Source organism: Mycobacterium bourgelatii (assembly GCF_010723575.1).
Classification (GTDB): domain Bacteria; phylum Actinomycetota; class Actinomycetes; order Mycobacteriales; family Mycobacteriaceae; genus Mycobacterium; species Mycobacterium bourgelatii.
In genome coordinates this window covers 173,015-230,685 of record NZ_BLKZ01000001.1, presented here as the reverse complement: position 1 = coordinate 230,685, position 57,671 = coordinate 173,015, and the positions used below count along the sequence as shown (strand labels likewise).

41 protein-coding genes, 1 tRNA gene and 3 pseudogenes (1 of these 45 cut by a window edge) are annotated in these 57,671 nt (G+C 66.1%); 29 read left to right on the top strand and 16 right to left on the bottom strand.

The features are described 5' to 3' along the window. Window positions 1-909, top strand: the 3' portion of a protein-coding gene (locus G6N68_RS00965; RefSeq protein ID WP_163706774.1) for a PPE family protein. Its footprint begins 9,573 nt before the window's first position; only the last 909 of its 10,482 coding nucleotides appear in the window; the start codon falls outside the window, past its left edge; the stop codon is at window positions 907-909. Window positions 910-969: 60 nt separating this feature from the next. On the opposite strand, the gene G6N68_RS00960 is transcribed toward G6N68_RS00965, so the two are convergent. From G6N68_RS00960 to dnaK, 4 genes are read right to left on the bottom strand one after another with little or no spacing between them, the layout of a single operon-like run. Continuing rightward, window positions 970-1,353 carry a heat shock protein transcriptional repressor HspR gene (locus G6N68_RS00960; RefSeq protein WP_163706772.1) on the bottom strand — a complete coding sequence of 128 codons (384 nt, stop codon included), beginning with the start codon at window positions 1,351-1,353 and terminating at the stop codon, window positions 970-972. Beyond that, window positions 1,353-2,522, bottom strand: a complete 1,170-nt coding sequence (dnaJ, locus tag G6N68_RS00955; RefSeq protein WP_163706770.1) for a molecular chaperone DnaJ — start codon at window positions 2,520-2,522, stop codon at window positions 1,353-1,355. The genes G6N68_RS00960 and dnaJ overlap by 1 nt, the downstream gene beginning before the upstream one ends. Window positions 2,523-2,563: 41 nt before the next feature. Continuing rightward, entirely contained in the window at window positions 2,564-3,271 is a 708-nt protein-coding gene (gene grpE / locus G6N68_RS00950; RefSeq protein WP_163706767.1) for a nucleotide exchange factor GrpE, read from the bottom strand. Continuing rightward, complete coding sequence (gene dnaK / locus G6N68_RS00945) at window positions 3,268-5,145, bottom strand: molecular chaperone DnaK (RefSeq protein ID WP_163706766.1); 1,878 nt, start codon at window positions 5,143-5,145, stop codon at window positions 3,268-3,270. Before dnaK ends, grpE begins: the two co-directional genes overlap by 4 nt. Window positions 5,146-5,394: 249 nt before the next feature. Between dnaK and G6N68_RS00940 the strand changes: the two genes are divergently transcribed. The 11 genes from G6N68_RS00940 (at window position 5,395) to G6N68_RS00890 (ending at window position 19,176) form a co-directional block, all read left to right on the top strand. Beyond that, on the top strand, window positions 5,395-6,021 hold the full coding sequence (locus G6N68_RS00940) for a TetR/AcrR family transcriptional regulator (protein WP_163706764.1): 627 nt from the start codon (window positions 5,395-5,397) through the stop codon (window positions 6,019-6,021). Beyond that, on the top strand, window positions 6,018-6,674 hold the full coding sequence (locus G6N68_RS00935) for an enoyl-CoA hydratase-related protein (protein ID WP_163706762.1): 657 nt from the start codon (window positions 6,018-6,020) through the stop codon (window positions 6,672-6,674). The genes G6N68_RS00940 and G6N68_RS00935 overlap by 4 nt, the downstream gene beginning before the upstream one ends. 158 nt (window positions 6,675-6,832) lie before the next feature. Then, complete coding sequence (locus G6N68_RS00930; RefSeq protein ID WP_163706760.1) at window positions 6,833-8,272, top strand: amino acid permease; 1,440 nt, start codon at window positions 6,833-6,835, stop codon at window positions 8,270-8,272. A 234-nt stretch (window positions 8,273-8,506) separates the two neighbouring features. Beyond that, window positions 8,507-9,034, top strand: coding sequence for a PadR family transcriptional regulator (locus G6N68_RS00925; protein WP_163706758.1), 528 nt, complete (start codon window positions 8,507-8,509; stop codon window positions 9,032-9,034). Between the two features lie 113 nt (window positions 9,035-9,147). Further along, window positions 9,148-9,711, top strand: coding sequence for a hypothetical protein (locus G6N68_RS00920; RefSeq protein ID WP_205351202.1), 564 nt, complete (start codon window positions 9,148-9,150; stop codon window positions 9,709-9,711). 138 nt (window positions 9,712-9,849) lie between these two features. Next, on the top strand, window positions 9,850-12,153 hold the full coding sequence (locus G6N68_RS00915) for an acyltransferase family protein (protein WP_263992132.1): 2,304 nt from the start codon (window positions 9,850-9,852) through the stop codon (window positions 12,151-12,153). 10 nt (window positions 12,154-12,163) lie between these two features. Further along, window positions 12,164-13,684: a DUF4185 domain-containing protein gene (locus G6N68_RS00910; RefSeq protein WP_163706754.1), complete on the top strand. Its 1,521-nt coding sequence runs from the start codon at window positions 12,164-12,166 to the stop codon at window positions 13,682-13,684. A 555-nt stretch (window positions 13,685-14,239) separates the two neighbouring features. Beyond that, window positions 14,240-15,304 (top strand): hypothetical protein, encoded by a 1,065-nt coding sequence (locus tag G6N68_RS00905; protein WP_163706752.1) that lies wholly within the window; start codon window positions 14,240-14,242, stop codon window positions 15,302-15,304. Window positions 15,305-15,373: 69 nt separating this feature from the next. Beyond that, window positions 15,374-15,910, top strand: a complete 537-nt coding sequence (locus G6N68_RS00900; RefSeq protein WP_163706750.1) for an oligopeptide transporter substrate-binding protein — start codon at window positions 15,374-15,376, stop codon at window positions 15,908-15,910. 85 nt (window positions 15,911-15,995) lie between these two features. Further along, window positions 15,996-17,870 (top strand): Hsp70 family protein, encoded by a 1,875-nt coding sequence (locus tag G6N68_RS00895; RefSeq protein ID WP_163706747.1) that lies wholly within the window; start codon window positions 15,996-15,998, stop codon window positions 17,868-17,870. Window positions 17,871-17,892: 22 nt separating this feature from the next. Further along, complete coding sequence (locus tag G6N68_RS00890; protein WP_163706745.1) at window positions 17,893-19,176, top strand: MFS transporter; 1,284 nt, start codon at window positions 17,893-17,895, stop codon at window positions 19,174-19,176. Between the two features lie 551 nt (window positions 19,177-19,727). Here G6N68_RS00890 and G6N68_RS00885 read toward each other — a convergent pair. After that, a pseudogene (locus G6N68_RS00885) lies at window positions 19,728-20,957 on the bottom strand (IS110 family RNA-guided transposase). A 360-nt stretch (window positions 20,958-21,317) separates the two neighbouring features. Between G6N68_RS00885 and G6N68_RS31325 the strand changes: the two are divergent. The 10 genes and pseudogenes from G6N68_RS31325 (at window position 21,318) to G6N68_RS00835 (ending at window position 36,025) form a co-directional block, all read left to right on the top strand. Next, on the top strand, window positions 21,318-22,712 hold the full coding sequence (locus tag G6N68_RS31325; protein ID WP_163706744.1) for a PE family protein: 1,395 nt from the start codon (window positions 21,318-21,320) through the stop codon (window positions 22,710-22,712). Window positions 22,713-23,136: 424 nt separating this feature from the next. Continuing rightward, on the top strand, window positions 23,137-24,312 hold the full coding sequence (locus G6N68_RS00875) for a BTAD domain-containing putative transcriptional regulator (protein ID WP_163706743.1): 1,176 nt from the start codon (window positions 23,137-23,139) through the stop codon (window positions 24,310-24,312). Between the two features lie 128 nt (window positions 24,313-24,440). Continuing rightward, a complete protein-coding gene (locus tag G6N68_RS00870) occupies window positions 24,441-25,115 on the top strand; it encodes an Abi-alpha family protein (protein ID WP_240355321.1) in 675 nt (224 codons plus the stop codon). After that, a complete protein-coding gene (locus G6N68_RS00865) occupies window positions 25,112-26,374 on the top strand; it encodes a DUF445 domain-containing protein (RefSeq protein WP_163706742.1) in 1,263 nt (420 codons plus the stop codon). Before G6N68_RS00870 ends, G6N68_RS00865 begins: the two co-directional genes overlap by 4 nt. A gap of 255 nt (window positions 26,375-26,629) precedes the next feature. Continuing rightward, the gene (locus tag G6N68_RS00860) at window positions 26,630-29,665 is read left to right on the top strand and encodes a (Fe-S)-binding protein (RefSeq protein WP_163706741.1); all 3,036 of its coding nucleotides are present in this window, start codon (window positions 26,630-26,632) and stop codon (window positions 29,663-29,665) included. 30 nt (window positions 29,666-29,695) lie between these two features. Beyond that, on the top strand, window positions 29,696-30,988 hold the full coding sequence (locus tag G6N68_RS00855; protein WP_163706740.1) for a pyridoxal phosphate-dependent aminotransferase: 1,293 nt from the start codon (window positions 29,696-29,698) through the stop codon (window positions 30,986-30,988). Window positions 30,989-31,263: 275 nt separating this feature from the next. Continuing rightward, window positions 31,264-31,614, top strand: a complete 351-nt coding sequence (locus G6N68_RS00850) for a PE family protein (protein WP_163706739.1) — start codon at window positions 31,264-31,266, stop codon at window positions 31,612-31,614. Window positions 31,615-31,690: 76 nt separating this feature from the next. After that, window positions 31,691-33,094 carry an IS1380 family transposase gene (locus tag G6N68_RS00845; RefSeq protein WP_163706738.1) on the top strand — a complete coding sequence of 468 codons (1,404 nt, stop codon included), beginning with the start codon at window positions 31,691-31,693 and terminating at the stop codon, window positions 33,092-33,094. A 167-nt stretch (window positions 33,095-33,261) separates the two neighbouring features. Then, window positions 33,262-33,489, top strand: a pseudogene (locus G6N68_RS30405) (PGRS repeat-containing protein); the annotation flags it as partial. Window positions 33,490-34,555: 1,066 nt separating this feature from the next. Next, on the top strand, window positions 34,556-36,025 hold the full coding sequence (locus G6N68_RS00835) for a PE family protein (RefSeq protein ID WP_163706736.1): 1,470 nt from the start codon (window positions 34,556-34,558) through the stop codon (window positions 36,023-36,025). 31 nt (window positions 36,026-36,056) lie between these two features. Here the strand turns inward: G6N68_RS00835 and rfbA are convergent, their stop codons facing one another. From rfbA to G6N68_RS00820, 3 genes are read right to left on the bottom strand one after another with little or no spacing between them, the layout of a single operon-like run. Then, the gene (gene rfbA / locus G6N68_RS00830; RefSeq protein WP_163706734.1) at window positions 36,057-36,923 is read right to left on the bottom strand and encodes a glucose-1-phosphate thymidylyltransferase RfbA; all 867 of its coding nucleotides are present in this window, start codon (window positions 36,921-36,923) and stop codon (window positions 36,057-36,059) included. A 26-nt stretch (window positions 36,924-36,949) separates the two neighbouring features. Next, window positions 36,950-37,324, bottom strand: a complete 375-nt coding sequence (locus G6N68_RS00825) for a nuclear transport factor 2 family protein (RefSeq protein WP_163706732.1) — start codon at window positions 37,322-37,324, stop codon at window positions 36,950-36,952. Between the two features lie 11 nt (window positions 37,325-37,335). After that, on the bottom strand, window positions 37,336-38,091 hold the full coding sequence (locus tag G6N68_RS00820) for a maleylpyruvate isomerase family mycothiol-dependent enzyme (RefSeq protein ID WP_163706730.1): 756 nt from the start codon (window positions 38,089-38,091) through the stop codon (window positions 37,336-37,338). A 398-nt stretch (window positions 38,092-38,489) separates the two neighbouring features. Here G6N68_RS00820 and G6N68_RS00815 point away from each other — a divergent pair, with 398 nt between their 5' ends. After that, window positions 38,490-38,948, top strand: coding sequence for a universal stress protein (locus G6N68_RS00815; RefSeq protein ID WP_163706729.1), 459 nt, complete (start codon window positions 38,490-38,492; stop codon window positions 38,946-38,948). 40 nt (window positions 38,949-38,988) lie between these two features. Next, a complete protein-coding gene (locus G6N68_RS00810; protein WP_163706727.1) occupies window positions 38,989-40,776 on the top strand; it encodes an N-acyl-D-amino-acid deacylase family protein in 1,788 nt (595 codons plus the stop codon). Here G6N68_RS00810 and G6N68_RS00805 read toward each other — a convergent pair. The 5 genes from G6N68_RS00805 to G6N68_RS00785 form a co-directional block, all read right to left on the bottom strand. Then, entirely contained in the window at window positions 40,766-42,097 is a 1,332-nt protein-coding gene (locus G6N68_RS00805; protein ID WP_163706725.1) for a UDP-glucose dehydrogenase family protein, read from the bottom strand. The two genes, G6N68_RS00810 and G6N68_RS00805, sit on opposite strands and share 11 nt — an antisense overlap. A 76-nt stretch (window positions 42,098-42,173) precedes the next feature. Beyond that, window positions 42,174-43,646, bottom strand: a complete 1,473-nt coding sequence (locus tag G6N68_RS00800; protein ID WP_443093968.1) for a DUF7159 family protein — start codon at window positions 43,644-43,646, stop codon at window positions 42,174-42,176. A 153-nt stretch (window positions 43,647-43,799) separates the two neighbouring features. Further along, a complete protein-coding gene (locus G6N68_RS00795; protein WP_163706720.1) occupies window positions 43,800-45,530 on the bottom strand; it encodes a DUF7159 family protein in 1,731 nt (576 codons plus the stop codon). Window positions 45,531-45,589: 59 nt separating this feature from the next. Further along, window positions 45,590-46,162, bottom strand: a complete 573-nt coding sequence (gene dcd / locus G6N68_RS00790) for a dCTP deaminase (RefSeq protein ID WP_163706718.1) — start codon at window positions 46,160-46,162, stop codon at window positions 45,590-45,592. Window positions 46,163-46,199: 37 nt separating this feature from the next. Next, on the bottom strand, window positions 46,200-46,868 hold the full coding sequence (locus G6N68_RS00785; RefSeq protein WP_240355320.1) for a VldE C-terminal domain-containing protein: 669 nt from the start codon (window positions 46,866-46,868) through the stop codon (window positions 46,200-46,202). A gap of 299 nt (window positions 46,869-47,167) precedes the next feature. On the opposite strand from G6N68_RS00785, the gene G6N68_RS00780 reads away from it, so the two are divergent. Beyond that, a tRNA-Gly gene (locus G6N68_RS00780) sits at window positions 47,168-47,241 on the top strand. A 300-nt stretch (window positions 47,242-47,541) separates the two neighbouring features. On the opposite strand, the gene G6N68_RS00775 is transcribed toward G6N68_RS00780, so the two are convergent. After that, window positions 47,542-48,102, bottom strand: coding sequence for a TetR/AcrR family transcriptional regulator (locus tag G6N68_RS00775; protein ID WP_163717969.1), 561 nt, complete (start codon window positions 48,100-48,102; stop codon window positions 47,542-47,544). Between the two features lie 102 nt (window positions 48,103-48,204). Between G6N68_RS00775 and G6N68_RS00770 the strand changes: the two genes are divergently transcribed. After that, complete coding sequence (locus tag G6N68_RS00770) at window positions 48,205-49,134, top strand: alpha/beta hydrolase (RefSeq protein ID WP_163706714.1); 930 nt, start codon at window positions 48,205-48,207, stop codon at window positions 49,132-49,134. Window positions 49,135-49,300: 166 nt separating this feature from the next. Here G6N68_RS00770 and G6N68_RS00765 read toward each other — a convergent pair whose 3' ends face one another. Next, window positions 49,301-49,786: a DUF456 domain-containing protein gene (locus tag G6N68_RS00765; protein ID WP_163706712.1), complete on the bottom strand. Its 486-nt coding sequence runs from the start codon at window positions 49,784-49,786 to the stop codon at window positions 49,301-49,303. A 131-nt stretch (window positions 49,787-49,917) separates the two neighbouring features. Between G6N68_RS00765 and G6N68_RS00760 the strand changes: the two genes are divergently transcribed. From G6N68_RS00760 to G6N68_RS32290, 3 genes and pseudogenes are all read left to right on the top strand, one after another. Then, window positions 49,918-51,261, top strand: coding sequence for a lipase family protein (locus G6N68_RS00760; protein ID WP_163706710.1), 1,344 nt, complete (start codon window positions 49,918-49,920; stop codon window positions 51,259-51,261). A gap of 283 nt (window positions 51,262-51,544) precedes the next feature. After that, window positions 51,545-52,234 carry an ANTAR domain-containing protein gene (locus G6N68_RS00755; RefSeq protein ID WP_163706708.1) on the top strand — a complete coding sequence of 230 codons (690 nt, stop codon included), beginning with the start codon at window positions 51,545-51,547 and terminating at the stop codon, window positions 52,232-52,234. Between the two features lie 346 nt (window positions 52,235-52,580). Further along, window positions 52,581-55,771: pseudogene (locus tag G6N68_RS32290) on the top strand (PE family protein). A 76-nt stretch (window positions 55,772-55,847) separates the two neighbouring features. Here G6N68_RS32290 and G6N68_RS00745 read toward each other — a convergent pair. Next, window positions 55,848-57,524, bottom strand: coding sequence for a PE-PPE domain-containing protein (locus tag G6N68_RS00745; RefSeq protein ID WP_163706704.1), 1,677 nt, complete (start codon window positions 57,522-57,524; stop codon window positions 55,848-55,850). Window positions 57,525-57,671 lie beyond the last annotated feature (147 nt).

The window sequence follows — 57,671 nt, the reverse complement described above, 5'->3', positions numbered from 1 at the left end:
ACCGGCCACTTCAACACCGGGAGCTTCAACCCGGGCGACTACAACACCGGCGACTTCAACCAGGGCGACTACAACACCGGTTGGTTCAACACCGGCAACTCCAACACCGGTATCGGAAACTCCGGCAACGTCAACACCGGTTTCTTCATCGGCGGCAACTACAGCAACGGCGCCTTCTGGCGAGGCGACTACCAGGGCCTGGGCGGTTTCGAGTACCGGACCACCATTCCCGAGATCCCTTGGGACTACGACGTTCAGGGCAATATCGAGATTCCGATCACCGGCACGATCAATGCCATCACCCAGGACATGTTCACCCTGTCCCAGTTCTCCATTCCGCTCAGCCTGCAGATCACGGTCTGCATCATCTACATCCCGTTCGTCGGATGTGTACTCAGCGGCACCCTTCCGCCGTTCCACATCTACACCGTCGAGGTCGGGCCCTACACGATCGATCCGAGCGTCCTCAACCCCGAGATGCCGCTCAACATGGTCATCCAGAACCCGCTCAGCTTCCTCGGCGCGGGCAACGTGGGACCGTTCGAGCTCAGCTTCGGGTGGCAGGGACAACCGGGCTTCTTCAACTCGACCGACACTCCGTCGTCGGGCTTCTTCAACTCCGGTGCGGGCGGCGCGTCCGGCTTCTTCAACGACGCCGTCGACGGCGCCGTGTCGGGTATCGGGAACGCGTTCGCCCAGGTGTCGGGCATGTTCAACGCCGGTGGCCCAGGACTGTCGGGCTTCCAGAACTTCGGCACGCTGGAATCGGGCTGGGCGAACCTGGGCAACTTCATGTCCGGCTTCTACAACACCACCGTGCTGGACATCCTGACCCAGGCGTTCATCTCCGGCTTCGGCAACTACGGCGACCACCTCTCCGGCATCCTGCAGGACAACGTCCTGCCCTGAGTCGGGCTGGCGATTCGGCCGTAGCCGGGCGCGAAGTCGCCGCGTCAGCGGCGGCACAGCTCAGCGGTGGCGCGGTTTCCAGACGACCAAGGCGGTGCTCTTCGGCACCACCGCAACTTCGCGGCGCTGCTTGGCGCGCAAGGCAGCCAGTTCCTCAGACATCTCGTGCAACCGCGACTGCAACGCCTCGACCTGGTTGGTCAACTCGATGATGCGCTTGATGCCGGCGAGGTTGACGCCCTCGTCCTGCGATAGGCGCTGCACCTCGCGCAGCAGTTCCACGTCGTGCTGGGAATACCGCCGCCCGCCACCGGAAGTGCGCTGCGGACTGACCAGACCGAGCCGGTCGTAGGTGCGCAGGGTCTGCGCGTGCATTCCGGCCAGCTCGGCGGCCACCGAGATCATGAAGGTACGGGCTTCTTCTCTCTTCTGGTTTTTTGCCATCAGCGGTTACCTGCCCATCCCGCTCTTGGGTTGAATCCACTAGCTCTTTCGGCCGCCGCGTAGGTTTCCAGCGCCTCCTGGGCGGCGCCTTCCAGGTTCGGCGGAACGGCTACCTTGACGGTGACGAGCAGGTCGCCACTTCCGCCGCCGCGCTTGGGCACACCCCGACCGCGGACCCGCAGGATGCGGCCATCGGCGGTGCCCTTCGGCACCCGAACCCCGACGGTACCGTCCAGGGTGGGCACCGAAAGCGTTGAGCCCAAAGCCAATTCGTGGAAGCTAACCGGGACCGTCACGGTGAGGTCGTCGCCGTCGCGCCCGAACACCTTGTCCGGGCGTACGTGAACCGTCACGTACAGGTCGCCCGAAGGCGCCCCGCGCAGGCCCGCCTCACCCTGGCCGGCCAACCGGATCCGCTGCCCGTCCTCGACGCCCGGCGGGATCCGCACGTTTATCGTGCGGGTACGCGTGGTGACTCCGGTGCCTTTGCACTCGTCGCAGGGGTGCTCGATGATCGAGCCACTGCCCCGGCAGTCGGTGCACGGTTCGGAGAAGCCGAACGCACCCTGGTTGCGGTTGATCACACCGGCGCCGTTGCAGGTGGCACACACCTTCGGGCTGGTGCCCGGACGCGCCCCGCTGCCGTGGCAGTTGGTGCACGGTGCCGGACTGGTCAGCCGCAACGGCATGGCCACCCCCTTGGCGGCCTCGACGAAATCGAGCTCGGTCTCGGTCTCCAGATCGTTGCCGCGCCGCGGCCGGCTGGGCCGGGGACTTGCGCCGCGTCCGAACAGGCCGCCGAACAAGTCGCCGATGTTGGCGCCGCCGCCCCGGCTGGCGGCGTCGAACAGGTCGTTGAGGTTGAACTCAACGCCGTCGCCGCCGCCGCCGAAGCCGCCGAAACCACCGGTGTCAAAGCGCCGCCGACCGAAACCGCCGCCGGCGAAGAGCCGCCGCGTTTCGTCGTACTCCTTCTTCTTTGCCTCGTCCGACAAGACGCTGTAGGCCTCGGACACAGCCTTGAAACGCTCTGCGCCCGCGGGATTCTTGTCCGGATGGAACTCCGAAGCCAGCTTGCGGTAGGCCTTCTTGATCTGGTCCTCAGTAGCGTCAGGAGAGACGCCTAGCTCCTTGTAGAAGTCTTTTTCGACCCATTCACGCTGGGCCATGTCGCGTCACCCCCTCTCACCTTTCCCGTTGATTTTGAGCCCTATTCGCCCGAACCGCTGTCTTTGTCGCCGGAGTCGGCCTGCTCGCTTTCGAGGATCTGCTCGAAGGGGTCCGCAGCAGGCGCTTTCGCGGCCTTGTCGGAAGGCGTGTCGACCGTGTCGACGACGCCGACGAGCGCGTGCCGCAGCACCTGCTCGCCCAGTCGGTAACCCTGCCGCATGACAGTGCCGATCACCGGCCTCGAGTCCGGGCCGCCGTCACCTTCGTGCTGCACGGCCTCGTGTAACGCCGGGTCGAAGTCCTCGCCTTCGGCACCGAACGGCGTCAACCCGAGACCGGACAGCGCGCTGGACAGCTTGTCGGCGACCGACTTCAGCGGGCCGGACTCCAGATCGCCGTGCTTGCGGGCGCGGTCGAGATCGTCGAGCACGCCCAGCAATTGGCTGACGACGGTGGCCTTGGCCCGGTCCGCCGCCGCCTGCTGATCGCGCAGCGCCCGCTTGCGGTAGTTGGTGAAATCGGCCTGCACCCGCTGCAGATCGGCGGTCAGCTCAGCGACCTTGTCGGCCTGATTGGCCTGATTGGCCTGATTGGCCTTGCCGCTTTGGCCCGCTTGTTCGGCCCCTCCCGGCGAGTTGCCGGGAGGGGTCTGCCGAACTTCACCGGTCTGGGGGTCGATCCGACGCTTGTCGGTGACGGTTACCGGTTCTTGCGGGTCGTCGTGCGGAGTTTCGTTGCCGCCCGTCACTTGGCCTCCCGGTCGTCGTCGACCACCTCCGCGTCCACGACGTCGTCAGCACCCGGTCCGGCACTGCCGCCGGGCTGGAACCCGTCGGCATCTCCGCCGCCCGCGGCCTGGGTCGCCTCGTAGATCGCCTGCCCCAGAGCCTGCGACTCCTGGCCCAGCTTCTCCATCGCCGCCTTGATCGCGGCAATGTCGCTACCTGCCAACGCGGTCTTGGCCTCGGCGATGGCGCCGTCCACCTTGTTCAGCGTGTCTTCGGGCACCTTCGAGCCGCCGGACTCGGACGTTGCGCCCCTCTGTTCGGCGACGAACTTCTCCGTCTGGTAGACCAGCGTCTCGGCCTGGTTTCGGACGTCGGCCTCCTCGCGACGCTTGCGGTCCTCCTCGGCGTGGGCCTCGGCGTCCTTGATCATCCGGTCGATCTCTTCCTTGGACAGGCCAGAGCCTTCCTGGATCCGGATGGTGTTCTCCTTGCCGGTGCCCTTGTCCTTGGCGGTGACGTGCACGATGCCGTTGGCGTCGATGTCGAAGGTGACCTCGATCTGCGGGACACCGCGAGGGGCCGGCGGGATGCCGGTCAGCTCGAACGATCCGAGCAGCTTGTTGTGCGCCGCGATCTCGCGCTCACCCTGGTAGACCTGGATCTGCACGGACGGCTGGTTGTCGTCGGCCGTGGTGAAGGTCTCCGACCGCTTGGTCGGGATGGTGGTGTTGCGCTCGATCAGCTTGGTCATCACGCCACCCTTGGTCTCGATACCGAGACTCAGCGGCGTAACGTCAAGCAGCAGAACATCTTTCACCTCGCCCTTGAGGACGCCGGCCTGCAGCGCGGCACCGACGGCAACGACCTCGTCCGGGTTGACGCCCTTGTTGGGCTCCTTGCCACCGGTGAGCTCCTTGACCAGGTCGGTCACCGCGGGCATACGGGTCGAACCACCCACCAGCACCACGTGGTCGATGTCGGCCACCGAGATGCCGGCGTCGGCGATCACCGACTGGAACGGCTTGCGAGTCCGGTCCAGCAGGTCCTGGGTGATCCGCTGGAACTCCGCACGGGTCAGCTGCTCGTCGAGGAACAGCGGGTTCTTGTCCGCGTCGACGGTGATGTAGGGCAGGTTGATCGAGGTGCTCTGGCTCGAGCTCAGCTCGATCTTGGCCTTCTCGGCCGCTTCGCGCAGCCGCTGCATCGCCATCTTGTCCTTGGTCAGGTCGATGCCGCTGGTGGCCTTGAACTTGTCGACCAGCCAGTCCACGACCCGCTGGTCCCAGTCGTCGCCACCGAGGTGGTTGTCACCGCTGGTGGCACGAACCTCGACCACGCCCTCACCGATCTCCAGCAGGGACACGTCGAACGTGCCGCCGCCCAAGTCGAAGACCAGGATGGTCTGTTCCTTCTCGCCCTTGTCCAGGCCGTAGGCCAGTGCGGCTGCCGTCGGCTCGTTGACGATGCGCAACACGTTGAGGCCGGCGATCTGACCGGCGTCCTTGGTGGCCTGACGCTGGGCGTCGTTGAAGTAGGCGGGGGTCGTGATGACCGCATCGGTGATGTCCTCACCGAGGTACGCCTCGGCGTCGCGCTTGAGCTTCATCAGCACGCGAGCGCTGATCTCCGGGGCGGTGTATTTCTTGTCGTCGATCTCGACGGTCCAGTCCGACCCCATGTGCCGCTTCACCGACCGAATCGTGCGGTCGACGTTGGTCACGGCCTGGTTCTTCGCGGGCTGGCCGACCAGCACCTCACCGTTGCGCGCAAACGCGACGACGGAGGGAGTGGTCCGCGAGCCCTCGGAGTTCGCAACGACGACGGGATCGCCACCTTCGAGAACTGCGACGACGGAGTTGGTGGTCCCGAGGTCGATTCCGACCGCACGAGCCATAGTGATTCCTCCTGAGTAAATAGCCTGTTCTTTTTGCACTATGCTGAGTGAACCCCGCTCAAGCCTGCTCCTGACGAGGATTCCCTGTCAACCCAAGCTTGAGTCTGGTGCACTCAACTTGCTGACCATGCTAACGCGGGCCGTTCGCATCTTGTTCCCGGGTCTGCACAGTTATTTCTTTCGCCGCTTCCCCAGGCGCTGGCACTGCCCGCTAGTAACAGAGCGTTTGCTCTGTTACCGTTTCATGCCATGCCCCGCCCCCGCGTATATGACACCGACCGGGTGCTGGACGCGGCCGAATCACTGGCGGTCGCGTCCGGGCCCGCAGCGGTGACCATCCGCGCGATCAGCGCGGCCGTCGGCGTTTCCAACGGCGCGGTGTACCACTCGTTCGGGTCGCGGGCGGGCCTGCTGGGCCGGGTCTGGCTACGGGCCGGAAGGCGCTTCCTCGACGCCCAAACCGCGTTGGTTGATCAGGCGCTGTCAGCGCCGGGCCGGCAAGCCGGAGTGGACGCGGTGGTCGCCGCCGCCGACGCGCCGGCGGTGTTCGCCGAGCAGTATCCGAACTCGTCGACGCTGCTTCTGGTGGTCCGTCGCGAAGAGTTGCTCGAGCCAGACCTGCCCGAGGAGATCGGTTCCGAGATAAAGGCTCTCGAGGCGCGGCTGATAAGCCTGATGATCCGGTTGGCGCTGCGGGTGTGGGAACGCAAGGACGCGGGGGCCGTCGACACCATCACCACGTGCATCGTCGACTTGCCCACCGCGATTCTGCTGCGCCGAAACCGGCTGGGCAGCAGTACAGCACGCCAGCAACTCCGCGCCGCCGTGACAGCAGTTCTGGACATCGGTCCGCCACCAGAAAGGGCAGCAGCATGACGATCACCCTGACCTACGACGACCAGATCGCCATTCTGGACCTGGGCGACGACGAAAACCGTTTCTCACCAAGCTTTCTCGATGACATCGACACCAAGCTCGGCGAGATCGTCGCCAACCGTCCGAACGGCCTGGTCACGACCGCGACCGGAAAGTTCTACACCAACGGCCTGGACCTGGATTGGTTGGGCGCGCACAGCGACCAGACCCAGTGGTACGTCGGGCGGGTCCAGGGCCTACTGGCCCGCATGCTCACCCTGCCGATTCCCACCGCCGCCGCCATCGTCGGGCACGCGTTTGGCGCGGGCGCGATGTTGGCGGTTGCGCACGACTTCCGAGTGATGCGCGCCGACCGGGGCTTCTTCTGCTTCCCGGAGGTCGACATCAACATTCCGTTCACACCGGGTATGGCGGCATTGATACAGGCCAAACTGGCTCCGCAGCCGGCGGTCGCCTCCATGACGACGGGTCGCCGCTTCGGCGGCGTCGACGCCGCCAGCATCGGAATCGTCGACGCCACCGCTGCCGAGGGTGCCGTGACCGCCGCCGCGGTCGATCTGCTGCGCCCCCTCGGCGCAAAGGACCAGGGCACGCTCGGCGCCATCAAACAGACGATGTTCGGCGACGCGGTTACGGCGCTGACGGCGATCTGAGCTCTTCTCAACCCGTTCCGTGTGTAGTTCGCGGCGGTGCCCAGGTCGGCGACAGCTGCTAAATCTCGCGTCAATCTCCACACAATCTCCTCCAAAGGCGCGGGACCTGGCCGTGAGTTAGCCTGACAGCCAACCCGCTTCGCGGCGATAGGAGCTCGATGGCACCGTCAGACACCGATGTCGAGCGGCTCAGCCGCGAAGACGAGGGGTATCACAAGGCCCTCAAGAACCGACAACTGCAGATGATCGCCCTCGGCGGCGCCATCGGGACGGGCCTTTTCCTCGGCGCCGGCGAGCGGCTCGAAACGGCCGGGCCGGGATTGTTCATCGTTTACGGCATCTGCGGCGTCTTCGTGTTCTTCATCCTGCGAGCCCTCGGCGAGCTGGTACTGCACCGCCCGTCGTCGGGATCGTTCGTGTCCTACGCCCGGGAATTCTTCGGCGAGAAGGCGGCCTACGCCGCCGGCTGGATGTATTTCCTGAACTGGGCGATGACCGGGATCGTGGACACCACGGCCATCGCCCACTACTGCCACTACTGGCGCTTTTTCCACGTCGTCCCGCAGTGGACGCTGGCGCTCATCGCGCTGCTGGTGGTGCTGGCGATGAACCTGATCTCGGTCAAGCTCTTCGGCGAACTGGAATTCTGGGCCGCGTTGATCAAGGTGCTGGCGCTGGTCACTTTCCTGGTCGTCGGGACCATCTTTCTGGCCGGGCGCTTCAAGGTTGACGGCCAAGACACCGGGTGGTCGCTGTGGAGCCAGCATGGCGGACTCTTGCCGGTCGGCCTGCTGCCGCTGGTGCTCGTCACCTCGGGCGTGGTTTTCGCTTACGCCGCAATCGAGCTGGTCGGTATCGCGGCGGGCGAGACCGAGGATCCGGAACGGATCATGCCGCGTGCGATCAACTCGGTGGTGTTCCGCATCGCCGTCTTCTACGTCGGGTCGACGATCCTGTTGGCCCTGCTGCTCCCCTACACCGCGTACCACGCACATGTCAGCCCGTTCGTGACGTTCTTCGAAAAGCTCGGCCTGAGCTGGGGCGATGACCTGATGAACCTGGTGGTGCTCACCGCCGCGCTGTCCAGCCTCAACGCCGGGCTCTACTCCACGGGCCGGATCCTGCGGTCGATGGCGATCAACGGCAGTGGGCCCAAATTCACCGCGCCGATGTCGAAGAACGGCGTGCCATTCGGCGGCATTCTGCTCACCGCCGGGATCGGGCTGTTCGGCATCGTCCTCAATGCCATCAAGCCGAGCCAGGCATTCGAAATCGTGCTGCACATCGCCGCCACCGGCGTCATCGTCGCCTGGGTGACGATCGTGGCGTGCCAACTGCGCTTCCACCATCTGTCGACGACGGGACAGGTGGAGCGGCCGAAGTTCCGGATGCCGCTGTCGCCCTACAGCGGTTACGTGACGCTGGCATTCTTGCTGGGCGTCTTGATCCTGATGTTCTTCGACGACGTGTTCGGCAAGTGGATGATCGCGGCCGCGCTACTTGGCATTCCCGCCCTCATCGGTGGCTGGTTCCTGGTGCGCAATCGCGTGCGGGAAACCGCCGCGGCGTCAGCTGCGGAGGATGCCACCCGCGCTTAGCGTTCGGCGCTGGGCTGGGCGCCTTCACGTTGACTCTGCGCCTGTGGCGACAAAGTTCGAGTAACCCCCGCCACCAGCGCAGTCTCAACGATCACGTCCGGCGCTGGCCCGTTGACTCTGCGCCTAGGCGACAAAGTTCGAGTAGCCCCCGCCACCAGCGCAGTCTCAACGCGGGCACCACCCGCCCTACCTTCCGATAGTGACATGTCACAATTGGACGGTTACGATGGCCGTGTGAGCCTCCGACACGCCGCGCTCGGACTACTGGCACAAGAGCCTGCCAGTGGCTATGACTTGCTCAAAAAGTTCAAAGAGTCCATGGACAACATGTGGCCGGCCACCCAGAGCCAGCTCTACGGTGAGCTCAACAAGTTGGCCGACAACGGGTTCATCAAGGTCTCCGATGTGGGGCCGCGCGGCCGCAAAGAGTACGCAATCACCGACGCCGGACGCGCCGAACTAACCCGCTGGATGCTGTCGCCGCAAGACGACCCCCCGATTCGCAACGCGGCGATGCTGCGGGTCTTTCTCCTCGGCCAGCTCACCTCCAGCCAGGCGCGCGAGTACCTGGAGACGCTGAAAGCCGAATCCGCGCAGGAACACGCCCACTATCAGCAGATCCTCGACGCCTACGACTGGTCGGCCGACGACGATGCGTTCTTCGCCCGCGCCGTCCTCGAGCAAGGACTGCGGTGGACCCAGCACGAAATGGAATGGGCGGACTGGGTGATCGACGGCTTGAACCAACGCGCCAATCGGTGACGCTGGGCGTAACGCTTTGTCATCGGCGCCGTCCCAACAGCGCGTCACTGCAATGACTGGCGCCGCATCATGCGTAATCTGACCTGTTGTTATTGAGATACGGGGAGAGGCGCGTGCGGTTATCGCATACAGCACGGTGGGGATTGGCCGCCCTGGCAACTTCTGCGCTGCTTGGCGGATGCACCACGACTATCGACGGTAAGCCGATCGCGCACCCCAAGCCGGAGCACACCGAACCGTCCTTCCCTACACCAAGGCCGACCACCTCAGCGCCACCGACCAGCGAAAGCCCGACCCCATCGACGTTGTCTCCCGGGCCGACCACCCCTGCAGGCGCCATTCCGCTGCCACCGGACGAGAACGGCTACGTCTTCATCGAGACCAAGTCCGGGTTGACCCGCTGTCAGATCAACAAGGACAGCGTCGGCTGTGAGGCGCCGTTCAAGAATTCCCCGATGCAGGACGGGGAGCGCACCAACGGCGTCCACATCACCTCCTCGGGCAAGGTTCAGTGGGTGTTGGGTAACCTCGGTGCCATCCCCACCGTCACCATCGACTACAAGGTGTACGACGCTGCGGGATGGACCATCAACGCGACTGAAGAGGGCACCAACTTCAAGAACAATGCCACCGGCCACGGGATGTTCGTCAGCGTCGAGAAGGTCAGCACCTTCTGAAGGAAATAAGTGGAGTCCGGTGACCTTTTTGGTCCCGCCACAACGCTGAAATATCTACCCACCAAGCGTCGGATCGGTTAGCGTAGCTCAGCCATCACAACTGCGGATTGGTAAGCAGCATTGAGAAGCCCACAAGAAGTGGGGACGATTCCGAGTTCGGCCCTGGCGCAGGCGATTTCTGCCTCGCCCGGGCCGGCGCGCCCTCGCCTGGGCAGGCTGCCAGGGATCGACGGCATGCGGGCGCTGGCGGTGACCGCGGTCGTGCTGTATCACCTCAATCCGGCGTGGCTGCCCGGCGGCTACCTCGGGGTTGACGTCTTCTTCGTCATCAGCGGCTTTCTGATCACCCGGCTACTGATCGCCGAACGGGCAACCACCGGTCGAATCAGTTTGCGGCAGTTCTGGATTCGGCGCGCCCGCCGCATCCTGTCGCCGCTGCTGCCGATGCTGTTCGTCACCGTGGCCGCGACCGCGCTGGTGGACCGCTCGATGTTGCACGCGCTGCGCACCGAAGTCTTAGGCGCACTGTCCTTCACCAGCAACTGGGTTCAGATCAGCGAACACCAGTCGTATTTCGCCAAGTACGGGCCACCCTCATTGCTGCAGCACCTGTGGTCGCTGGCGGTTGAAGAACAGTTCTACGTCATCTGGCCGGCGATCGTCATCGCGGTGCTGTACTGGTGCCTTCGCAAGACCCGCGTATCAGGCAGCCACGCCGTCGCGATCGTTGCCGGAGTGGGTGCGCTGACCTCGGCAACGGCAATGGCCGCGCTGTATCAGCCGGGAACCGATCCATCGCCGATCTACTACAGCACCGTGACGCACGCAGCCGGCCTCTTCACCGGCGCGGTACTGGCCGTGGCGTGGCCAGCAGTCGAAGCATCGCTCCTGCGTTGGTCGCTGAACGGGTATTCGCTCCGCGGCGCACTGGCCGGCGTCGGCCTCTTCGTGGTAGCCCTCGGCTACTGGTTGCTGGACGAGTACGGCTCAGCCACTTACCAAGGCGGCATCCTCGCGGTTTCGGCCGCGTGCGCGTTGCTCATCGTCGGCGCGGGGCACGGCACCACCACCATCGGCCGGCTGCTGTCGCGGCCGTCGGTCTGCTGGGTCGGCGCCCGGTCCTATGGCCTGTACCTGTGGCACTGGCCGGTCTTCGTGCTTGGAGATCGCATCCTGGGCCACCGCACGCTGATGGTCGCCGCGGTGGAGGTAGCCGTTGCGGTCCTCCTCGCCGCCGGCTCGTACCGGTGGATCGAAAGACCCGTCCTCCGCCACGGCTATCGCGCGGCGCTGCACGCCGGATGGCGCGCCGTGCGCGGCGGCCGGGCGGGCAGGCTGCTCGTGGCGGGCGCTGCGCTCGCTACGTCCGTGTTCGTCCTCGCCTCCCTGGTGTGGGCGCCCCCGCCGCCGTTGACCGGGCTCGACAAGCAGCTGGCCGAGGCCCTCGCCGTGCAAGCCGCGCAGGAGGCGTCTGCGGCTCCGACGCCGCCGCTGCCCGCGGTGGCAACACCAGCCGCCGGCACGGATACCGCGCCTGAACCCGTCGGACCTCCCCCTGGCGACCAGATCAGTGCGGTGGGCGACTCGGTGATGCTCGCCTCGTCTCTTGCATTGCGGGACCGGTTGCCCGGCATTTGGATCGACGCGGTTACCAACCGCGGCATGCAGGCGGCGCCCGACATCCTCGCCTCGCTCGCCGCCAACGGCTTGCTGCGGCCGGTGGTCCTGCTAGGCCTAGGCACCAACGGCGCGTTCCCCCGCGAGCTGCTGGAGAACATCCTCGAAACGCTCGGCCCGGACCGGAAGGTGTTCCTGGTCAATCTGTATCTGCATGACAGGCCGTGGACCGACGGCGTCAACCAGACCTTGACCGAGGTGGCGCTCGCGCATCCCGCCAATGTGCACCTCATCGACTGGCAGAGCGCCGTCAGCGGACACGAGGACCTTCTCTACGACGACCACATCCATCCGCAACCCGGCGCGGGCGCCGACCTCTATGCCGAAACGGTCATCGAGGCGATGATCGAGGCAGAAAAACCGGCGCCGCCCCCGCCGCCTGTTGTCGCCCCGGATCCCGTGGTCAACGTCTCGCCAGGGCCTTCCCCGCAGCCATCCGCCGCGCCGAGACGCGACGGCACCGCAGAGTTTGGTTTCGCGGCGGTCGTGCTGGTGGTGCTGCTCGTCATGCCGGTCACGGTCTTGGCCCGCGCGTACGCCGCCGGTCTTACCGGGTTTCCCGCAGCAGTGCTTCCTGGCACACCGCCACAAGTTGGCGCCAGGGACTGTGCCAGCGCAGCTTGCACACTGTTCGCATTGCCGACGCGAGCACGGTCGCCACCTACCGGATTCGCCCCTGTAGCAGACGCGGATCCCCTGCCGAAAGGACGCGGGGTACCGCGTCTGCTTGTATTTGGGGAGGTGTACGCGGACCCGCGTCGATAGATTTAGACGCGTGGAGGGGATTGACGCGGCATTGGCGGGTTTAGCCGCATTGCTCGGGACGGGGGACCCACCCATCGCGACCTCGCCGGCGCCACCAGCGTCCGCGCCCGGGTGGCCGCCATGGCAGGGGAAGCTGAGCGATTGCGCGCGGCAGGTGTCGAACCAATTGGACGTTATGCGCAACCGGATTCACCAGGTTGAACAAGCGGCGGCGCCCATCATCAACCAGGCTGGCCAGGTCACCTTGCAGGCGCGGGCAGACATGGAAAAGGTCCGCCAAGCCTGGGCAGCGGACAAAGCCTTGCTGGCACCGATGCGGTTCAGCCTGGCCGGCAGGCTGGCGCTGCTGGCCGCCGGGCAACGACGGATCGCCGAGGCCGTCGACGTCATCAAGCACGCCATGGGCGAATTCACCATGCTGAGCCAACGACTGGGCGGGGTGGGCGGCGACCTTCCGCTGCAACCGGCTCCGGGGCTACCGGCGGTACCGCCCCAGGGCGTGCTGAATTTGGGTCCGATCGCCGGGACGGGCGCGGATCCCGGGGTACCGGGGATGGGGGCGACAGACCTCGGCGAAATCGTCCGGTTGCCCGACGGTCGCCTGGTCTCGGTGTTCGGCGATTCGTTCACCGGGGACAAGGTGGGCGAAGGCGAGCACTACCGTTCGGTGGCGGTACCGATCACCGGATTCGACGAGCTCGGCAAACCGATCTACGGCGAGCCTTTCAACCTTCCGGGCGGACCGGGAAGTCCCAATGTGCTGTTCCCGCCGCCGCCCGAGGCGCTGGCATTAGACCCGAACATGAACACGCTGCCCGGCGGCAGCATCGTGGTCAACGGCAAGACGTACATGATGGTGTCGGGTACGTCCGGACTCAAACCAAATGCCGGCTCCTGGCTGGTCGAGGTGACCAACGATCCGGCCGCCGGCTGGCAGCCCGTTCCCGGGTCGTGGCGGCCCTGGCAGCCCGGCAACGTCATGGGTGCACCAAGCCAGATCAGCGGTTACCAATCCTCCAAGGACGGAATGGTTTACATCGCGGCGAACTCTTTCGACCGCAGCCAAGGCGTCAGCATGTTTCGCGTCGACCCGGCGAATGCGGCCGATCGTGGCGCCTGGCAACCGTGGACCGGGAGCGGCTGGGGAACACCGACCGAAGCACCCGTCAGCGTCAGCGGCCAACAGACCTACGGCGAGCTCAGCTTTCGGGAGGTCGACGGACGGCCGGTGCTGTCGGCGTTCAACAGCACTCCCGGGGTATACGAGGTTCAGGTTCGCGTCGGCGACAACCCCGTCGACATCTTCAACTCCGCCAACTCCCCGATTGTCGCGGCACAGACCGGGATTGAAGGCACCCCCAATTACGTTTGGCAACCCTACGGCGGATTCATCATGCCGGGTTCGACGTTGGACAATTTGAATCTTCTCGTCAGCCAATGGGACACCCGCGTAGACCCCGCAAGCGGGGTGCCTTTCGGCGCGCCGTACAACACGCAACAGATCATCGTCAACGCAGCACCACCGCGCTGACGCACGCGCCGCACAGTGACCGCGCTCGCATCACTGAATCTGAATGTCATGGGCGCAAGGGACGAAATCTGCTCTGACACAACAGAATTTCCTGAATCTAAGCGGTCACACGCTCGTCGACGTCACGGCTACCAAGTGGATGTATCCGCTCGGGCTACCGGATCCAATGCAAATTCAGACAGCCACAAGCGGTCGGATGCGGGGGCAACGACTTCGCCGGTGTACCGCCGGCCGGTGGCGCACTCGTGAATTCCATTGGGACCGACAATGGGCTACACCAGACGAACGAGTCATATCCGCATGACAATAGGGTCGGAGGTCAGCAGATCGGCAGGCTGCCGCCGTTTCGTTCGGCGCCGTCGACGGAGTGATCCGCAGAGTCGACCACGGCCTGCAGGACCCTTCGGGACGGGTAGATATGTTGCCGCCCAAGGGATCTGGTCGGCTGCCACGCCTGTAAGCCACACGTCCACAACTCAGTATGAAGTTACGTGGGGCATTACGTCGGGCATTGATAGTGCCCCTATGCGCGGTGACACCAGTACCATGTGTCGGGTGGCGCGCAACGGTCCACCCGACGACTTCAACGACAAGCCCACCGAGTACGGCGGCTACCCGGAGGGGTACATACCGCCCGACTCGCCGGGCGGCCGCCCAACAGCCGAGGGCCCGCAGCACCGCCCCACGGTAGAAGGGGCGCCACCGTTCCAGGGGCCGCCGAACCTGCAGAACCAGCCCACGACGCAGCACCCGCCGTCGTATCAGGGGCCGACGGAATATGCGCCCCAGCCCCCGTATCCGGGCCCGTATCAAGGCGCCACCCAATACGGGCCACAGGGCGCTCCCACTGAGTACGCGGGGCAGGGAGACCAGACGGAGTATCTGGGCCGGCGCGGACAAGCGCAGTACCCGGGACAGGAAGACCAAACCCAGTATCTAGGCCAGAGCGACCAGACCGAGTACCTGGGACAAAGCGGCCAGACCGAGTACCTGGGACAAAGCGGCCAAACGGAGTACCTGGGGCAAAGCGGCCAAACGGAGTACCTGGGCGGTCCCACCGCGTACCAGGGCGCCACCACGCAGTACCAGGGCCCCCAAGGCCCGACGGAATACCAGGGCCCACCGCCGTACCAAGGCTCCCCTCCGCCCCAGGATTCGTCCGCACCCCCGCCCTACTCACCCGACCAGTTCGCGTCCACCGACATCGAAGATCCCGACGACGAGGCCCGGCCCTGGTACCGCAAGCCCGCGGCCCTGACCGCCTGGGCGCTTGCCGTGCTGCTGCTCCTCGCGCTGATCATCTATGGCGTTGTGCAGCTGTTCGGCGAGGGCAAAGGCACCAGCCCCGCGCCCACGACCACGACCACGACTGCACCCACCACCACGACGGCCCCAACCACGACCACGGAGCCAACAACGACCGCGACCACAACGCCGTCCTCGGAGCCGACGACCACCGAAAACCCGCCGGCGCCTCCGCCCCCGAACACCCGGGCACCGGCCCCACCTCCACAGCCGACGCAGCAGCCGACCCATCGCCATCCGACTATCCCGCCGTTGCCACCGACGATCGTCATCCCGGGGATTCCGACCACGATCACGCTGCCCAAGCTGCCTTAGGTCACCGATCGGCAACGACGCGCGTGGCTGGGCATGTCCCTATGACCTCGGCGGCTAGCATCAGCGGCCGTGGCAAACCAAGGTCCGCCGGACTACGGCCCCAACGATCCGACGGCCTACGGCGGTTACGGTTACGGCGGTGAACAGGGCGGATACGGCCAGGAACCGCCCCCTGAGCCCACCCCGGGATGGCGCAAACCGCTAGCCCTGGTCGGCTGGGGTCTGTTGATCGCGATCCTGATCGGGCTGATCATCTACGGCATCATCGAGCTGGCCCACGGCCGGCCCGCTCCCGCCACGGTAACCACGACCGTGACCGCCAGCACCACGCCGCCCACCACCACGACCGAGCCGACCAGCACCACAACGACGACCACAACAACAACCACGACGACTACGACGACTACGACGACGACAACAACGACCACCACCACGACGACGCCGACGACCACGACGTCGCCGACAACCACCACCACGCCGACCACGACCAGCACCGAAACCACCTCGACGACCACCGACGTGCTGTCGCCCGGCGCGCTGCCGACGCCGTCGCACGTCATGCTCCCGGAGCTACCCACGGCCATCGGTCTGCCGCCGGGCCTCTGATCTGATTCCGCCAATGCGGCGGCGGCTAAGGTGGTGAACGGCCTTTGGCAACGCCAGCAAAACTATGGATGCAGGGGTGTGTGAAATGACTGAGTCGCTGGGCTTGTCGATCGGGGTGGCCAACCTGGTCGCAACGAGGGCGGGCAGCACCCCGATCGCGCGTACCCCTGTCTTGACCCTGTACGAAAACCGGCCGACCGAAGTTGGCCTGCCAGAAGAGAATCCGAACCTCACCGAGCCCGGGTTGGTATTGCGTGGATTCGTCGAACGGGTAGGTGATCGCACGCCGCTGGTAGCGGCCGACGGGACGAAGTACTCGGGCGAGTCCCTCACCATCGAAGCGCTCGAAGCAATGGCCCGCACCGTCGGCTACGGCACCCCCGTCATCGTCGCCTTCCCAGCGTATTGGTCCGAAAGCCAGGTGGCGGCGCTGCGTGGGGAGTTGTTCGCCCAGCCGGACCTAGCCCGTGGTGGACAGCCGACGTTGATCTCCGACGCCACCGCCTCGCTCATGGCGCTGCGAAACAATCCCGGATTCCCGACCGACGGCGTGGTCGCCGTTTGCGACTTCGGAGCCAGCGGCACCAGTGTCTCGCTGGCGAACGCAGCTGCGAACCTTCAGCAGATCGGGCCCACGGCGCGGTACCGCGAATTCTCCGGCGACGAAATCGATCAGCTGATTGTCAACCATGTCCTTGCGGCCGCTCCCACCGCCGGCAACACCACCGACTTTGCCGGTGCGGCAACGGGAATGGGGTCGGTGACGCGACTGCTGGGTGGATGCCGCCTGGCCAAGGAACGACTTTCGGCGACGACGGCGGCGACGCTTCCGTCAACCGCGGCCGGTCCCGGCCTCCAACTCACCCGTTCCGAATTCGAGCAGCTGATTACGGAGCCGCTGGATCGATTCGCCGCGTTCCTCGCTGATATATTGCAGCGCAACGGGATTGATCGTTTGGCGGCCCTGGCGCTGGTCGGCGGCGGCGCCGCCATCCCGCTGATCACCGCACGACTGTCGGAGCGCTTCCAAGCGCCGATCTGCACCACGCCCCAGCCGGGGTTCTGCGCCGCCATCGGTGCGACCGTGTTCGCCCAAGAGCAGTCCGCGGCGGTCCCGACCGGCTTGGCGCCCACTGTCGACGGACCCACCAGTGTCCTGGGCGCTGCCGGTGCCGGCGCCATTGGTGCTACCGCGGCGTGGCCTACCAGTGGCGGCGGTGCGGCTCCTACTGAAGCGATACCCGGTAGCGCCGATGCGACCCAAGCCGACCAAGCCCTGGCCTGGTCCGAAGACAGTGGCACCGGACAAGAGCCCGCTCCCTATCTCGGCCCCGCCGACTACACCGGCGCCGTCCCGCCGCCCCCAGCCCCCGATTACGGACCGACGGAGAACCTTGCTACGCCCGAACCCCCGCTGCCCCCGTGGTATCGGCGCCCGGCGATCTTGCTCAGCCTGTTCGGCGCTGCCGCGGCGATCGTGCTCGCCGTGGTGCTGGCCACCACGCTGACCTCCACGAAATCGAAGCCGGTCGTCACCGTGACATCACAGCCGCCGCCCTACACCACCAACGTGATCGGCCCCGACAACATCCCCACCGAAACGGTGATCACCCCGCCACCGGTCACCAAGACCACCGAGGCGCCGTCGTCGACGACAACCACTGAACCGACCACCACCACAACCACGACGACGCCCAGCACGACCACCACTACCACCACGACGACGACCACTCAGCAGACCACGACGACCACACAGTCGACCACCACACAGCCGACGACCACCGCTCCGACCACGACGGCACCGCCGACCACGACGGCGCCACCGACCACCACACAGGCGCCGCCCACCAGCACGGCGGCGGCTCCCACCACCACGGCGCCGGCGCCAGTTACGCCCACCACGGCGGCCGCTCCCGCCACCCCCACTACGGCGGCACCGGCACCGGAGACCGGTGAGTAGTACGAACGTTGCGCCCCAACGCTTGAGGCGCGTCGCAATCGCGTGCACGGTCGGCACCACCGTCGAGTTCTACGATTTCTACATCTACGGCACGGCCGCGGCACTGGTGTTTCCCACGGTGTTCTTTCCGGACCTGAACCCCACGTTGGCAACGATCGCCGCAATGGGAACCTTTGCCGCGGCGTTCGTCTCCCGCCCGCTGGGCGGAGCCGTCTTCGGCCATTTCGGTGACCGCATCGGCCGCAAGACGACTCTGGTCGCGACATTGCTGATCATGGGATTGTCCACGGTGGCGGTCGGTTTGACGCCGAGCGCCGCGACTATCGGCGTGGCGGCACCGTTGCTCGTGCTCGTCCTGCGACTGCTGCAAGGGTTCGCGGTCGGTGGCGAATGGGCCGGATCGGCATTGCTGGGTACGGAATATGCGCCGCCGAACCGGCGGGGGTGGTACGGCATGTTCACCCCGCTTGGCGTCGGAATTGCGTTGGTGCTGACGAGTTTGACGTTTCTGCTTGTCGAGATGACCATCGGCGGCACCAGTGCCGCGTTCCTGCAATGGGGGTGGCGGGTTCCCTTCTTGTTGAGCGCGCTGCTGATAGCCATAGCGCTCTATGTCCGTCTCAACATCGGCGAAACACCGGTATTCACAACACAATTGGCAAGCGCCGGGCCCGCCAGGGCTCCGATTGCCGACGTGCTCCGACGACAGTCGGGCAAGGTGGCTCTGGCTGCAGGCAGCTTCGTGGGCGTCTACGCCTTTGTGTTCATGGGCGGCACCTACCTGACCAGCTATGGCCGCAATCATCTCGGACTTTCGCCGAATGTTGTTCTGACCGCAGGTCTGCTGGGCGGGTTGGCGTGGACGGCCGTTGTCGCCTACGCGGCCAACAAGAGTGACCACATTGGCCGCCGCCCGGTCATGCTGACCGGCTGGGCGTTCGGCCTGCCATGGTCTTTTGCGATACTTCCCTTGATCGACACCGGTAGTCCGGTGCTGTTTGCGTTGGCGATCGTCGGCATCTACGCGGTCGCGGGTTTCGCCTACGCGCCGATGACGGCATTCGTGCCCGAACTGTTCGACACGCGGCATCGCTACACCGGCGCTGGGTTGGCGCTCAACGTCGCTGGGATCGTCGGTGGCGCACTGCCACCGATAATCGCCGGGCCACTACTCAGCCGCTACGGCAGCTGGGCCATTGGAGTCATGCTGGCCACCCTGGTGCTGGTGAGTCTGGTCTGCATCTACCGACTGCCGGAAACCACGGGGACATCCATGGCCGGCGAAGCGGAATACGCGTCGCGATGACCCCTACCGTGCGTCCGAATTAGGGACTTCTTGGATCGGCTCTTGCGAGTAATGACGGTTTTCCATAGATAGGCATGAACCGTCATATCGCCGCATGGCAGTCGACAAATGCATTTTACTCAGCCCACTCGATAAATCCTCAATAAATGCTCAATAGATCCTCAACGCGCTCCCCGCCTCGTGGATCGAACGGTGTTGCTAGCCAAAGAAAGCGCGGTGCGCAGGGGTTCTTATGCTCCGCACAGGTACGGCTATGGTCGTTCACAGGTTTCAATGTGACGTTTCTTGGGAACGATTTATTTTTCTGATCGGCTTTCTTGTCTTCGGTAAGGAGTTGCGACAAATGCGTCGGTATGGCCACCACAGGCCAATTCCTCCCGACCCTGGCTTCTGTCGCAACGACCGAAACAAGGACCGGCACAAGGACCGACAAGGACCGACAAAGGCCGTGAAGACATCAGTCTTCGGCGGGGCGGTCTGCGACCAGCGCGGTGACGACGAGCTCTGGCCGGTCCAGATCGAATTCGAGAGACATCTCACGAAGTTAGAAGTCAAGCCGCGAGTGTGAGAGGGGGTGGAAACGCCTGATGTTCGTTGTACCGTTGGCCAGTTTGCAGGCAGTGGTGGAGTTGGCCGAGGAACTTGTTGAACAGGTGTCGTTGGGCTTGGCGGTTCCAGTCTCCTGCGGCGCGGCGGGCATCGAAGTGGCGACGGGCACCCGGGGAACCGCGCAACGATGCCAACGCCCAGATCGAGCCGACCGCGGCCAGGCGCCGGTTTTTGATATGCCGATGTGTCACAACGTTTTCTTTCCGCTGGCGCGGGTGATAGGGGCCGATCCAGCGAAGGCTTTCAACCCGCGGGCATCAGCGAAGCGGGCGCGGTCGTCGCCGATCTCGGCGAGCACCCGGGCGCCAGTCAGATTCCCCAGGCCAGGGAAGCTGGTGATGATCGCGGCGTCCGGGTGCTGTTCAAAATGGGCGATCGCCGCCTCGGCCAGGTCATCGCCGGCCGCGCTCGCGGCCTCGAACTGGCGCAGCAGCGCGGCCAGCTGGATGCCCATCGCGTTTTCCACCATGGGTGGTTGGTGCAGGTAGGTGTCGGTGAACACGCTGCGCAGCCGCTCGACGTCACGGTCGAGGTCACGGCGGCGGCCGGCTTTGACCAGCAACCGGCGCAGCCGCGCCGGGGTCAGTTTTGCAGCCTGCGTGGGGGTTGGCGCGGCCGCCAGGATGGTGCGCGCGTCGGCGCGGGCCAGCCCTCCGCTGGGCAGGTCTGCGAAGGCCGCCAGCGCGGCCGGGTAGAAGTCTTTGAGCAGATCGCGGATCTGGTTGCCGATCTGCTGACGTGCCCACACGGCGTCCTGCTGGGCGCGCGCCAGTACCCGGATAGCCTGGGTCAGCTCGGTGTCGAGGGCAGCCGGCGGTGGGCGTCGGGGTCGGTGCGGATGATGTTGGCCAACAGCACTGCGTCGGTGGCATCGGATTTGGCGCCCGAGAGTGCATACCGCGCCCGATACCGCGAGGCCGCCAACGGATTGATCGGATATATCGCCCGGCCGGTTTCGCGCAACGCGCCTACCCACAGCCCGCGGTCGGTTTCGATCCCCACCGGGATCGGATGCTCGGCGCTGTCGCCGACCTCGGCCAACAGGGTCAACAACTGTGCAAAGCCGCCGCGTCGTTATCGACCCTCCCGCGGGCCACCACGCGACCGTCGGCGTCTACCACGGCGACATCGTGATGCGATGTGGCCCAGTCGATTCCGCAAAAAAGTTCCAAATTACCGCTCCTTCGATCACTCAACCGGTCACGAGCCTTGATGGGGTCACGCGGCGCCCTAATCGCAGGACTCGAAGGTCCGTCATCTCACTAGCCGTCCGTGACTCCAGCACACCACAGGGCCTCGTTCTTTCGAAGAGCTCGAAGCTCGGGATCGTTAGCCGGGAGGTCGACCCTGTGGCGGGCTCGAGCAACGGCATCCCACCACCGAAAGCCATGATCTGCCGTCAGGCGCGCCGCTCTCTCATAAGGCGTCATACGCCGGGAGCTCCCAGGCATCACCCAACGGCAGACCACACAGGAATGGCCCTGGCCTACACGACCAGTAACCAACCCCTACTAAACGATTAGGAGAACGTGATGGCGGGTGTGATTGCGGCGCCGGAGATGATCGCTGCTGCGGCGACGAATCTGGGCAACTTGGGTTCGACGATCGGCGCGGCCAACGCCGCGGTGTCCGGCCCCACGACCGCGCTGTTGGCGGCGGGCGCTGACGAGGTGTCGGCGGCGATCGCATCGTTGTTCAGCGCCCACGCGCAGGCCTATCAGGCCATCAGCGCTCAGGCAGCGCAATTTCACGCGGAGTTTGTCCAGCAGCTAAACACCGGCGCCTTCTCCTACGCCGCCGCGGAGGCCGCAAACACCACTCCCCTCGACCAGGTGAACGGGATCTTCCAGGCACTGTTGGGACGTCCCTTGATCGGCGACGGAGCCAACGGCACCCCGGGAACCGGCGCCGACGGCCAAAACGGTGGGTTGTTGTGGGGCAATGGCGGCGCCGGCGGCTCCGGTGGGCCCGGCCAAGACGGCGGTAACGGCGGGAGCGGCGGGTTCCTGTATGGCAACGGTGGCGCCGGCGGAGTCGGTGGGAACGCTATTGGCGCCGGCCTTGCGGGCTCCGGCGGCAACGGCGGCAGTGCCGTCGGGCTTTTCGGCAACGGCGGCAGCGGCGGTACGGGCGGAATCAGCCTCGCTGGCGTCGCCGGGGACGGCGGCTTCGGCGGTAGGGGCGGATTCCTGATCGGCAACGGCGGCGCCGGCGGGGAGGGCGGCGTGGGGTTCGTGGCCGGCTGGGGCGGCTGGGGTGGCGATGGCTACGGCTTGCTTTACGGCCAAGGCGGCGCCGGCGGCGCCGGTGGGATGACCCCTGCGGGCGGGGTCGCCGGCGTCGGCGGAACCGGCGGCAGCGGCAACATCCTCTTCGGCATGGTCGGAATCGGTGCCGACGGAGGCGCCGGCGGAGCCGCGTTTGGCGCCACCAACATCGGGGGCCAGGGCGGTCAGGGCGGCAACGGCGGCGGCTACCTATTTGGCATCGGCGGCCACGGCGGGACTGGCGGTGCGGCCATGACGGCCGGCGGTACTGGCGGCGCCGGCGGTCAGGGCGGCGTCAATGGTTACTTCTTCAGCTGGGGCGCCGGCAATTACGAAGCTGCCGGCGCCTTATTCGGCATCGGCGGGGCCGGCGGCGACGGTGGCGCAGCGATCGCCGGTGGCCGCGGCGGGACGGGCGGCCTCGGCGGCCTCGGCGGCCTCTTGTTCGGCCTTGGCGGCACCGGCGGCAACGGTTACGGCGCAGTCGGGTTGGCCCAGGGAGGTAACGGCAGCCAGGGCGGTTACGGCGGACTCCTGTTTGGCATCGGCGGCGCCGGCGGCAACGGCGGCATCGGAACCATCAATGGTGTCGGCGGCCCCGGCGGCTTTGGCGCATACATCTTCTTTGGCCCTAATGGAAAGCCCGGGCTCACACCCTGAATCGAAGCCACGGCTGCCAGTCTCCGTCCGGGCACATGTCGCAAATCGACCATGCCTAAGGGCAGGTCGAACCAGCCGCGGGCGCGCTGAAATCCCAATGGCGGCAACGTTTTACGCAATGGCAGCTCGAACACCAAGCGGACACTGTCGGTTCCGCGTTGGGCGCGACTGGCAAACGCCGATTCGAATGGACGCAGGTAAACCCCAACCAGTAGCGACCAAGCGGTGCCATGAAGCACGACGGGCTGCGTGACAGAATTCCGCCACAGACTCAATTGATCGTCAATTAGTCCTCGATGAATACTTGACGCGGCGGTCCTGGGGCCCTTTCGTTGTGCGGTCTCTGCGCACCGCGACGGAGTTCCTCAAGCCCCTAGGCTGCGGCACCAACGAGGTTGGCTGTTCCTCGAACTGGAAGGAAGCGATGACGGCACAGAGCCTTGGGTTCGGTGTGCTGGGCACGCTAGAGATGCGCGTGGGTGACACCACGATCGCGCTGGGGACTCCCAAGCAACGCGCGGTGTTGGCGGTCTTGGTTCTCAGACGCAATACCACGGTAGGCATGGACACCTTGATCGACGCCGCCTGGGAGCAATCGCCACCGGCGGGTGCGCGGGCCACGTTGCACTCCTACATTTCCAACCTGCGTCGTGTGCTGACCAGAGCCGGCATCGATCCGCGTCCGGTGCTGGTCAACGTGGCCCACGGGTATCGGCTGTCGGTCAGCGACGAACACTGCGATGTGGGGCGTTTCGCCGCGGAGAAAGATGCCGGGTTCTCCGCCGCGGCGGCCGGGCGTTTCGAGCTCGCCAGCCGCCACTTGAGTGCCGCGCTGGCACAGTGGCGCGGCCCGGTGCTCGATGATCTGCGCGACTTCAGCTTCGTCAACGCCTACGCGAGTCCGTTGGTCGAAGACAAGCTCAATGTCCACACCGCCTACGCTCAGGCCGAAATCGCCTGCGGGCGAACCTATTCCGTTATCGCGGAGTTGGAAGAACTCATCAGCGTTCACCGCTACCGTGAGCCGTTATGGGCGCAGTTGATTACCGCCTACTACGTGACCGAGCGTCAATCTGATGCCCTCGACGCTTACCGACGACTGAAAACCACTCTGGCCGACGATCTGGGCATCGACCCTGGCCCCACCCTGCGCGGGCTGCACGAGCAAATCCTTCGCCAGCAACCTCTCGACGTGTACCAGGCCGCACGCACGGTCGCTGAAGACACCTTGGCCTCGGGGACCGGGACCCAGGGCTCCGGTCGAGCTGGCTCGATCGCGTTGCGCGACCCTCAAGGCCGGCTGTACCCGCTGATCAGCGTGCTCACCCGCATCGGGCGAAGTAGCGACAACGACATCGTTCTCGACGATGTCAAAGTCAGCCGCAACCACGCCGTCATCGTCAAGACCGGTTCGCGTGTCGTCATCACCGATCTGCACTCAGCCAACGGCATCTACCTCCACGGAGAACGAATCGACACCAGCGCCACCCTCAACGCCAACGACACCATCCGCATCGGCACATACGAACTCACCCTTGAAGCCAGCGCCCCTACCGCCAGCGGTTCCGAGCAAGACACTTCGCAAGCCACGCAGACGTAGCCCCCACATGTGTGCGCCGACTCACGATCAAATCGCGCGCATTTTGTTGGTCCCCGAGAGAGCTGGCCGCTCCGATTTTCTCAGTGGCGCTCTGTGACCGACCTCACCCGAACCTATACGGTGCATCCGTGGAGAACTTTCTGAGTCCGCGTGGGTGGCTGGGTCTCGCCTCGGGCCTGGCGCAGTTTTGGATTCGTACCACGCTTCGCACCCAGGAACAGTTGCTGGCGTTGTTGGAGGGCGAGACCGGGGAGTCCCGCTCCATCCCGGCCACACAGGCACCCGCATCCGATAAGACCCTTCCGCCGGATTCGCTCAACGCCAAGATGCGTGCGCTGCTGAACCGGGCACTGGATCAGAGCACCAAGAGCAGCCAGGAGGAGCTCTACCACCACATCCTCGATCAACTGGTCGCCGACGAAGCTCGGATCATCGGCGCTCTGTCTGATGGCTCGACGTCGGTGGCGGTGAATGTCTACGACTGGACCCGCCGTCGAACACTCGGACGGGCCGTGCTTGAGAACGCCGCACTCGTCGGCCGCAACGCCAACGTCGCGCTCCCCCAGATGGTCCCGACGTACGTCAGCCATCTGCTCTCACTCGGACTCGTCGAAATCGGACCCGAAGACCCGGACTTGAAGGACGACTACGAGATCCTGCTTGCCGAGTCGCAAGTGTTGCGTGCCATCGCCGACGCCTCCCACGGGCCGCTGGCCGCAAAGGTCGAAAAGCTCACCCTGAGGTTGTCGCCGCTGGGCCACGCGCTCTGGGAAGCCACCAACCAACAAGAGGGGCGGCCATGACCACAGCCGTGGTCGCGTTGCAGTCGTGGACCGAGATCCGACACGACTTCTCGATCAACTGGTACATCTACCTGTCGATGCCGCTGATCGCGGCCTTCGTCGGGTGGAGCACCAAGATCGTCGCCTTGGAGATGATCTACCGGCCACAGGAATTCAAGGGCATCGGACCGATCGGCTGGCAGGGAATCGTGCCCCGGCGCGCCGGGAAGGTCGGATCCAAAACCATCGAACTGGTAACGGCGAACCTGCTCAAACCCGAAGAAATCCTGGACCGCATCGACACCGGCGAGGCGGTGGACACGCTTCGAGAACCGCTGTCCCAGGCGGTCGACGAGATCTCGCGCGACCTCGCCGAGCAAATCCGGCCCGGGCTCTGGGATTCGCTGCCGCAGGCCGCCCGCAAAACGGTCCAGGACCGCATCCACTCTCAGGTCCCCAAGATCACCGAAAACCTGCTCAAGGAGATGAAGGCGGATCTGAGCCGGTATATCGATCTGCAGTTTCTCGCGGTCACGACTCTGGTGCGCAACAAGGACAAGCTCATCAAACTGATGCGCGGCGTGACCACCGACGCGATGACTTTCGTGCGACGCAGCGGAATCTATTTCGGGCTGGGTATCGGGCTGGTCCAGATGGTCGCGTGGGCGCTGTTCAAGAATCCGTGGATCATGCCGGCCTTCGGCTTCACCGTCGGCTTCATCAGTGACTACATCGCGCTCAATATGTTGTTCCGGCCGATACACGAAAAGAAGGTCTTCGGCCTGGTTCACTTTCAAGGTCTATTGCACGCCCAGCGCGAAAAGATCACCCGCGACTACGCCAAGATCCTGGCCGACGACTTGTTCGCACCCGACATCCTGCTCGACGGAATCCTCAAGGGCCCGGGCTCGGACAAGCTTTTCGCGCTCGTCGCCAAGGAAGTCGACGAGGCGATCGATGCGCAGACCGGTGTCGCGCGCCGCCTGGTGATGCTCGCCGTCGGCACCCAGCGCTACCGCGAAATCAAAGACGGTGTCGTCGAGATGGTTCTCGAGCGCTTACCGACCACGTTGCTCGAAGCGAAGGAATATGCCTCTAATGCGCTTGCTTTGGAGCAGACCATCGTCGAGAAAATGAGCCAGCTCACCAACGAGGAATATGAATCGATTCTCCGGCCAATCTTCAAGGACGACGAACCGCTGATGATCGCGGTTGGTGCGGTTCTCGGCGGCGTGGTCGGCGAGCTGCAAGTCCAACTGGTGGAGCTGTTCAGTCGCTGACCCGCCGCAGATGTGATCGAAATCCCTGCCAGCGCTTCAGAGAACGCAATTCCGCTGGACAATTGCGCACCCTTTTCGCCGTTGCACCGGTGTCAAGCAAGTGCCCCTTTAAAAGTTAGGGCAACCTTTCTCGCGACCAAAGCCACAAAGATGACACTATGAGCAGGTCAAACAGGTAACTCAGCCCTCGTGGACGCACTGGCATTGAGCCGCAGGCGACGTTCAATGAGGCCCGACGAATTGGGGTGACCTCCGGTGACCACGCAGACCATCATCAGGCTCGTTGTAGGCCTGGGCATGACCGCGATCGTGGGCTTGCTGGCTCTGCGGCGCATCTGGTGGCTGTACAAACTGGTGACGTCCGGTCAGCCGGCCAGCGGGCGCACCGACAACATCGGGACCCGCATCTGGACGCAGATCGCCGAGGTGTTCGGCCAACGCAAACTGCTGAAGTGGTCCATCCCGGGCCTGGCGCACTTCTTCACGATGTGGGGCTTCTTCATCCTCGCCACGGTCTACGTCGAGGCCTACGGCGCCCTTTTCGACGACCACTTCCACATCCCGATCGTCGGCCGCTGGGACGCTTTGGGCTTCTTGCAGGACTTCATCGCCCTCGCCGTCCTGTTCGGCATCATCACGTTCTCGATCATCCGGTTGCGCTCCGAGCCGAAGGAATACGGCCGTTCGTCGCGGTTCTACGGTTCACACACCGGGGGCGCCTGGCTGATCCTGTTCATGATCTTCCTGGTCATCTTCAGCTTCGCGATCTTCCGTGGCGCCTCGGCGAACACCGGAGCCCTCCCCTACGGCGGCGGCGCCTTCTTCTCCCACGCCATGGGCGCGGTTATGCAGCCATTGGGCACGACGGCCAACGAATGGATCGAGACGATCGCTTTGTTGGCCCACATCGCCGTGGCGCTGATCTTCCTGCTGATCGTGCTGCACTCCAAGCACCTGCACATCTTCCTGGCGCCGATCAACGTCACGTTCAAGCGACTGCCCGACGGCCTGGGCCCGCTGCTGCCCGTTGAGGCCGACGGCAAGCCCATCGACTTCGAAAACCCGCCGGACGACGCCGAATTCGGCCGGGGCAAGATCGAGGACTTTTCCTGGAAGGCCATGCTCGACTTCGCCACCTGTACCGAGTGCGGGCGCTGCCAGTCGCAATGTCCGGCGTGGAACACCGGAAAACCCTTGTCGCCCAAGCTCGTCATCATGGACCTGCGCGACCACTGGATGGCCAAGGCGCCCTACATCCTGGGCGAAAAAGAGAGCCCCTTGGAGAGCACCCCAGAGGGCGGGGTCAGCGAGAACCTGACCGGCGAAAAGCATGCCGAGGAGCACCACGTTCCCGAGTCCGGATTCGGACGCATCACGGGCTCCGGTCCGGAACAGGCGACCCGTCCGCTGGTCGGCACCGCAGAACAGGGCGGCGTCATCGACCCCGACGTGCTGTGGTCCTGCGTGACTTGCGGTGCCTGCGTGGAGCAGTGCCCGGTGGACATCGAGCACATCGATCACATCGTGGACATGCGCCGCTACCAGGTGATGATGGAGTCGGAATTCCCCTCCGAGCTGGGCGTCTTGTTCAAGAACCTGGAGAACAAGGGCAACCCCTGGGGGCAGAACGCATCCGACCGCACCAACTGGATCTCCGAAGTCGACTTCGACGTTCCGGTGTACGGCGAGGACGTCGACAGCTTCGACGGTTACGAGTACCTGTTCTGGGTGGGTTGCGCCGGCGCCTACGACGACAAGGCGAAAAAGACCACCAAGGCCGTCGCCGAGCTGCTCGCCATCGCCGGGGTGAAGTACCTGGTGCTGGGCAGCGGCGAAACCTGCAACGGCGACTCCGCGCGTCGCTCTGGCAACGAATTCCTGTTCCAGCAGCTCGCCCAGCAGGCCGTCGAGACCCTCGACGGCGTGTTCGAGGGTGTGGAGACCGTCGACCGCAAGATCGTCGTCACCTGCCCACACTGCTTCAACACCTTGGGCAAGGAATACCGCCAACTGGGCGCCAACTACACCGTGCTGCACCACACCCAGCTGCTGAACCGGCTGGTTCGCGACCAAAAGCTGGTGCCGGTGAAGTCGGTTTCGCAGGACATCACCTACCACGACCCCTGCTACCTCGGGCGCCACAACAAGGTGTACGAGGCGCCGCGTGAGCTGATCGGCGCCGCGGGGGCCAACCTCACCGAGATGCCGCGGCACGCCGAGCGCAGCTTCTGCTGCGGCGCGGGTGGCGCCCGAATGTGGATGGAAGAGCACATCGGCAAGCGCATCAACCACGAACGTGTCGACGAGGCGCTGGCCACCAATGCCGCCACCGTCGCCGTGGCGTGTCCCTTCTGCCGCGTGATGGTCACCGACGGGGTCAATGACCGGCAAGAAGAGGCCGGCCGCAGCGGCGTCGAGGTGCTCGACGTCGCCCAGGTGCTGCTCGGCTCGCTCGATCGTGACGCGGCGACGCTGCCGGAGAAGGGCACCGCCGCCAAGGAAGCCGAAAAGAGGGCAGCCGAGGCGGAGAAGACCAAGCCCAAGGCCGCCGCGCCGAGCGCGCCCGCCGAGGCACCGGCCGAGGCCTCCGAGAAAGAAGCCGAGAAGCCGGCCGCCGCCACCGAGCCCAAGAAAGAGACCAAGGCCGTCACCGGTCTCGGGATCGCCGGTGGCGCCAAGCGTCCTGGGGCCAAGAAGGCGGCACCAGCGGCTGAGGCCAAGACGGCGGAAGCGCCCGCTCCCGCGCCAGCGAAGGGGCTGGGCCTGGCCGCCGGCGCCAAACGCCCTGGTGCCAAGAAGGCAGCGCCGGCAGCGGCTAAGGCTGAATCGGCCGAGGCCGCGCCCGCCGCGGAAACCTCGTCCGCCGCGCCCGCCGCGCCCGTTAAGGGGCTCGGTCTGGCGGCGGGCGCCAAGCGGCCAGGCGCCAAGAAGGCAGCGGCGGCGCCTAAAGCCGCTGAGCCGGCGCCCGCAGCTGAGGCATCAGCGACCCAAAGCTCGGCGCCCGCCGAGCCTGCCGAACCCAAAGAGCCGGCAGCCCCCGTCAAGGGGCTGGCGATCGCGTCCGGTGCCAGGAGGCCGGGAGCAAAGAAGCCCGCCGCCAAGACCGAGACTTCCGCGACCGCCGAGCCGTCGGCCCAACCGGCGCCCGAAACCAAGGCAGAGCCCGGGGCGGAAGCAAAGGCCGCACCCGCCCCTGCCGAGCAATCCGACGGCGACCCGACCCCGCCGCCGGCGGCACCGGTTAAGGGCCTGGGCATCAAGCCTGGTGCCCGCCCGCCGGGCAAGCGCTGATCACGGTTTGACGGCAAGCAGCAAATATCAGTGGACAGCAATGGCACCATTGGTGACGTGACTCTTCATCAGGCGCCCTGGCACGCCCCCGGGCATCATCGCCAGCAGCGCACCTTCGCGCAGTCGTCCAAGCTCCAGGACGTCCTGTACGAAATTCGTGGTCCGGTGCACCAACACGCCGCGCGGTTGGAAGCCGAAGGGCACCGGATCCTGAAGCTGAATATCGGCAACCCCGCGCCGTTCGGCTTCGAGGCCCCGGACGTGATCATGCGCGACATGATCCAGGCGTTGCCGTACGCCCAGGGGTACTCCGACTCGAAGGGCATCCTGCCGGCCCGTCGAGCGGTGGTCACCCGCTACGAGCTCGTGCCGGGATTCCCTAAGTTCGACGTGGACGACGTGTACCTAGGTAACGGTGTCTCCGAACTGATCACGATGACGCTGCAAGCGCTGCTGGACAACGGCGACCAGGTGCTGATCCCGGCCCCGGACTACCCGCTGTGGACGGCGTCGACATCGCTGGCCGGCGGCACACCCGTGCATTACCTGTGCGACGAAACCCAAGGCTGGCAACCCGACATCGCCGACTTGGAATCCAAGATCACCGAGCGCACCAAGGCCCTTGTGGTGATCAACCCGAACAACCCGACCGGTGCGGTGTACAGCAGCGAAATCCTCACGCAGATAGTCGATTTGGCGCGTAAGCACCAACTGCTGCTGCTCGCTGACGAGATTTACGACAAGATTCTCTACGACGACGCGAAGCACATCAGTCTCGCCACTCTCGCGCCAGATATGTTGTGCCTGACCTTCAATGGGCTGTCGAAGGCCTACCGCGTCGCGGGATATCGGGCCGGCTGGCTGGCCATCACCGGCCCCAAGGACCATGCCAGCAGCTTCATCGAGGGGATCAGCCTGCTGGCCAACATGCGGTTGTGCCCGAATGTTCCTGCGCAGCATGCAATTCAGGTTGCACTCGGTGGCCATCAGAGCATCGAAGACCTGGTGCTGCCCGGCGGCCGACTGCTCGAGCAGCGCGACGTCGCCTGGACCAAGCTCAACGAGATTCCCGGTGTGTCATGCACCAAACCGCAGGGTGCGTTGTATGCGTTTCCCCGACTGGACCCCGAGGTCTACGACATTCAGAACGACGAGCAACTCGTCCTAGACCTGCTGTTGTCCGAGAAGATTCTGGTCGCCCAGGGAACTGGGTTCAATTGGCCAGCTCCGGATCACCTGCGCCTGGTGACGTTGCCGTGGGCACGCGACCTCGCGAGGGCGATCGAGCGGCTGGGCAACTTCCTGGTCAGCTACCGCCAGTAGCGAATCGCCCTGGCGAAAACAGCCTGCCCTTCGCCCCGCCCGCTCTGCGGTGCTCACAACGTGATCGCGCCGTTCCTGGGCCCCCGATAGTCAAGTTTGACTATCGTCGCTCGCCGCGGAAATGACTCGTTATGGTCATGCCCCGTACCTGCTGCCCTCGTAGCGTCGAATCAAGCTGCGAAGGAACCAATTCGGCGGTGTATGGGCAGTAGATCGAATGTCCTCTGCTCACAATCCGTTCGCTGTCGTAGCCACCACTAGCCTGGAGGCGTCACATGGCATTTATGATCGCGGACCCGTCGATGCTGGAGGCAGCGGCGACCGATTTGATGAATCTCCGCTCAACGATCAGCGCCGCGAACGCGGCCTCGGCCGCGGCGACCACCGGGTTAGTGGCCGCCGCTGGCGATGAGGTTTCGGCGGCGATTGCCGCCCTATTTTCCGAGCATGCTCAGACCTATCAGGAGCTCAGCGCTCGGGCGGAGGCGTTTCATGTCCAATTTGTCCAAGCCTTGAGCGCGGGTGGGGGTTCGTACGCCAGCGCCGAGGCTTCCGCCGCCTCCTCCCTGCAAAACGCCCTAGCCCGGATTTTTCGTGAAATGCTCCGAGAAACGGGGTGTAGATAAGCGAAAGTGCCTGTCCTGCAAGGGATAATTGGACTTCTCTACGGTTCAATCGGTCCCAAGGGAAGGCACCTCGCTTGTGAAGAATATCGCGCTAGCATCGCGGGTGAAAGTGTCGGCTGACGGCCATGGTGTCGTGTCGCACGCCGGGATGGGCATGCTGCGCGAGCTCGCGGACCGCACGGGGTTGTCGGCGCAGGTCACCGCCGCGTTGGCCGACACGTACCGGGGCCCGTGGGTGTATGCGCCCGGGGACGTGTTCGCCGATCTGGCGGCCGCGGTCGCCGACGGCGCGGACTGCATCGACGCAGTTGGTCAACTGTGCGGCGATCGTGAGCATGTGTTCGGCGCGAAAGCCTCGACGACCACCATGTGGCGGTTGATCGATCAGCGCATCGATGCCGCACACCTGCCGGGGGTGCGCACAGCGCGGGCTCGGGCGCGGGCGGCGGCCTGGGCGGCCGGAGCCGCCCCCACCCAGGGGTGGCTGCACATCGACATCGACGCCACCCTGGTGATCGATCACTCCGACAACAAGACCGGCGCTGCGGCGACCTGGAAGAAAACCTATGGTCATCACCCGCTGCTGGCGTTTCTGGACCGCCCGGACATCGCCGGCGGGGAGGCCCTGGCCGGGCTGCTGCGCAACGGTAACGCCGGCTCCAACACCGCCTCCGATCACGTCATCGTCCTCGAGCAGGCGCTGGCCGCCCTGCCGCGGCGATACCAGCCCGACCCCGCCCATCCCGCCGATCCCGACAACCCGAAGCTGCTGGTGCGCTGCGACACCGCCGGGTCCACCCACCGCTTCGCCCAGGCGTGCCGCAGGCTGGGGGTGGGGTTCTCCTTCGGCTACCCCGTCGATTGGCGGGTCCAAGACGCCGTGGACACCCTGACCCTCGCCGATGTCTGGGACCCGGCCATCGACACCGACGGCGGTATCCGCGAGGGCGCCTGGGTCGCCGAGGCCACCGGTCTGGTCAACCTGTCCTCATGGCCGGCCGGAACCCGGCTGATCCTGCGCAAAGAACGCCCCCACCCCGGGGCCCAGCTGCGGTTCACCGACGCCGACGGCATGCGCGTGACCGCGTTCATCACCGACACCGCACCCGGGGTCATCCCTGGTCAAGTCGCCGGATTGGAGTTGCGGCACCGCCAGCACGCCCGCATCGAGGACCGCATCCGCGAACTAAAGGCCACCGGGCTGCGCAACTTTCCGTGCCACTCGTTTTGGTCCAACGCCGCCTGGCTGGAAATCATCCTGGCCGCCACCGATCTGGTCACCTGGGCCCGGCTGATCGGCTTTCACGACCACCCCGGCCTGGCCCGCATCGAGATCACCACATTCCGCTACCGGATCCTGCACATCGCCGCCCGCATCACCCACGGCGCACGCCAACAACGGCTACGCCTCGATGCCACCTGGCGATGGGCCGCAGCCATCGCGACCGCCTGGCAACACATCCGCACCGCCTTCGGTTGACCGACAACCCAGCTGACCAACCGAGCACGAAAGACCACCGGCCCTGGGAAAGCCCGCCAACCCGGCGACACGGGACAACCCCAACACGCCCTAAACCACACAAACCCCAGACACCACGCACCCCATCGCCAAGTCCGACCGAAATCACCCTCGACGAAAAATCGAGGCTAGACGTGCTCAACGCGCCCACCCAGGCGCTCCTCGGGCGGCCGCTGATCGGCAACGGCGCCAACGGGGCACCAGGAACCGGCGCCAACGGCGGGGCTGGCGGACTCTTATGGGGGAACGGAGGAGCCGGCGGGTCGGGTGGACCTGGCCAGCCGGGCGGCAACGGTGGCGCTGCGGGCCTATTCGGCAACGGAGGCGCGGGCGGGGCCGGTGCGAACACCGCGGCGGGCAACGGTTCACCCGGCGGAACCGGCGGGGCGGGCGGCCTGCTCTTCGGCACCGGCGGCGCCGGCGGCACGGGCGGCAGCACAAACCTGGGGACCGGTGGCGCGGGCGGCGCGGGCGGGGCCGCCGGACTGTTCGGCTCCGGCGGTGTCGGAGGCACGGGCGGGAACACCCTGAATGGTTCCAACGGCGGTAACGGCGGCGCCGGCGGCGCAGGCGGACTGTTCGGCAACGGAGGCCTCGGCGGATTGGGCGGCAAGGGCGGCACCAGCGGCGGGGACGGCGGCGCCGGAGGTGCCGGCGGCACACTTTCCGGCTCCGGCGGTGCCGGGGGTACCGGCGGGCAGGGCGTTACCGCCGGCGGTTTCGGTGGGGCCGGCGGTAACTCGGGCATGTTCTCCGGCGCCGCCGGCAGTGGTGGCGCCGGTGGCATTGGTGGCACCGGCGGCGGGCCAGGCGGTACCGGCGGCAGCGCCGGCGGACTCTGGGGCGATGGCGGCGCCGGCGGAACCGGCGGCATGGGCGGAACCGCCGGCGGACTCGGCGGCAAGGGCGGCAGCGCGGGAATGCTCTTTGGCGCAGGTGGTACTGGCGGTGCCGGGGGATACGGTGGCCCCTTCGGCGGTACCGGCGGGGCCGGCGGTGCCGCCGGTCTCGTGTGGGGCAACGGTGGCGCGGGCGGCGTCGGCGGTTTTGGCACCACATTCGGCGGCGACGGCGGCGCAGGTGGGAAGTCCGGCAACCTGGGCGACGGCGGCGACGGCGGCGCCGGCGGCAGCACGATAACGGGGACGGCTGGTGGCAAGGGCGGCCAAGGCGGGGCTGCCGTGCTTGTCGGTAACGGCGGTAACGGCGGTAACGGCGGTAACGGCGGTAGCGGTCCGAGCACCGGCGCCGCAGGCGCGGGCGGCACCGGCGGTTCGTTGCTCGGGCAGGACGGCTTGAAGGGCTTGCCCTGACGAACACAAACTCACTTCTGCGCCTCAACTGATTGAGGCGAATGCCCCATGCACCGCGATCGGTTTAGCGGCGACTATTTCCGCACGCGTAACCGATCGGAGTTGTCACATGTCGTTTGTCATTACGGCGCCGCAGCTGCTCTCGGCGGCGGCAGCAGATTTGAACAGTGTCGGATCGATGCTCAGTGAGGCCAACGCTGCTGCGTCGGCTCAGACAACGTCCCTACTGGCCGCAGGTGCCGATGAAGTTTCGGCGGCAATCGCAGCGCTGTTCTCTGCGCACGCCCAGGAGTATCAGGCGCTCAGTGCGCGAGCTGCGGCATTTCACGAGCAGTTTGTGCGGACCCTGACGGCGAGTGCCAGCGCCTACGGCAGTGCCGATGCGGCCGTCGCCTCGCCGCTCGAGGAGGCGCTCAACGCGGTGAATGCGCCCTTCCGGACACTGCTGGGCAGGCCGTTGATCGGCGACGGCGCCAACGCGGCGCCGGGCAGCGGCGCCAATGGGGGTGCCGGCGGGATCCTGTTCGGCAACGGCGGCGCCGGCGGATCGGGCGGGCCCGGTCTGCCGGGTGGCAACGGCGGAGCCGCCGGACTATTCGGCAACGGCGGCGCCGGCGGTGCCGGCGGCGACCTGGCCAACGGCAACGCTGGGGCCGGTGGGGCCGGCGGGGCGGGCGGCCTGCTGTTCGGTGTCGGCGGTGCGGGCGGCATCGGCGGGAACTCAAACCTCGGCACGGGTGGCGCCGGAGGTGCGGGCGGTGCTGCTGGATTGTTCGGCACCGGCGGGGTCGGCGGCGCCGGCGGAAATTCCGCGGTTGGCATCTCCGGCGGCAAAGGCGGGATCGGCGGTGCCGGCGGGCTGTTTGGCGATGGCGGCGCTGGCGGCGCCGGCGGCAAGTCCGGCGGTACCAGTGGCGGCGACGGCGGCGCCGGTGGGGCCGGCGGCATCTTCGGCGGATCGGGCGGGGACGGTGGCACCGGCGGTCAGGGCAGCACCGGCGGCGGGAAAGGCGGCGCGGGTGGCAACTCCGGCGCCCTCTACGGCTCCGCCGGGGACGGCGGCACGGGGGGTATCGGCCAGGCCGGCGGCGGGATGGGCGGAGCCGGCGGCAACGCGGGTGGGCTGTGGGGAACGGGCGGCGCCGGTGGCACCGGCGGGTTCGGCGGTGCGGCGGGCGCCAACGGCGGTGCCGGCGGCGCTGGCGGCTTGCTGTTCGGCGCCGGTGGTGCCGGAGGCACCGGCGGCAGTGGCGGCACCTTCGGCGGCACCGGCGGTGCCGGCGGCGCAGCCGGCATGCTTTGGGGTGACGGAGGGGCCGGCGGACTCGGCGGGTCCGGCAACGTCTTCGGCGGCGTAGGAGGCGCCGGGGGCAAGGCCGGGGCGATCGGCAACGGCGGCGACGGCGGCGACGGCGGCAGCGCTGGCCCGGCAGGGACTGGTGGCGGTAAAGGTGGCGCCGGCGGATCGGCGGTGCTGATGGGTAACGGCGGCAGCGGCGGCAAGGGCGGAACAGGCCCGTACCCCGGCGAAGCCGGCATCGGCGGCAAAGGTGGGGCGCTGCTTGGAATTAACGGGTAACCGGGTCCGCCACTACCTGCACCAGACCGAATCAGTTGCGCTCCAACAGCTCCAACAGGTAGCCGCCGTATCCGGACTTCAGTAGCGCGCGGGCCCGCTGCGCTAACTCGTCGTCAGTTATCCAGCCGTGCCGCCACGCAACTTCCTCAGGAACACTGACTTTCAAGCCCTGACGGAGTTCGAGCGTGCGCACGAAATCGGACGCGTCCAGCAGCGAGTCGAAGGTCCCGGTGTCCAGCCATGCCGTGCCCCGCGCCATCACCTCGACCGACAACCGACCTTGGTCTAAGTAGGTCTGATTGACGTCAGTGATCTCGTACTCGCCGCGCGCCGACTTCTTCAAGCCCTTGGCGATTTCGATCACGTCGTTGTCATAGAAGTACAAACCCGGTACCGCATAATGGGATTTCGGCTTTTCCGGCTTCTCCTCCAACGACACCGCCTTGCCGTCAGCGTCGAATTCGATGACACCGTAAGCCGACGGATTGGCCACCCAATAGGCGAAAACCGCCCCACCGCTAATGTTTTGGAATCTACTGAGGCTGGTACCAAGCCGCGGACCGTAAAAGATGTTGTCTCCCAACACCAATGCCACCGAGTCGTTGCCTATGTGGTCAGCGCCCAGGACGAACGCCTGTGCCAGACCGTCCGGACTGTCCTGTGTCACCCAGCTCAGGTTGATGCCGAATTGCGAGCCATCACCGAGCAGACGGCGAAACCCTGCCGCGTCATGTGGCGTCGTGATGACCAGGATGTCGCGGATGCCCGCCATCATCAGCGTGGACAGCGGGTAGTAAACCATCGGCTTGTCGTACACCGGCAGCAGTTGTTTGCTGATGCCGATGGTGATCGGATGCAGCCTGGTGCCCGAACCGCCGGCCAAGATGATCCCGCGCATAACTGGCTCCTCAATCCTCGGTCGGCTTACTCGACGGCGTCCGCCTCGGTGAGGTCGGTGGCCGCCAGCGCCGATTCCAGATCCTCGTGACGGAACACCGAGGTGACATGGTCTCGGACCACCCGGAAGGCCGACGCCGCGGTGATCACCCTGTCGGGAGCATCGCGGTCGGCGATCTTCTGCTCCGCGACGACGATCCCGTCGTACACGTACATCCGGCCCAGCTCGGCCGTGGTCGTCAGCGATTCGGCCCACTTGCGCAGCGCCGCGTGTCCTTGCGCCGCGCCGTGAGCGTCACCGATCTCGATGTCGTCACTGGACAACGCCACCAGGGTGTCGATGTCACCGGCGTTGAGGGCGTCATGCCAGGCCAGCACGGTGGCAATCTCCGATGTGGTCATGGTCTGCAAGTCTAGAGAGGCGTGCGGTCCAGCCACCTCTGCCATACGGCGTCGTCGCCGAAGACCTTGACTCCGGTGTCGGCAACCGGGACTCGGCGCGTCATCGCCAGCAGCAGTTCGGTGGCACTGCCCCGCAACGCCACCGTGCCCTTGCCGTGCGCGTGCGACCACGTGACGTCACCGCCGTCCAGGGCGGCGGTCCATTCTCCGGCTTCGCCGAGGCCAACGTCGGTAGCGTGTAGATGCAATGTCTCGTCGCCCTCGAGCGGGAGCGGCGCGCCGTCGTTTCCGGCCTGAATCACAATGCGCTCAAGGAATTCGGTTATTCCGTCGGCGGCGACGGCGGGTTCGAGGTTGAATTCGCTTCCGATGGCGAGTGCGGCATCGGCGCGGTGCACCGCCGTCTCGTGTAGCCGGCGCCTTAGCCACCAATTCGCCGGGCGAGTGCCCAGGAATGTCCACACCGGCGTCTCGACCCCGGCTAGCTCGACCGCGTCGATGAGCCGCTGCGCGCCGCCGCTGAGCCACGAGATCGCGTCATCGGGATCCGGCGGCGGCTTTCCGCCTTCGACGCTGCGGGGATCGAGGTAGTGGTCGAGTTTGTCCTTGACGATCTGTGCGGCCCAGCGGTCTCCGCGGCCGACGTGCTTTAGCAGTTGTCCGATATTCCAGCCCGGGCAAGCGGGCACGGGTGTCGAATGGTCCGCTTTGCGGATCAGTTCCCCGAATGCGCGGTTCTCTTTGACGAATTCCGACGCGTAATCCACGCCGGTCACGCTACTCGCCGCCCTAGCGATCCATGTTGAAAAGCGAAGCCGATCTCAGCGGCCGCGCACCAGGGTCACCACGTGGGAGCAGTAGCTCAGCACCCGGTAATTGGACCCCATGCGCTTTTGTACCGGGCGATCAGCATTGCAGTGCGGGCATCGCATGGTGGCGGACCCGGTAGAGAAGGACTCTTGCCCACTTTCATTTGGCATGCTAACTATTCTGCGAGCCGTGCTTGACACCCGTCAAATCCATCGCCAATTTTTGTGACGAAGCCCTCACAGTCGTTTCACGCAGGTGAGGGCCACATTTGCTGCTGGTGCTACGGCCGGCCAACTGATTGAATCGCCGAAATACATGGGTATTAAGTGATGCCGATAACTACTACTGTGAGGAAATGAGCGCCTATCAGACCGTGGTTGTCGGCACCGATGGCTCGGACTCGTCACTGCGTGCCGTGGAGCGGGCGGCCGCAATCGCCGCGGATCACGGCGCGAAATTGATCGTTGCGACGGCCCACCTCCCCGTCGCCGAGGAACGTGGCCGTTACGCCATCCCACCCGGGAGCGACCACGGCGCCGACTATCGGACGGTGGGCGAGGCTCCCTTCTACGCGATACTGCAGGACGCCAGGGAGCGGGCGCACAAGGCCGGCGCCACGGATGTGGAAGAGAAGTCGATCGTCGGCGCCCCGATCAGTGCGCTGGTGCACCTGGCCGAGGAGATGCTGGCCGACTTGCTGGTCGTCGGCAACGTCGGACTCAGTAGCGTCGCGGGGCGGCTGCTGGGATCAGTCCCTTCTGAGGTATCCCGCAAGGCCACGGTGGACGTGCTGATCGTCCATACCACCGGTTGAGTAGATTGGTCACCTAAGTACTTAGGGTGAGGTGACGACAATGGCGTTCGACACAGTGATCAGCAACGGCCGTTGGTTCGACGGCTCCGGTGGCCCGTCAGCGATCCGCAACATCGGTATCCGTGATGGCCGGGTTGAAGCCATTTCCCCGCAACCACTGGATACCGACGGCTGCCCCAATGTCATTGATGCCGAAGGCAAATGGGTGATTCCCGGCATCATCGACATCCACACCCACTATGACGCCGAGGTACTGGCGGCACCGGAGTTGTCCGAATCGCTACGGCACGGCGTCACCACCATCGTGATGGGCTCCTGCTCGCTGTCCACCGTGCACGTCGACGCCGGTGAGGCCGCGGACCTGTTCGGGCGGGTGGAGGCGATTCCGCACGAACACGTGGTCCGCATCGTCGGAGAGCGCAAGACGTGGAACAACGCGCAGGAGTACATCGACGCGCTCGAATCATTGCCCTTGGGTCCGAATGTGACCGCGTTCATCGGTCACTCCGACATGCGTACCGCGGTGATGGGCCTGGACCGTGCCACGCGCGAAGACGTGCGCCCCACCGGTTCCGAGCAGGCCCGGATGGAGGAGATGCTGTCCGAGGCAATCGACGCCGGGTTCCTCGGAATGTCCTCGCAGCAACTGCTTTTCGACAAGATCGATGGTGAGACCTGCCGGTCCCGCACGCTGCCGTCGACATACGCCAAACGCGGCGAGTTGCGTCGACTCAAGGCCCTGCTGCGCCGGACTGGACGCGCCCTGCAATCCGGCCCGGACATCAGCCACCCGCAGAACATCGTGTCGCAGGCGTTCCAGTCACTGGGTATCCGGCGACCGCTCCTCAAGACCAGCCTGCTGGCGGCCGCGGACATGAAGTCGTCGCGGGGTGCGGTGTGGTTGGTCATCGCGTTGTCGGCGATCGTGAATCGGTTGGGCGGCGACTTCCGGTTCCAGCACTTGCCGGTGCCCTTTGAGGTCTACGCCGACGGGATCGACCTGGTGGTGTTCGAAGAGTTCGGAGCGGGCGCGGCGGCGCTGCACCTCAAAGACGAACTCGAACGCAACGAGCTGCTGCGCGACGAGGAATACCGGAGACGCTTCCGCAAGGACTACGACAACAAATTCGGTCCGCGCGCCTGGCATCGCGACTTCTTTGACGCCGAAATCGTTTCCTGCCCCGATACGTCAGTGGTGGGCAAGTCCTTCGGCCAGGTGGGCGTGGAACGCGGCGGGTTACACCCGGTGGACGCCTTTCTCGACCTGGTGCTCGAGCACGGCACGAAGATCCGTTGGCGTACCACGATTTCCAACGATCGGCCGCACATGCTGCGCCGCCTCGCCCGCGACAACGGCCTGCAGATGGGCTTCTCGGACGCGGGTGCACATCTGCGGAACATGGCGTTCTACAACTGCGGTCTGCGCCTGCTGCGCCATGTCCGGGACGCCGAGAAGTCCGGCCAGCCGTTCATGTCGGTCGAGCGCGCGGTGCACCGACTCACCGGAGAGTTGGCGGACTGGTACGGCCTGGACGCCGGCCACCTGAGGGTGGGCGACTGGGCCGACCTTGCGGTAGTCGACCCCCAGCGCCTCGACGAGTCGCTGGACGCCTACCACGAAGCCGATGTTGCGGCCTACGGCGGACTGTCGCGCATGGTGAACCGCAATGACCAGACGGTCAACGCCGTTTTCGTCTCCGGGCGGCAGGTATTCCGCGACGGGCAGCCCACCGAAATCCTCGGGCGTGAGCGCACCGGCGGCTTCCTGCGCGCCGACGGTCGCCCCCGAAACGTGCCCCGCCCCGTTTCCAAGCCCGTCAGCGCTTAGGCCGCCGAGCACCCAGCCGGAACACCCGCCAACCCGCCTGCTCCCAGCGACATACATCCAGGCAGTTGCGGCCGTCGACCACGACCTTTGACCGCACCCGGTCGGACAGGTCCCGTGGGTCGAGTTCGACGAACTCCCGCCACTCGGTGAGCACCAGCACAGCGTCGGCGCGCTCGCAGGCTTCCGCGACCGAAACCGCATAGTTCAGCGTCGGAAACAACCGGTTGGCATTGTCCAACGCCTTGGGGTCGTAGACGTTGACCGCGGCACCGTTGAGTTGCAACTGACCCGCGACGTTGAGCGCCGGCGAGTCACGCACGTCGTCGGACTCGGGTTTAAAAGCCGCGCCCAGCACGGCGATGTTGGCTCCCAACAACGAACCGCCGCATGCGGCGGTGGCCAGTTCGACCATGCGGGTGCGCCGACGCATGTTGATGCTGTCGACTTCACGCAGGAACGTCAGTGCTTGGTCCGCCCCCAACTCTCCGGCGCGCGCCATGAAGGCACGAATATCCTTCGGTAGGCAACCACCTCCGAAACCCAAACCCGCATTGAGGCATTGGCGTCCGATGCGGGGGTCGTACCCGAGCGCGTCGGCCAGCAGACTGACGTCCGCTCCCGCGGCTTCGCACACCTCCGCGACGGCATTGATGAACGAGATCTTGGTGGCCAGAAAGGCGTTGGCGGAAACCTTGACCAACTCCGCCGTCTGCAGATCCGTGACCAGGAAAGGCACTCCCGAATCCAGCAGCGGCCCATACAGTTCCTTGACGACCGCTTCGGCGCGGGTCGAATCGTCTTGTACGCCAAGCACAATGCGATCCGGATGCAAGGTGTCATGCACAGCGAATCCTTCGCGCAGAAACTCGGGGTTCCAGGCGATCTCGACGTCGACCCCGCGCGGTGCCAACGCGGCGGCCCGCCGGCCCAGCTCAGCCGCGGTGCCGACCGGCACGGTCGACTTTCCGATCAGCACCGATGCCCTGGTAAGACGCGGAACCAACGCGTCGATGACGGCATGCACGTGGCGCAGATCGGCCCCGTACTCACCCTTCTTCTGCGGTGTGCCAACGCCCAGAAAGTGCACATCGGCGAACTCGGCCGCCAGGTCATAGTCGGTGGTGAAGCGCAGTCGTCCGGCAGCGAGGTTGCTGCTCAACAACTTCCGCAAACCAGGCTCGTAAAACGGGATGTCTCCTCCGGAGAGCTTGGCTACTTTTCCTGGGTCGATGTCAACGCCGACGACCTCGTGTCCCAGTTCTGCCATCCCGACGGCGTGCGTCGCTCCCAGGTAGCCCGTGCCGAAGACGGTGCATCGCATGACACCGTGTGTATGCGGCCGCGATGAGCGAACCGCATCGCGACGCTGAACGGCAGATGACGGCTAACCGGCGAAATTAGATGCCGGGGATACCGGGGATGTTGAATCCGCCGCGGCCGCCGCCACGACCGCCACCACCTGGCCCCTTGCCGCCGGGGCCTTTGCCCCCGCCGCCAGGGAGCTTGAAGTCTGGGCCTTTGCCGCCGCCCGGCCCCTTGCCCGGACCGCCACCACCTCGACCGCCACCACCTGGCAGGCCTGGGCCCGGCGGATTGAAGATGTCTGGGATCGGCACGGGCACGGGCACCGGAATCGGCGCGGCCGGCGCCGGTGCGGGAACCGGAGCCGGTGCCTGAGGCACTTGCACCGGGGCCTGCGGCGCCGGCGCTTGCGGCACGGTCACGGGCGGCGCCTGCGGCACGTTGACCGGGCCCTCCGGCACGTTGGCAGGACCCTGAGGCACTGGCACCTGCTCGGGCGTGGGCGCCGGCGCCGGCGCCTGCGGAGTCGGGGCGGGGGCCTGCGGTGTTGCAGGTACCACGACGTTCTGTCCCGGATCGGGCCGTGCGGTTGACGTCGAACGAATGCTGACGGCCAGCGACACCACCAGTGCCGCGACACCGACGATGAAAATGCCGGCCATCACGCTGCCGAAGAACGCGAACGGCTTGCGCTCGTCCTGCTCCACGTAGGCGGCCTGCGTTCCGGTGTGGCTCTCGTCGGGCACGGCGCTGTAGGCCAGCATGGCATTGCCCGTGTCCAGCTGGTGGGAAACGTCGTCGAAGTAGGCCGGGTCGAGTGCGTACGGGTTCATCGAGCCCGTGCCGTGCACCTGCGCATACGCTTGCGCCGCGGTCGACGACACCAGCAACGGGGTGCTCGCCGCTGCCAGCGCCGCCCCGCGAGCCAACGCCGTTTCAGGCTCCTCCGGGGCCGTCACGGGCAGCGTGCTGGCCGCCTCGAGGGCGGGCTTAATCAGCGGTAGGTCGACACCACTACCTACTACGAACAAAGCGTCCGGTCGCTTCGGCAACCCCTTGGCGGCAGCCGCCAACTCGGTGAGTTGTGCAACCGCCGCGTCGTCGTCGTCCGGCAACGGCTGGCGATGAACGTCTGCGATCGACCCGTCATAGCTGTTTACGACGGCCAATGTCGCCGTGTCGGGCTCGATGAACAGCAGTGCCGTCTCGGCGTAGTCGGTTTCGTTGCCGACGGCCTGGGCCAGCGCCGCTGCGGCCAAGAATGCCGAGACCAGCATCACGTTCTCGACCTTGCGATGAGCCAACGCGTCGCGTAGTTCTGCCGCCTGCGCCGGGTCTCTCCAGGTCACCCCGGTCGAGGTCAGTTCATAGCCGCCCTCAGCGGCGCCCTCCCTCGTCCCGAGGATCGCCGAAATGACCTGCTCGGTTGCATTTGTCGTTGCTGTGTCCTCGTCGACGGCGACGTCGAACTTGTCCTCGTCGACCAACGCACCATCGCCGTTTTCTCCCTCGACCAGCACCATCCGGACTGCGGTTGGCGCCATCGAGACACCAAGTACGGTGTCCAAAGCTCCCCCAATAGTCGTTTGTGTCGGCGCAGATACGTGAAAGCGCGACTTACGGGTCCCCCAACCTCGACACTTCCAACCCTACCGGCGCCTTTAATTAGCGTGCCAACGCAATTTGCCAGGTCAGTGGAAATTCATAAGTGAGTCCGGCCACTACCTGCGTCCGGGGAACCCGGGGAACCCGCCGCCGCCAAACGGGCCTTTACCCCCGCCCTTACCCCCACTAAAGGGGCCCTTTCCACCGCCACCACCAGGACTTAGGCCGGGAATGCCGCCACCGCCGAACGGGCCTTTTCCGCCGCCGCCGGGACTGAGGCCCGGGATGCCGCCGGGACCACCACCGGAACTGCGGCCAGGGCTGAGCCCCGGGACGCCACCCGGACCCCGACCCGGCCCGTTGCCTGGACTGAGGCCCGGAATGCCCGGGATGCCGCCGGGGCCACGGCCCGGTCCGTCACCCGGGTTCAGGCCCGGTATGCCGATTCCCGGTATGCCGTCATTGCCGGGACCGCCGGGCCTGGGTCCTGAGTTCGGTGGCTTCGGGACCGGCGCCTGCGGCACCGGGCGAATCTTTGGCGGTGACACGGGCAGCTGCGGTTCCTGCCGCGGAGCCGGAGCCTGGACGGCAGGCGGGCGGATGATCGCGTTGGGGTTCGGAATCTGGACCGGCGGGACAATTATCGGCACCGGCACGATCGGCGGGACGGCCGCTGGTTCGGGTGCCGCGGGAGCCGGCGCCGGCAATTGCGGCGCCGCGGGCACCGCAGGCAGCACCGGCGCGGCGGGAGCCTGCGGAACCGACGCCGCAGGAGGCGGAGCCGGTAGTTGCGGGCCACCACCCTGGGGCGCGGCCTGCGGAACCGGCACGTCGAGCTTCGGTTGCGGGGCGGCCACAGGTGGTGCCGCAGCTGGCGGGCTGGGCTCAATCAGCCGGTTCTCGTTCGGGCGCGGCTCCAGCGCCACCGTCGGGCGGATATCAATCGCCAGCGCGATCTGGAGCGCGACGACCGCGACGATGGCGATCAACGCCAGTGCGCTCCCGATCAAAAGCCCTGACCTGTGCTTACCCTTGACTTCGCCGGGGGCCTCGTCAGCGTCGACCGGGTCGTCCCCCACGGCGCTGTAAGCCAGACCGCCGTCCTCGGCGAGAAGGTCCACTCCGGGATCAGGATCTTGGGCATACGCCAGGGCGGTGGTGGTGGATGCAAAGAGCGGCGCATTGCCCGAAGCGAGCGCGGCTCCCCGAGCCAGCGCCATCTCCTGCTCCTCGGGCACGTTCACCGGCAGGGTCGTCGCCTCGTCGAGCACCGATTTGATCAGGCCGACGTCGACTCCCGTGCCGACCACGTACACGCCGTTGGGGCGGGTGTCCATCGCCTCGGTCGCAGCGACCATGCCGACCACCTCGGCCATGGCGGCGTTGTCGTCCTCGGACAACAGCTGCTTACGCACGTTCCACGCCGAACCATCGTCGCTTTGCACGACCGCCAAGGTCGCGGTGTCGGGCTCGACGAACAAGACCGCAGTCCGTTGGTAGCCCATGGCGGCGCCGACGGCCTGCCCCAGCGCGGCCGCGGCCAGAAAGCCCGAGACCAGCATGACGTTTTCGATCTTGTGGGTACTCAGCGCATCGCGTAGGGCAGCCGCCTGAATCTCGTCTGTCCATGTCACACCGACGGAAGACAGGCGCAAACCGGCCTCCTGCGCACCTTCGCGGGTGCCCAGGATCGCGGCGATCACTCGTTCGGTTGGATCGACGGCGGCCGAATCTTGGCCGAAGCGAAAACCGTCCTCTTCAATGATTGGGCCGTCGGCGTCTTCGCCCTCGATCAATGCCATCCGGATCGCCGCCGGCGCCATCGATACTCCGAGTACGACGTCCAAGAAACCCCCTCAACTTTCGTTAGACGATCTCAATGATCGTCCCGAAAGCTGTGGCTGAGCTAGGTAGTTCGTATGAAATTTTGGTACGAGCGGGAGGGAGTGGGCCCTCGCTGTCCCTGGTATTTGGAGCCGACGCCCGAACTGCCGTAGGGACGTTCCGACGGGCTGGTCAAGCGCAGGATGCACAATTGGCCGATCTTCATGCCCGGCCACAGCGTTATCGGCAGGTTGGCGACGTTGGACAGCTCCAAAGTGATGTGGCCGGAGAAGCCCGGATCGATGAAGCCGGCGGTCGAGTGCGTCAGCAGTCCCAGCCGACCCAGCGACGACTTGCCCTCCAGGCGCCCCGCGAGGTCGTCGGCGAGCGTCACCAACTCCAAGGTCGAGCCCAGTACGAACTCGCCCGGATGCAGCACGAATGGTTCCCCGTCGACGGGTTGCACCAGGGTCGTCAGCTCGTCCTGCTGTTGCGCCGGGTCGATGTGCGTATAGCGGGTGTTGTTAAACACCCGGAACATGCAGTCGAGTCGGACGTCAATGCTGGACGGTTGGACCAGGCTGTCGTCGAACGGATCGATACCTAACCGTCCGGCGGAGACTTCGGCCCTGAGGTCGCGATCGGAGAGCAGCACCCGACGAGCGTATCTGTCGCCTGAGCGCTAGGAAGGCTCAGCGGAGATAGATTTCGTGGCCGGTGGGATATCCGCCACCGGTGGTGGTGACGTGGACGTGGTCGTAGTGGCCGTATCCCGAAGAACGGGCGCCTCCGGGCGTGTAATACGTGCCCCGCCAGATGGCATCTTGGATGCCGAACCGGTCCGCGTTCTCCATCACGTACGCGACGATCTCATTCCCGAGCGCTATGCCCGCCGCGCTGGTGGGGTTGGGGATCATCACGTCTAGGGCCAGACCGTTGGGATGCCAGCGCAGCGCGTCCGGTCGCACGCCGCCGATCTGGTGAATCTCGGGGAAGGACGCGCTGATACTGCGCGCCACCAGGATCGTCCGGACCTGAAGGCCCTGCTCTGGCGCGACGCCAGCCGACAAGAATCGACTCTTAATCCGGTACCTGGACGCTGCAGCAAATTGGTCTCCGGGGAAACCCGCGGTCGACGCATTGGGGTCGCCGGGTATATCGAACGCCAATGCCCTCGGCGTAGGCGTCACGATCTCCACGCAGCACTGCGGCCCCTCGGCAATCACTGGTTTGGCGAGGTCGCCGGCCGAGACTGGATACGAGTCACCCGCGACGGCGAAGTACACGGCGGTCGGGGCGACCACCGTAGCCAGCACTACTGACCATTTACGCCGCTTCCGGGCTAATGAATGCCTGCCCACGGGAAGCACCATACGATATAACGAATCAATAAACATCCCCCGCGTCAGAAAACTTTGTCAGCGAGGGCACCGTCACTACCTGCGCGGATGGCCGAGATTCATTGTGTCTATGACATCTAACGGGTTTATACGGTTGTTATGAGTTTCATCAGAAAACATCCCTAGAGTGACGAGTACCACCGAATTACAAGAACGTCATTCAGCTCGGCGGTGCCCGACGCGCGACACGTCGGCGGCATCAAGCGCCGGGACTCGCCACCGTCACACGCCCCTAGGTGCTAGCCTTTCGGGGCGAAAGCGCCGATGTAGTTCAATGGCAGAACATCAGCTTCCCAAGCTGAGAACGCGGGTTCGATTCCCGTCATCGGCTCCACGAAGCAGGCGAAATGAACCCAGCTCCTGCCTCGGTGAGGCCAGTGGTCCCGTAATGGCCCCGGACTCAGTGGGGGAAGTAGCCGGGTGCGGGCCGCCGTCTTTTTATGAATGTTTTAGCCCCGACGTTCGGTAGGCCCGACGTACGGGATGTACGGGGACACGCCTCCATCACCGTCGTGGCCGTGGCAACAACATCGACGCTTGGTTGGCTGGCGAGCCCAGACGTCGAAGCTTGTCGCCACCAGTGCACTGGTGGAGAGACGGGCAGCCTAGACAACACACCGCGCGTCAGCTTCTATCACGAGGGGTGCGCCTGGGTCATGGTCCAGCGTGCAGCCAGGGTGTCGCAAATGGTGCGTTGCTCGATCTCATTCAGGTCGTGCATGAGGAGCCCTTCGATGGTGAAGATGCCAATCATCACTTCGGCTTCCACGGTCGAAGTCGAGACTCCGGCAGTCTCTAATTCGTGACGGGCCAGGGCGCCGGTGATCAGATGGAAGTTGTGATGCCACTCGGCTATGGCGGCCGAATGTTCGACGCGGGCGTGCACCGTCGTCACTAGGCGGCTCATCTGGCGCAGCTGGCGAACCACCCACGGCAGTCGGGCAGAAATCGGTTCGGTCGCAACTTGTTCATATTGTGGCCAGACGTCGGCCATGACGCTCTCGAGCACGGCGACTAGAACGTCGTCCTTATCCCCGAAGTACCAGTAGATGGTGTTGGGCGCCACCCCGGCCTCCTTCGCAAGGCGACTCATCGGGGTGGCGTCGTAGCCGGCGTCGATGAATAGCCGTCGTGCTGCAGCAACGATTTCCGCACGTTTCTCGTCGGCCGCCTGCGGGCGTTTGTTCCGTGCCATCGTTCCCTCTGCATCGACTAGATCACACTGTATTGAACAGCATTCAAGAACTTTGTTACCTTTGTTGAATAGCATTCAAGATACTCGGGGGAGACCAAGCCTATGAACCAACCACTTACCTATGTCCGACACGACGTCACGTTCACTTCCGAGGGCACATCCTGCGCGGCGTGGCTCTACCGGCCAGATGGCGTTGAGAGTCCGCCTATCGTCGTCCTGGCCCACGGGTTTGCCGCCTTCCGCGAACTGCGCCTGGACGCCTACGCCACACGATTCGCCCAGGCAGGCTACGCCGCCCTGGTGTTCGACTACCGGCACTGGGGTGCCAGCGAAGGACAACCCCGCCGCATCCTTGACATCGCCAAACAGCACGCTGACTGGCGGGCCGCCATCGCCTACGCCCGCAGCCTGGACAACGTCGACACCACCCGGGTGGTGGCATGGGGTTCCTCCTTCGGCGGTGGCCACGTCCTGAACTTGGCCGCCCGCGACTACGATCTCGCAGCCGCTATCGTCCAGGTGCCCCATGTCACCGGACCCGCATCCGCGTTCTCTCAATCCCCCAAATTGGTCGCACGCCTCATCGCCGCAGCATTGCGCGATCAGGTCGGCGCATGGCTCGGGCGGGAACCGTACCGGGTGAAGTCCGTCGGCAGGCCTGGCGAGGTCGCCATGATGACCTCACCCGGCGCCTATGAACTCGTCGAGGAGATGGCCGGGGGCGAAGCGGCCGAGCACAAGCGCGAGCAACTTCTGGCCGAAAACGACGTCGCCGCCCGCATCGCCCTGCGCGTGCCGCTCTATTCACCCGGACGCAAGGCCACAGATATCACCGCACCGACCCTGGTGCAGCTAGCAGTACGTGATGACGTGACGCCCTACGCGAAAGCTCAGAAGATCGTGGCACGCATCCCCCACGGTGAAGTCCGCTCCTACGACTGCTCGCACTTCGAGCCGTACCTGGACCCGCACTTCGACGGGATCGTCACTGACCAGATCGACTTTTTGAATCGCCACGTCCCAGTGGCTTAACTCCAACGCCAGCGGCCTTGCATCCCGCAGCGCATCCGATCCGCCCGGCAGTGATGGCCGACGTCTACCCAGTGAGGAACACCGACCCGTGAACACGACGACGTGCTGCCCTGATCACGGGGGAAGCGTTGGAAACCATTCGGGGTTCAACGCTCTCACCAAGCGCCTATTGGGTTAGGTACACCCCGAACACCCACGCGGCGGTGGCGAGCAGCGCGGCAGCCAACTCGACACCCATCGATAACGCGACACCTTTCACGGCGTGCTTCGTCGACGTCCATGCCACTCGCTGGTCTCCGCGAGCGGCCAGTTCCGCCACGTAGACACCCAGCACGAAGCCGATCACGAGGCCGATCACCGGGATTACGAAGAACCCAACGATGCCCACTATTGCGCCCGTTGCCAGACTCAGCGTGCGCACGTCGGCGGCCCGCATCCGCTTCACCGGCCAGGTGTATTTGATCACTGTCGCCACGCCGAGCAGCGCGGCCACCACACCGAGCGTCACCCACGCCGTGATGTTGTTCTCGACGACGGCCCACACCACGATCGCTCCCAAGACCAGCAGCGTGCCCGGCAATAGCGGCACCACGATGCCGATGATTCCGACGGCGATCGCGAGTGCTACGAGGACGATGCCGGCAGCACTCATGTTCTCAACGTATCTCTGGTGGCAGCTGCAAGGGCTTCGCCTAGCGAGGGTTGACAGCCGGTACCGCGGGTAATGGATACCTAGGCGGCGTGTGCGCACGTCAGCAACACGCCAAGGAGGTCACCACACCGATGAATAGCTATTCCGCCGTGCCAGCGAGACGCACAAGCGTCCCGCACGACGAGCTGCGTCGCGGCGAACGTCCGCTCTCGCCCGACGACGACCCCTTCTACTGGGCGCCACAGGGCTACGAGGACGCGGAACCGGGCACTGTGTTGCGGTCGCGCGATGTGGAGATCGGATTTCTCGGTCTTATCCGCCAACAAGTTAGAGCCGTTCAGTTGCTCTACCGCACCACGAATCTGCACGAAGAACCGGAAGTCGCGGTGACTACCGTGCTCGTCCCGGTGCAGCGCGAGCCAGACGCCGCTTATCCGGTCCTCTCGTATCAATGCGCGATCGACGCCGTCGCTTCGCGCTGCTTCCCCTCGTTCGCCATGCGGCGCGGCGCGCGACCGATCGGTGCGTTCGTCCAAGCCGAGTACTTGTTGGTGACGGCCGCGCTGGCCGAAGGCTGGGCAGTTTGCGTACCGGATCATGAAGGCTGCCATGGCATGTGGGGGGCTCCCGTCGAGCCTGGCTACCGGATCCTGGATGGGCTGCGGGCCGCGATGCAATGTGAGCGCTTACATTTGTCGCCATCTGCACCGGTGGGGCTGTGGGGATATTCGGGGGGAGGCTTGGCGTCGGCGTGGGCGGCAGAACTGTGTGAACGATACGCACCGGAGCTCAATATCGTTGGCGCCGTGCTGGGCTCGCCCGTCGGCGACCCAGGCAGTGTGGCGCGCCGCCTCAACGGCAGCTTCTTCGCCGGACTCGCCGCGCTGATGATCTCCGCACTCACGCACGTCTTCCCCGGCGCGCAGAAGGTCGTTGACGAGCACGCGACCGACGAGGGGAAGGCGGTGCTCGACGAGTTGCAGACGATGACGACGGCCCAGGCAGTCTGGCAGTTCCGCAACGTCGACATCGGGTCCTACGTCGACATGACCGCCGACGAGCTGTGGGACCTGCCGGAAGTGCGCCACATCTTTCACGAGACCAAACTCGGCAAATCCCAGCCCAAGCCTCCTGTGCTGGTCATCCAGGCCGTGCACGACGGAATCATCAGCGTCGACGATGTCGATGCACTGGTGGCCGAGTACAAACGGATGGGTGCGGCGGTCACCTATCACCGCGACCGGTTCTGTGGTCACTTGCTATTGCATCCACTCTCGGCGCCTATGGCGCTGAGGTGGCTTCGCGATCGGTTCACCGACCGGCCGGTCAACGAACACAAAACTCGCACAGTGTGGCCGACGTTGTTCAACCCGTCGACGTACTTCGGCATGGTGAGGTTGGGCGTCATCACTGCCAAGGTCGTCCTCGGGCGCTCCGTGGGACGCCAACCGCTGTCGACGACGGATGCCCGGTAGCTCTCACTCAGTCGGCGAAGTCGGCGGCGCGCTCGACGAGCGGACGAGGCGTAATTCGCCTGAAGATTCGAACGGGGATCAGCGGCCCCATGCTGACTTTTTAACACAGAAGTTGTTCACCGCTGACCACCTCACGCGGAGAAACCAGAGACAACTACGCCCTTCTCCATCGCTAACCGGATCGTACCCCGATTCGCGGTCGATATACTGCATGTTCGGTCCGCGGGCGTGAGCGATCGGTCTAGTCGGCACAAGGGCTCGGAAGCGGGTAATGAGCGGGGAAATGTACGCCCATTTGGGGCGGCTGGCGCGCAGCTTACAGACTCTGCAGGCCAGTGATCTGGATTCAGATCGCTTGTTGCGTGTCGCAACCGAGATGGCCACGGAGGTCCTGCCGGGAGTGGCCCATGCCGGCGTGACGCTCGTCGTCAACCGCCGCCGCCGAACCCTCGAGACGGTTGCTGCCACGGGAAAGATCCCGAGAACCATCGACAGGTTGCAGGACGAGCATCAGCAAGGGCCGATCCTGGAATCGCTCTGGAACCAGTACACGATCCGCGTCGACGACTATGAGAAGGAGACGCGTTGGCCAGGCTTTGTCGCAGACATTGTTGAACAGACACCCGTGCGCTCGAGTCTGTCAATTCAGCTTTACACCGACGAACACGAGTTGGGGAAGCTCAACTTGTACTCCGAGCAAGCCGCCAACTTCACGCCTGAAGTGGAGGAACTCGCCCTGGCGCTGGCCGCGCAAGCAGCGGTAGGACTCGCCAGCGCGCGCAGCAGTGACGAACTCCGGAGTGCATTGGCTTCGCGTGACATCATCGGCCAGGCCAAGGGCATCATCATGGAAAGCTATGACGTCTCTTCGGCGGAGGCTTTCATCTTGCTTACCAAGCTGTCGCAGGAATCGAACACACCCGTATATGAGGTCGCTCGCAAACTTGTGTTCGCAGAGCGCCCGTCAAGATAGCGGGGTGCCAACCGGCGAAATCCTCATCACGCCGGGCTCGTGTCACACGGTGACCAAGGGCAACGACCCTTAACGCCGTAGATCTGCCCTCTCGGTCGCGGTTGTAGACCGAGCTCGATCGAGCAATCGGCTGACCGCGGTGGGTTGGTGCACCACGCGCGAACCAAGGAACAAGCACACGAAGACTGACGCGCACGAATGCCCGATTTATCGCGCCAGTCGGACTAACGCCACGCCATGGCAAACCAACCGGCAAAGGCGTCGGAAACCCCTATAACGCACACCCAACAGGGATAGGGTGTTCCTCATCCTGGTCGATTCCGCCGCGGTAAGGGGAGGTGACCAGATGTCGTTCGTCATCGTGCTGCCGGATGTGCTCGGGACCGCAGCAACCGATTTGGCGAGCCTCGGCTCGACGCTCAGCACGGCTAACTCGACCGCGGCCGCTCAGACCACGCAGGTCCTGGCCGCGGCTGGCGATGAGGTCTCGGCCGCAATTGCGACGTTGTTTTCCGCTCACGGCCGCGGATACCAAGCCCTCAGCGCGCAGGCGACAGCCTTTCATAACGAATTTGTGCACGCACTGACCGCGACCGCCGGATCCTATGCGGTCGCGGAGGCCGCGGCCGCTACGCCCTTGCAGAGTCTGCTCGATGCGATCAATGCGCCGGTCCAGGCGCTGACCGGGCGCCCGTTGACCGGCAACGGCGCCAACGGCGCCCCCGGGACCGGGCAAAACGGCGCGCCCGGCGGATGGTTGTTCGGCAATGGCGGGGCGGGTGGATCCGGCGCCTCGGGCGCCACCGGGCAAAACGGCGGCGCAGGCGGGGCTGCCGGCTTGTTTGGTAACGGTGGAGCGGGTGGAGCGGGCGGAGAATCGACGGGCGCGCTCGCCGGAGCCGGCGGTGTCGGCGGGGCCGGCGGCGCCGGCGGCCTGTTGTTCGGTACCGGCGGCGCCGGCGGAACCGGCGGGACCGCAGGCGCCGCATCCACCGTCGCGGCCGGTGCCGGTGGGACGGGCGGGGCCGGTGGGCTGTTCGGCAATGGCGGGCCGGCGGAACCGGCGGACTTTCTCGAAATGGTGCGGCTGGTATCGGCGGGGTGGGCGGGGCTGGTGGCGCCGCCGGGTTGTTCGGTGACCACGGTGGCGCCGGCGGCGCCGGCGGATTCGGCACCACCGGGGGTGGCGGCGGGATCGGCGGTGCGGCCGGGCTGGTTGGCACCGCAGGAGATGGCGGTGTGGGCGGGACCGCCAGCACCACGGGAGGCGTCGGCGGCGCTGGCGGGGCCGGCGGGCTGTTCAGCTCCGGCGGCACCGGTGGTGATGGCGGAGCGGGGATAACCGGGGCCGGCGGGGCCGGCGGTACCGGCGGCGCCGGTGGATTGTTCAGCGCCGGTGGTTCCGGCGGCAGCGGCGGGTCGGGCAGCACTGCCAGCGGTGGCTTCGGCGGAGCCGGCGGTGCCGGCGGACTGTTCGGCTCCGGGGGCACCGGCGGAGACGGCGGGCGCGGCAGCGCCGCGGGCGGCGGCGGCGGGGCCGGCGGGGCAGCCGGACTCTTTGGGGCCAGCGGGGGCGCAGGCGGCGACGGAGGCAGTGGCGTGACGCTCGGGGGTGCAGGGGGCGCCGGCGGTACCGGCGGGCTCTTCGGTTCCGGAGGAAGCGGCGGCACCGGCGCGTTCGGCTCCGGCGGAGGCAAAGGCGGCGCTGGCGGTAACGGCGGAATGCTTTTCGGTACTGGCGGCGCCGGGGGCGCCGGCAGCACCGGCAACTCCGTCGGAGGCACCGGCGGCGCCGGCGGCAACGCAGGCATGCTCTTCGGCGATGGCGGCGCTGGCGGCGTAGGTGGGTTCGGCGTCATCGGGGGCGCCGGCGGCACCGGCGGCAAAGCCGGGCTGATCGGCAGTGGCGGTAACGGGGGTGCTGGCGGTCAGGGCGTTCCGGACATCGGCATCGGCTTCGGCGGCACTGGCGGTAACGGTGGCAATGCCGCGCTGTTCGGCGTCGGCGGTAACGCCGGAAACCCGGGGATCGCCTTTGGCAACGGCGGCGCCGGCACTGCCGGATCCGGTGGACCCCTGCAACCGGTGTTCGACGCGCTGAACGGTCCTTCCCAGGCCCTGACCGGGCGCCCGCTGATCGGCAACGGCGCGAACGGGGCCCCAGGGACCGGCCAAAACGGCACGCCCGGCGGCTGGTTGCTCGGCAACGGCGGGGCGGGTGGATCGGGTGCGGTGGGCGGTGACGGGCAAAACGGCGGCGCGGGCGGGTCCGCCGGGCTGTTCGGTAGCGGCGGCGCCGGCGGGGCGGGCGGCGAATCGACGGGCTCACTCCCCGGGGCCGCCGGGGCAGGCGGGGCCGGTGGGGCCGCTGGCTTGCTGTTCGGCACCGGCGGCGCCGGTGGAACAGGCGGGACCGGCGGTGGCGGGTCGTTGCTGGCGGCCGGCGTCGGTGGGGCCGGTGGGGCCGGCGGGCTGTTCGGCGACGGCGGCGCCGGTGGTAACGGCGGTTTTTCCCGAGGAGCCAATGCCGGTGGCGCCGCCGGGGCCGGCGGGGCCGCCGGGGTGTTCGGCAACCACGGCGGCGCCGGCGGCGCGGGCGGTTTCGGCACCGTCGGGGGCGCCGGTGGAGTCGGCGGAGCGGCCGGGCTGTTGGGTGCCGTCGCCGGAAACGGCGGGATCGGCGGACCGGGCTCGACCGTTGGTGGCGACGGCGGCGCCGGCGGAGCCGGCGGGTTGTTCAGCGCCGGCGGCACTGGCGGGGACGGCGGATTCGGCGTGACCAAAGCCGGTGCCGGCGGCGTCGGAGGGGCCGGTGGGTTGTTCAGCGACGGTGGTTCCGGCGGTACCGGCGGGCTCGGCGTGGTCGGCGGCAACGGGGGCGCCGGCGGGTCCGGCGGACTGTTCGGTTCGGGGGGCGCCGGCGGGGTTGGTGGGCGCGGAAACACCGCGGGCGCCGGCGGCGCCGGCGGCGCCGCCGGGCTGTTCGGTACTAGCGGAGGAGCCGGCGGCACAGGCGGTGGCGGAGGGATCACGGGGGGCGCTGGCGGCGTCGGCGGCGGCGGCGGGCTGTTCGGCTCCGGGGGCATCGGCGGCACTGGCGGGTTCGGCCCCGACGGGGGTCAGGGCGGCGCCGGCGGTAACGCCGGCATGTTCGCCGGCGCCGGCGGCGCCGGAGGGGTTGGCGGCGCCGGCAGCGCCGCCGGGGGTCTCGGCGGGGTCGGCGGCAACGCCGGCATGTTCTCCGGCGATGGCGGCGACGGCGGCGCCGGCGGGTTTGGGGCCGTCGCTGGGGGCAATGGCGGCAACGGCGGCAAGGCAGGACAGATCGGCGACGGCGGTAACGGCGGTGCTGGCGGACAGAACAGTCCGGATGGAGTCGGCAAGGGTGGCAACGGAGGTACCGGCGGGAATGCTGTGCTGATCGAGAACGGTGGAAACGGCGGCAACGGCGGGACTGGCAGTAGCTCGGGAACCGCGGGAACCGGTGGCACCGGCGGCACGCTGCTCGGCGAGAACGGGAAGAACGGACTGCCGTAACCGGCGTTGACATTGCATCTAGGGCGACAAAGGTCGAGAAGTCACCGCCCTGGGCGCAGAGTCAACGCGGCAACGATCAGAGTTCAGACAGGAACGTCGTGATCGCCCATGTTCCCAGGAAGGTCCACAGGCCGTTAGTGGCGGCAACCGGGCGGCCGATCGCGTTCACCAGACCCATCGGGTCGCCGGCGAAGAATTGCTGCATCCCGTCGGCAAACAAAGCCGCACCGTACTGCGGGACCGAGACAAACGCGGCGGCCGCCAAATCCGACATCGGACTGATCATCTGCGTGCGGCCGGATGCCGCCTGCGCCACATCGATGACCAGCGATGTCGGGGTCTGGTTGGTCAGTGCGGCCGGCGTGAGCGAGGGCGGCGTGACCGACGGCGCCGTCACCGACGCCAGCGCGCTTGCCGGGCTGGCGAGGCCGCCGAGCGCCGAGGTGTCGACACCAAAGTGACCCAGGAACGCGCCGACCCCTCGTCCCGCCGTGGAGACCAGGTCGGCGGCGAAGACCAGCGGGTTGACCTCTGGCAACAACCCGAACCCAGTCGGCACGTCGGCATACCCCGGGTTGTAGCCGTAGTGGGGATCGCCGTAGCCCCAGTTGACCAGATACGTCAGGGTTGGTTGCACCAGATCCGCCAGCGGGTTGCCGATGAAGGGAATGGCACGCAGCGGCACCAACAGCGGCAGACCCAGACCCGGGTACGTGATCATGTAGTAGTTGGTCGCCACGTTGGCCGAAGACGTCGGCATGCTGACCAATTCCAGGCCGGGCGGCAGGTTGAACGGGTCGACGGCACCCATGGCCCCGTGGACGAACAGGATGCCCGCCATGGCGTTGAGGTTGGACACGAAGTTGAGCGGATACCGCGGGAAGTCGGCGTACCCGTCGTATTGCGCCCAGAAGATATTGGTTTCGTACGGCGTGCTCGCCGGCGTGGCACCGTAGAAATCAAAGCCGATGCTCGGCAGACTCAGGCCGGCGAACCGCGACATCAGGCCGCCGTTCGGGTTCATCGGACTGCCCATCAGGGTGAAAGTGATCTGGTCCTGGTACGGATTACCCTGGGAGGCAAGCAAGTTCATCTCGAGCGACGAGATGATGGCGCTTTGCGAATAGCCCAACACGGTGACGTCGTTGCCGGCCGCGATTTCCGCTTTGATCGCGGCGTCCAGCAGGGCCACCCCTTGAGCGACGGAGTCCCTGAGGGTCATGGTGTTGTAGCCGGTGAGCGGATACAAACTCTCCGGGGTGAAGACGCCCTGCAGGCTGTTGTACGGGAAGGCAATGTATCGCCGGACCATGTCGATATAGGACTGCGACGGGTTCGGCATCCCGCTGCCACCCATGATCAATGCCACGGGGCTCGCGGCGGCGGTGCCAATCCCCGCCAGTCCGCCAGAGGCGTTCCCCAGCAGTAACCGAACGGGCGCAGCGATCGATTCCAGTTGTACCGCTGCGGCGTTGGCCAACTCGGTCTCGCTATACGCAAGCCAGGAACCAATCAGCGCTCGCTCGAACGCCTCGTGAAATGCCGAGGCCGCAGCCACGGCCTTGAGATAGGCCTGACCGTGGCCGCTGAACAAACCCGCTACGGCCGTCGACACCTCGTCTTCGGCCGCGGCCACCAAACTGGTGATTTGCTCTGCGGCCGCGGTGTTCGCTGAACCGACTGCCGTCCTGAGTTCGACCAGATCGGTTACGACCGCTGCCAGCAAATCCGGCTGAACGCCTACGAAGCTCATGCCCCCGCCCCAATCCCGAAATCGGAACCTTCACGCGCATCAGTGCCGCAAAGTTTGTCATGTCCGGGCAGCGCGTATGACCGTTTTCGCCAACACCGGCAGAAGTTGTTGGAACGCGGCCAGCGAGCAGCGCGGGCAACGCCCACC

Bases quoted from the DNA above. Each gene is read 5' to 3' on its own strand.
- G6N68_RS00960 (WP_163706772.1), bottom strand. From the start codon at position 1,353: ATGGCAAAAAACCAGAAGAGAGAAGAAGCCCGTACCTTCATGATCTCG.
- dnaJ (WP_163706770.1), bottom strand. From the start codon at position 2,522: ATGGCCCAGCGTGAATGGGTCGAAAAAGACTTCTACAAGGAGCTAGGC.
- dnaK (WP_163706766.1), bottom strand. From the start codon at position 5,145: ATGGCTCGTGCGGTCGGAATCGACCTCGGGACCACCAACTCCGTCGTC.
- G6N68_RS00940 (WP_163706764.1), top strand. From the start codon at position 5,395: ATGCCCCGCCCCCGCGTATATGACACCGACCGGGTGCTGGACGCGGCC.
- G6N68_RS00935 (WP_163706762.1), top strand. From the start codon at position 6,018: ATGACGATCACCCTGACCTACGACGACCAGATCGCCATTCTGGACCTG.
- G6N68_RS00930 (WP_163706760.1), top strand. From the start codon at position 6,833: ATGGCACCGTCAGACACCGATGTCGAGCGGCTCAGCCGCGAAGACGAG.
- G6N68_RS00895 (WP_163706747.1), top strand. From the start codon at position 15,996: ATGACTGAGTCGCTGGGCTTGTCGATCGGGGTGGCCAACCTGGTCGCA.
- G6N68_RS31325 (WP_163706744.1), top strand. From the start codon at position 21,318: ATGGCGGGTGTGATTGCGGCGCCGGAGATGATCGCTGCTGCGGCGACG.
- G6N68_RS00875 (WP_163706743.1), top strand. From the start codon at position 23,137: ATGACGGCACAGAGCCTTGGGTTCGGTGTGCTGGGCACGCTAGAGATG.
- G6N68_RS00865 (WP_163706742.1), top strand. From the start codon at position 25,112: ATGACCACAGCCGTGGTCGCGTTGCAGTCGTGGACCGAGATCCGACAC.
- G6N68_RS00850 (WP_163706739.1), top strand. From the start codon at position 31,264: ATGGCATTTATGATCGCGGACCCGTCGATGCTGGAGGCAGCGGCGACC.
- G6N68_RS00835 (WP_163706736.1), top strand. From the start codon at position 34,556: ATGTCGTTTGTCATTACGGCGCCGCAGCTGCTCTCGGCGGCGGCAGCA.
- rfbA (WP_163706734.1), bottom strand. From the start codon at position 36,923: ATGCGCGGGATCATCTTGGCCGGCGGTTCGGGCACCAGGCTGCATCCG.
- G6N68_RS00825 (WP_163706732.1), bottom strand. From the start codon at position 37,324: ATGACCACATCGGAGATTGCCACCGTGCTGGCCTGGCATGACGCCCTC.
- G6N68_RS00815 (WP_163706729.1), top strand. From the start codon at position 38,490: ATGAGCGCCTATCAGACCGTGGTTGTCGGCACCGATGGCTCGGACTCG.
- G6N68_RS00810 (WP_163706727.1), top strand. From the start codon at position 38,989: ATGGCGTTCGACACAGTGATCAGCAACGGCCGTTGGTTCGACGGCTCC.
- G6N68_RS00805 (WP_163706725.1), bottom strand. From the start codon at position 42,097: ATGCGATGCACCGTCTTCGGCACGGGCTACCTGGGAGCGACGCACGCC.
- G6N68_RS00775 (WP_163717969.1), bottom strand. From the start codon at position 48,102: ATGGCACGGAACAAACGCCCGCAGGCGGCCGACGAGAAACGTGCGGAA.
- G6N68_RS00770 (WP_163706714.1), top strand. From the start codon at position 48,205: ATGAACCAACCACTTACCTATGTCCGACACGACGTCACGTTCACTTCC.
- G6N68_RS00765 (WP_163706712.1), bottom strand. From the start codon at position 49,786: ATGAGTGCTGCCGGCATCGTCCTCGTAGCACTCGCGATCGCCGTCGGA.
- G6N68_RS00760 (WP_163706710.1), top strand. From the start codon at position 49,918: ATGAATAGCTATTCCGCCGTGCCAGCGAGACGCACAAGCGTCCCGCAC.
- G6N68_RS00755 (WP_163706708.1), top strand. From the start codon at position 51,545: ATGTACGCCCATTTGGGGCGGCTGGCGCGCAGCTTACAGACTCTGCAG.
- G6N68_RS00745 (WP_163706704.1), bottom strand. From the start codon at position 57,524: ATGAGCTTCGTAGGCGTTCAGCCGGATTTGCTGGCAGCGGTCGTAACC.